Annotated in this window: 56 protein-coding genes, 1 tRNA gene, 3 pseudogenes and 2 riboswitches (1 of these 62 only partly in view); of the genes and pseudogenes, 31 read left to right on the top strand and 29 right to left on the bottom strand. The window is 61.6% G+C overall.

The window, feature by feature from the left end; translation table 11 throughout:
• Positions 1-119: pseudogene (gene tdh / locus BHMPCIPO_RS14240) on the top strand (L-threonine 3-dehydrogenase); the annotation flags it as partial.
• A gap of 36 nt (positions 120-155) precedes the next feature.
• Here tdh and BHMPCIPO_RS14235 read toward each other — a convergent pair.
• Positions 156-614 carry a GyrI-like domain-containing protein gene (locus BHMPCIPO_RS14235; protein ID WP_173517354.1) on the bottom strand — a complete coding sequence of 153 codons (459 nt, stop codon included), beginning with the start codon at positions 612-614 and terminating at the stop codon, positions 156-158.
• Between the two features lie 117 nt (positions 615-731).
• On the opposite strand from BHMPCIPO_RS14235, the gene BHMPCIPO_RS14230 reads away from it, so the two are divergent.
• The 3 genes from BHMPCIPO_RS14230 to BHMPCIPO_RS14220 all read left to right on the top strand — a co-directional run bounded on the left by BHMPCIPO_RS14230 (position 732) and on the right by BHMPCIPO_RS14220 (position 3,891).
• Positions 732-899 (top strand): hypothetical protein, encoded by a 168-nt coding sequence (locus BHMPCIPO_RS14230; protein ID WP_173517353.1) that lies wholly within the window; start codon positions 732-734, stop codon positions 897-899.
• Positions 900-1,294: 395 nt separating this feature from the next.
• Positions 1,295-3,352, top strand: coding sequence for an RNA polymerase sigma factor RpoD (rpoD, locus tag BHMPCIPO_RS14225; protein ID WP_173517352.1), 2,058 nt, complete (start codon positions 1,295-1,297; stop codon positions 3,350-3,352).
• A gap of 245 nt (positions 3,353-3,597) precedes the next feature.
• Positions 3,598-3,891: a GYD domain-containing protein gene (locus BHMPCIPO_RS14220; protein ID WP_173517351.1), complete on the top strand. Its 294-nt coding sequence runs from the start codon at positions 3,598-3,600 to the stop codon at positions 3,889-3,891.
• 27 nt (positions 3,892-3,918) lie between these two features.
• Here BHMPCIPO_RS14220 and BHMPCIPO_RS14215 read toward each other — a convergent pair whose 3' ends face one another.
• Positions 3,919-4,734, bottom strand: a complete 816-nt coding sequence (locus BHMPCIPO_RS14215) for a DUF8605 domain-containing protein (RefSeq protein ID WP_246304321.1) — start codon at positions 4,732-4,734, stop codon at positions 3,919-3,921.
• A gap of 87 nt (positions 4,735-4,821) precedes the next feature.
• Between BHMPCIPO_RS14215 and BHMPCIPO_RS14210 the strand changes: the two genes are divergently transcribed.
• A complete protein-coding gene (locus BHMPCIPO_RS14210; RefSeq protein WP_173517350.1) occupies positions 4,822-5,391 on the top strand; it encodes a transglycosylase SLT domain-containing protein in 570 nt (189 codons plus the stop codon).
• Positions 5,392-5,438: 47 nt separating this feature from the next.
• On the opposite strand, the gene BHMPCIPO_RS14205 is transcribed toward BHMPCIPO_RS14210, so the two are convergent.
• Positions 5,439-5,891 (bottom strand): VOC family protein, encoded by a 453-nt coding sequence (locus BHMPCIPO_RS14205; RefSeq protein WP_173517349.1) that lies wholly within the window; start codon positions 5,889-5,891, stop codon positions 5,439-5,441.
• A 151-nt stretch (positions 5,892-6,042) separates the two neighbouring features.
• Between BHMPCIPO_RS14205 and BHMPCIPO_RS14200 the strand changes: the two genes are divergently transcribed.
• From BHMPCIPO_RS14200 to BHMPCIPO_RS14180, 5 genes are all read left to right on the top strand, one after another.
• Entirely contained in the window at positions 6,043-6,396 is a 354-nt protein-coding gene (locus BHMPCIPO_RS14200) for a DUF1428 domain-containing protein (RefSeq protein ID WP_173517348.1), read from the top strand.
• A 225-nt stretch (positions 6,397-6,621) separates the two neighbouring features.
• Positions 6,622-7,044 carry a secondary thiamine-phosphate synthase enzyme YjbQ gene (locus BHMPCIPO_RS14195; protein ID WP_173517347.1) on the top strand — a complete coding sequence of 141 codons (423 nt, stop codon included), beginning with the start codon at positions 6,622-6,624 and terminating at the stop codon, positions 7,042-7,044.
• A 106-nt stretch (positions 7,045-7,150) separates the two neighbouring features.
• The gene (locus BHMPCIPO_RS14190) at positions 7,151-7,555 is read left to right on the top strand and encodes a ketosteroid isomerase-related protein (protein WP_173517346.1); all 405 of its coding nucleotides are present in this window, start codon (positions 7,151-7,153) and stop codon (positions 7,553-7,555) included.
• Positions 7,556-7,676: 121 nt separating this feature from the next.
• Complete coding sequence (locus BHMPCIPO_RS14185) at positions 7,677-7,982, top strand: hypothetical protein (protein ID WP_173517345.1); 306 nt, start codon at positions 7,677-7,679, stop codon at positions 7,980-7,982.
• Positions 7,983-8,344: 362 nt separating this feature from the next.
• Positions 8,345-8,734: a hypothetical protein gene (locus tag BHMPCIPO_RS14180; protein WP_173517344.1), complete on the top strand. Its 390-nt coding sequence runs from the start codon at positions 8,345-8,347 to the stop codon at positions 8,732-8,734.
• 422 nt (positions 8,735-9,156) lie between these two features.
• Here BHMPCIPO_RS14180 and BHMPCIPO_RS14175 read toward each other — a convergent pair whose 3' ends face one another.
• Complete coding sequence (locus BHMPCIPO_RS14175) at positions 9,157-9,897, bottom strand: SIMPL domain-containing protein (RefSeq protein WP_173517343.1); 741 nt, start codon at positions 9,895-9,897, stop codon at positions 9,157-9,159.
• 257 nt (positions 9,898-10,154) lie between these two features.
• Here BHMPCIPO_RS14175 and BHMPCIPO_RS14170 point away from each other — a divergent pair.
• A tRNA-Ile gene (locus tag BHMPCIPO_RS14170) sits at positions 10,155-10,230 on the top strand.
• 209 nt (positions 10,231-10,439) lie between these two features.
• On the opposite strand, the pseudogene BHMPCIPO_RS32895 reads toward BHMPCIPO_RS14170, so the two are convergent.
• A pseudogene (locus BHMPCIPO_RS32895) lies at positions 10,440-10,775 on the bottom strand (tyrosine-type recombinase/integrase); the annotation flags it as partial.
• Between BHMPCIPO_RS32895 and BHMPCIPO_RS32890 the strand changes: the two are divergent.
• Both BHMPCIPO_RS32890 and BHMPCIPO_RS32885 read left to right on the top strand, forming a co-directional pair.
• Entirely contained in the window at positions 10,725-10,985 is a 261-nt protein-coding gene (locus BHMPCIPO_RS32890; RefSeq protein ID WP_246304320.1) for a hypothetical protein, read from the top strand. The pseudogene BHMPCIPO_RS32895 and the gene BHMPCIPO_RS32890 sit on opposite strands and share 51 nt — an antisense overlap.
• 30 nt (positions 10,986-11,015) lie before the next feature.
• A complete protein-coding gene (locus BHMPCIPO_RS32885) occupies positions 11,016-11,159 on the top strand; it encodes a hypothetical protein (RefSeq protein WP_246304319.1) in 144 nt (47 codons plus the stop codon).
• A 761-nt stretch (positions 11,160-11,920) separates the two neighbouring features.
• On the opposite strand, the gene BHMPCIPO_RS14160 is transcribed toward BHMPCIPO_RS32885, so the two are convergent.
• On the bottom strand, positions 11,921-12,250 hold the full coding sequence (locus BHMPCIPO_RS14160; protein WP_173517342.1) for a hypothetical protein: 330 nt from the start codon (positions 12,248-12,250) through the stop codon (positions 11,921-11,923).
• 118 nt (positions 12,251-12,368) lie between these two features.
• Between BHMPCIPO_RS14160 and BHMPCIPO_RS14155 the strand changes: the two genes are divergently transcribed.
• The 3 genes from BHMPCIPO_RS14155 (at position 12,369) to BHMPCIPO_RS14145 (ending at position 13,638) form a co-directional block, all read left to right on the top strand.
• Positions 12,369-12,605, top strand: coding sequence for a helix-turn-helix domain-containing protein (locus tag BHMPCIPO_RS14155; RefSeq protein WP_173517341.1), 237 nt, complete (start codon positions 12,369-12,371; stop codon positions 12,603-12,605).
• Positions 12,606-12,757: 152 nt separating this feature from the next.
• Positions 12,758-13,051: a hypothetical protein gene (locus BHMPCIPO_RS14150; protein ID WP_173517340.1), complete on the top strand. Its 294-nt coding sequence runs from the start codon at positions 12,758-12,760 to the stop codon at positions 13,049-13,051.
• Entirely contained in the window at positions 13,048-13,638 is a 591-nt protein-coding gene (locus tag BHMPCIPO_RS14145) for a hypothetical protein (RefSeq protein ID WP_173517339.1), read from the top strand. Before BHMPCIPO_RS14150 ends, BHMPCIPO_RS14145 begins: the two co-directional genes overlap by 4 nt.
• A gap of 8 nt (positions 13,639-13,646) precedes the next feature.
• Positions 13,647-13,725, bottom strand: a riboswitch (SAM riboswitch).
• Positions 13,726-14,103: 378 nt separating this feature from the next.
• Here the strand turns inward: BHMPCIPO_RS14145 and BHMPCIPO_RS14140 are convergent.
• The 5 genes from BHMPCIPO_RS14140 to BHMPCIPO_RS14120 are packed head-to-tail and all read right to left on the bottom strand — an operon-like array spanning position 14,104 to position 18,174.
• The gene (locus BHMPCIPO_RS14140) at positions 14,104-14,760 is read right to left on the bottom strand and encodes a DUF6338 family protein (RefSeq protein WP_173517338.1); all 657 of its coding nucleotides are present in this window, start codon (positions 14,758-14,760) and stop codon (positions 14,104-14,106) included.
• A 27-nt stretch (positions 14,761-14,787) separates the two neighbouring features.
• Complete coding sequence (locus BHMPCIPO_RS14135) at positions 14,788-15,369, bottom strand: hypothetical protein (RefSeq protein ID WP_173517337.1); 582 nt, start codon at positions 15,367-15,369, stop codon at positions 14,788-14,790.
• Positions 15,366-15,566, bottom strand: coding sequence for a hypothetical protein (locus BHMPCIPO_RS14130; protein WP_173517336.1), 201 nt, complete (start codon positions 15,564-15,566; stop codon positions 15,366-15,368). The genes BHMPCIPO_RS14135 and BHMPCIPO_RS14130 overlap by 4 nt, the downstream gene beginning before the upstream one ends.
• A complete protein-coding gene (locus tag BHMPCIPO_RS14125; protein ID WP_173517335.1) occupies positions 15,563-16,231 on the bottom strand; it encodes a hypothetical protein in 669 nt (222 codons plus the stop codon). Before BHMPCIPO_RS14125 ends, BHMPCIPO_RS14130 begins: the two co-directional genes overlap by 4 nt.
• Positions 16,228-18,174 (bottom strand): phage tail length tape measure family protein, encoded by a 1,947-nt coding sequence (locus BHMPCIPO_RS14120; protein ID WP_173517334.1) that lies wholly within the window; start codon positions 18,172-18,174, stop codon positions 16,228-16,230. Before BHMPCIPO_RS14120 ends, BHMPCIPO_RS14125 begins: the two co-directional genes overlap by 4 nt.
• A gap of 136 nt (positions 18,175-18,310) precedes the next feature.
• Between BHMPCIPO_RS14120 and BHMPCIPO_RS14115 the strand changes: the two genes are divergently transcribed.
• Positions 18,311-19,162: a hypothetical protein gene (locus tag BHMPCIPO_RS14115; protein WP_173517333.1), complete on the top strand. Its 852-nt coding sequence runs from the start codon at positions 18,311-18,313 to the stop codon at positions 19,160-19,162.
• Between the two features lie 263 nt (positions 19,163-19,425).
• On the opposite strand, the gene BHMPCIPO_RS14110 is transcribed toward BHMPCIPO_RS14115, so the two are convergent.
• The 6 genes from BHMPCIPO_RS14110 to BHMPCIPO_RS14085 all read right to left on the bottom strand — a co-directional run bounded on the left by BHMPCIPO_RS14110 (position 19,426) and on the right by BHMPCIPO_RS14085 (position 22,766).
• A complete protein-coding gene (locus BHMPCIPO_RS14110) occupies positions 19,426-19,767 on the bottom strand; it encodes a P27 family phage terminase small subunit (protein ID WP_173517332.1) in 342 nt (113 codons plus the stop codon).
• A gap of 166 nt (positions 19,768-19,933) precedes the next feature.
• Positions 19,934-20,452, bottom strand: a complete 519-nt coding sequence (locus tag BHMPCIPO_RS14105) for an HK97 family phage prohead protease (protein ID WP_312033032.1) — start codon at positions 20,450-20,452, stop codon at positions 19,934-19,936.
• Positions 20,449-20,628, bottom strand: coding sequence for a hypothetical protein (locus tag BHMPCIPO_RS14100; protein WP_173517331.1), 180 nt, complete (start codon positions 20,626-20,628; stop codon positions 20,449-20,451). The genes BHMPCIPO_RS14105 and BHMPCIPO_RS14100 overlap by 4 nt, the downstream gene beginning before the upstream one ends.
• Entirely contained in the window at positions 20,618-21,199 is a 582-nt protein-coding gene (locus tag BHMPCIPO_RS14095; protein WP_173517330.1) for a hypothetical protein, read from the bottom strand. Before BHMPCIPO_RS14095 ends, BHMPCIPO_RS14100 begins: the two co-directional genes overlap by 11 nt.
• Before the next feature lie 2 nt (positions 21,200-21,201).
• Positions 21,202-21,798 (bottom strand): hypothetical protein, encoded by a 597-nt coding sequence (locus tag BHMPCIPO_RS14090; RefSeq protein WP_173517329.1) that lies wholly within the window; start codon positions 21,796-21,798, stop codon positions 21,202-21,204.
• A gap of 209 nt (positions 21,799-22,007) precedes the next feature.
• Positions 22,008-22,766 (bottom strand): hypothetical protein, encoded by a 759-nt coding sequence (locus tag BHMPCIPO_RS14085; protein WP_173517328.1) that lies wholly within the window; start codon positions 22,764-22,766, stop codon positions 22,008-22,010.
• 243 nt (positions 22,767-23,009) lie between these two features.
• Between BHMPCIPO_RS14085 and BHMPCIPO_RS14080 the strand changes: the two genes are divergently transcribed.
• On the top strand, positions 23,010-23,681 hold the full coding sequence (locus tag BHMPCIPO_RS14080; RefSeq protein WP_173517327.1) for a DUF4145 domain-containing protein: 672 nt from the start codon (positions 23,010-23,012) through the stop codon (positions 23,679-23,681).
• A 389-nt stretch (positions 23,682-24,070) separates the two neighbouring features.
• On the opposite strand, the gene BHMPCIPO_RS14075 is transcribed toward BHMPCIPO_RS14080, so the two are convergent.
• The 3 genes from BHMPCIPO_RS14075 to BHMPCIPO_RS14065 are packed head-to-tail and all read right to left on the bottom strand — an operon-like array spanning position 24,071 to position 25,762.
• The gene (locus tag BHMPCIPO_RS14075) at positions 24,071-24,322 is read right to left on the bottom strand and encodes a hypothetical protein (protein ID WP_210266454.1); all 252 of its coding nucleotides are present in this window, start codon (positions 24,320-24,322) and stop codon (positions 24,071-24,073) included.
• Between the two features lie 14 nt (positions 24,323-24,336).
• Positions 24,337-25,524, bottom strand: a complete 1,188-nt coding sequence (locus BHMPCIPO_RS14070; protein WP_173517325.1) for an LvrA C-terminal domain-related protein — start codon at positions 25,522-25,524, stop codon at positions 24,337-24,339.
• Positions 25,514-25,762: a hypothetical protein gene (locus BHMPCIPO_RS14065; RefSeq protein ID WP_173517324.1), complete on the bottom strand. Its 249-nt coding sequence runs from the start codon at positions 25,760-25,762 to the stop codon at positions 25,514-25,516. Before BHMPCIPO_RS14065 ends, BHMPCIPO_RS14070 begins: the two co-directional genes overlap by 11 nt.
• 931 nt (positions 25,763-26,693) lie before the next feature.
• Here BHMPCIPO_RS14065 and BHMPCIPO_RS14060 point away from each other — a divergent pair.
• From BHMPCIPO_RS14060 to BHMPCIPO_RS14050, 3 genes are all read left to right on the top strand, one after another.
• Positions 26,694-27,047 carry a hypothetical protein gene (locus BHMPCIPO_RS14060; protein WP_173514883.1) on the top strand — a complete coding sequence of 118 codons (354 nt, stop codon included), beginning with the start codon at positions 26,694-26,696 and terminating at the stop codon, positions 27,045-27,047.
• 266 nt (positions 27,048-27,313) lie between these two features.
• Positions 27,314-27,865 carry a hypothetical protein gene (locus BHMPCIPO_RS14055; RefSeq protein WP_173517323.1) on the top strand — a complete coding sequence of 184 codons (552 nt, stop codon included), beginning with the start codon at positions 27,314-27,316 and terminating at the stop codon, positions 27,863-27,865.
• Positions 27,787-28,329, top strand: a complete 543-nt coding sequence (locus tag BHMPCIPO_RS14050; protein WP_173517322.1) for a glycosyl hydrolase — start codon at positions 27,787-27,789, stop codon at positions 28,327-28,329. The genes BHMPCIPO_RS14055 and BHMPCIPO_RS14050 overlap by 79 nt, the downstream gene beginning before the upstream one ends.
• A 121-nt stretch (positions 28,330-28,450) precedes the next feature.
• On the opposite strand, the gene BHMPCIPO_RS14045 is transcribed toward BHMPCIPO_RS14050, so the two are convergent.
• The 3 genes from BHMPCIPO_RS14045 to BHMPCIPO_RS14035 form a co-directional block, all read right to left on the bottom strand.
• Complete coding sequence (locus BHMPCIPO_RS14045) at positions 28,451-28,690, bottom strand: DUF982 domain-containing protein (RefSeq protein ID WP_173517321.1); 240 nt, start codon at positions 28,688-28,690, stop codon at positions 28,451-28,453.
• A gap of 127 nt (positions 28,691-28,817) precedes the next feature.
• Positions 28,818-29,528 carry a GntR family transcriptional regulator gene (locus tag BHMPCIPO_RS14040; RefSeq protein ID WP_173517320.1) on the bottom strand — a complete coding sequence of 237 codons (711 nt, stop codon included), beginning with the start codon at positions 29,526-29,528 and terminating at the stop codon, positions 28,818-28,820.
• 89 nt (positions 29,529-29,617) lie between these two features.
• On the bottom strand, positions 29,618-30,412 hold the full coding sequence (locus tag BHMPCIPO_RS14035; RefSeq protein ID WP_173517319.1) for a DUF1194 domain-containing protein: 795 nt from the start codon (positions 30,410-30,412) through the stop codon (positions 29,618-29,620).
• A gap of 159 nt (positions 30,413-30,571) precedes the next feature.
• On the opposite strand from BHMPCIPO_RS14035, the gene BHMPCIPO_RS14030 reads away from it, so the two are divergent.
• Both BHMPCIPO_RS14030 and BHMPCIPO_RS14025 read left to right on the top strand, forming a co-directional pair.
• On the top strand, positions 30,572-31,879 hold the full coding sequence (locus BHMPCIPO_RS14030) for a glucoamylase family protein (RefSeq protein WP_173517318.1): 1,308 nt from the start codon (positions 30,572-30,574) through the stop codon (positions 31,877-31,879).
• Positions 31,876-32,727 (top strand): (2Fe-2S)-binding protein, encoded by an 852-nt coding sequence (locus tag BHMPCIPO_RS14025; protein ID WP_210266453.1) that lies wholly within the window; start codon positions 31,876-31,878, stop codon positions 32,725-32,727. Before BHMPCIPO_RS14030 ends, BHMPCIPO_RS14025 begins: the two co-directional genes overlap by 4 nt.
• Before the next feature lie 50 nt (positions 32,728-32,777).
• On the opposite strand, the gene BHMPCIPO_RS14020 is transcribed toward BHMPCIPO_RS14025, so the two are convergent.
• From BHMPCIPO_RS14020 to BHMPCIPO_RS14010, 3 genes are all read right to left on the bottom strand, one after another.
• Positions 32,778-33,575 (bottom strand): CbtA family protein, encoded by a 798-nt coding sequence (locus BHMPCIPO_RS14020; RefSeq protein ID WP_173517317.1) that lies wholly within the window; start codon positions 33,573-33,575, stop codon positions 32,778-32,780.
• A 198-nt stretch (positions 33,576-33,773) separates the two neighbouring features.
• Positions 33,774-33,950 carry a CbtB domain-containing protein gene (locus tag BHMPCIPO_RS14015; RefSeq protein ID WP_173517316.1) on the bottom strand — a complete coding sequence of 59 codons (177 nt, stop codon included), beginning with the start codon at positions 33,948-33,950 and terminating at the stop codon, positions 33,774-33,776.
• Positions 33,951-33,992: 42 nt separating this feature from the next.
• Positions 33,993-34,256, bottom strand: a riboswitch (cobalamin riboswitch).
• Entirely contained in the window at positions 34,255-34,947 is a 693-nt protein-coding gene (locus BHMPCIPO_RS14010; RefSeq protein WP_173517315.1) for a TetR/AcrR family transcriptional regulator, read from the bottom strand. (Overlaps the previous riboswitch by 2 nt.)
• 98 nt (positions 34,948-35,045) lie before the next feature.
• Here BHMPCIPO_RS14010 and BHMPCIPO_RS14005 point away from each other — a divergent pair, with 98 nt between their 5' ends.
• Positions 35,046-35,876 carry an NAD(P)H-binding protein gene (locus BHMPCIPO_RS14005; protein WP_173517314.1) on the top strand — a complete coding sequence of 277 codons (831 nt, stop codon included), beginning with the start codon at positions 35,046-35,048 and terminating at the stop codon, positions 35,874-35,876.
• Positions 35,873-36,352 (top strand): anthrone oxygenase family protein, encoded by a 480-nt coding sequence (locus BHMPCIPO_RS14000; RefSeq protein ID WP_173517313.1) that lies wholly within the window; start codon positions 35,873-35,875, stop codon positions 36,350-36,352. Before BHMPCIPO_RS14005 ends, BHMPCIPO_RS14000 begins: the two co-directional genes overlap by 4 nt.
• A gap of 59 nt (positions 36,353-36,411) precedes the next feature.
• On the opposite strand, the gene BHMPCIPO_RS13995 is transcribed toward BHMPCIPO_RS14000, so the two are convergent.
• A complete protein-coding gene (locus BHMPCIPO_RS13995; protein ID WP_173517312.1) occupies positions 36,412-37,206 on the bottom strand; it encodes a crotonase/enoyl-CoA hydratase family protein in 795 nt (264 codons plus the stop codon).
• An 82-nt stretch (positions 37,207-37,288) separates the two neighbouring features.
• Here BHMPCIPO_RS13995 and BHMPCIPO_RS13990 point away from each other — a divergent pair, with 82 nt between their 5' ends.
• Entirely contained in the window at positions 37,289-37,894 is a 606-nt protein-coding gene (locus BHMPCIPO_RS13990; RefSeq protein WP_173517311.1) for a TetR/AcrR family transcriptional regulator, read from the top strand.
• 112 nt (positions 37,895-38,006) lie between these two features.
• Positions 38,007-38,378 (top strand): VOC family protein, encoded by a 372-nt coding sequence (locus tag BHMPCIPO_RS13985; RefSeq protein WP_173517310.1) that lies wholly within the window; start codon positions 38,007-38,009, stop codon positions 38,376-38,378.
• An 81-nt stretch (positions 38,379-38,459) separates the two neighbouring features.
• Here BHMPCIPO_RS13985 and BHMPCIPO_RS13980 read toward each other — a convergent pair whose 3' ends face one another.
• Positions 38,460-39,743 carry a cystathionine gamma-synthase family protein gene (locus tag BHMPCIPO_RS13980; protein ID WP_173517309.1) on the bottom strand — a complete coding sequence of 428 codons (1,284 nt, stop codon included), beginning with the start codon at positions 39,741-39,743 and terminating at the stop codon, positions 38,460-38,462.
• Positions 39,744-39,869: 126 nt separating this feature from the next.
• Here BHMPCIPO_RS13980 and BHMPCIPO_RS13975 point away from each other — a divergent pair, with 126 nt between their 5' ends.
• The 3 genes and pseudogenes from BHMPCIPO_RS13975 to BHMPCIPO_RS13965 all read left to right on the top strand — a co-directional run.
• Positions 39,870-40,328 (top strand): Lrp/AsnC family transcriptional regulator, encoded by a 459-nt coding sequence (locus BHMPCIPO_RS13975; RefSeq protein ID WP_173517308.1) that lies wholly within the window; start codon positions 39,870-39,872, stop codon positions 40,326-40,328.
• 220 nt (positions 40,329-40,548) lie between these two features.
• Positions 40,549-41,838, top strand: coding sequence for a mechanosensitive ion channel family protein (locus tag BHMPCIPO_RS13970; protein WP_173517307.1), 1,290 nt, complete (start codon positions 40,549-40,551; stop codon positions 41,836-41,838).
• Positions 41,834-42,007: pseudogene (locus BHMPCIPO_RS13965) on the top strand (alpha/beta-hydrolase family protein); the annotation flags it as partial. The gene BHMPCIPO_RS13970 and the pseudogene BHMPCIPO_RS13965, both read left to right, overlap by 5 nt.
• Here BHMPCIPO_RS13965 and BHMPCIPO_RS13960 read toward each other — a convergent pair.
• Positions 42,007-42,879 (bottom strand): LysR family transcriptional regulator, encoded by an 873-nt coding sequence (locus BHMPCIPO_RS13960; protein ID WP_173517306.1) that lies wholly within the window; start codon positions 42,877-42,879, stop codon positions 42,007-42,009. The pseudogene BHMPCIPO_RS13965 and the gene BHMPCIPO_RS13960 overlap by 1 nt on opposite strands.
• A 124-nt stretch (positions 42,880-43,003) precedes the next feature.
• Here BHMPCIPO_RS13960 and BHMPCIPO_RS13955 point away from each other — a divergent pair, with 124 nt between their 5' ends.
• Positions 43,004-44,521, top strand: partial view of a GcvT family protein gene (locus BHMPCIPO_RS13955; RefSeq protein ID WP_173517305.1) — the 5' portion only. It continues 930 nt past the right edge of the window; the window shows 1,518 of its 2,448 coding nt (coding positions 1-1,518); the start codon lies at positions 43,004-43,006; the stop codon falls past the right edge of the window.

The raw sequence follows: 44,521 nt of genomic DNA, 5'->3' as shown, positions 1-44,521 counted from the left end.
TCCAGGGCGGGCTCGACCTTTCCCCGGTCATCACCCACCGCATCAAGATCGACGAATTCCGCGACGGATTCGCGGCCATGCGCTCCGGCAATTCCGGCAAGGTCGTGATGGACTGGTAAGCCCTATGGGCCGTCGTGCATGTGTTGCGCGGCGGCTCAGTTGGCGAGGCCGAACTGGATCTCGATCTCGTGGTAGCGAGCGCCTTGGCCTGCCCAGCGATGATAGATCTCGCGGCTCTCGCCGGAGAAATTGTGCCTGCTCATCTCGATCTCCTCGACGAGCGGCGCGTAGCCCTGGGTGAAAAGGCTGCGCATCGGCCCCTGATGCCGGGTGGACGCGACCATGATCGGCTCGAGATTGATCAGGTCGAGCTCGCCGCGATAGTCGTCGCCGCCCGTGACCGGGCGGCAGATGCGCCAGTCGAACCGGGTCTTGGCGTTTTTCGGCAGGTTCTGCGCGATGAAGATCCAGGGCCCGGCGGGCGTCATTCCGGCGCGCTCGATCTCCGCCTCGATGACAGGCGCCAGTGCGGCGCTTTCGTTTTTGACGTCGGGAATGGTGAGGCGCCGGGCGATCGATAGCACTCGCATGGCGTCGGTTTCCTTGATGAGCATCTGGGCCTCCATAAATCGGCGGCGAAGGTCGTCTGCGATCGGGTCGGGCGCAAGCAAAAAGCCGGAATAAACTTGCGAACTTTCGGCAGAAACGGGCCGTTCGGGAAATTGTTTTGCGTGCGCGTCGCCACGCTGCCCCTCGCTTGCCTGGAGGTGCTGCCTGCCGAATTCGATCTGGAGGTGGTCAAGATCGTCAAATACGGCGGCCGCTCGGCTGGGCAGCAAAGGAAAGATGAAGCTCTGGTTGCGGGTGCGGATATGGCACAACGGGACCTTGCCGATTAAATCGCGGGCACCCTTGTCTTTTGGCGGGCAGCGCCTACATCTTCAGCGGAAGCTGATAAACCCCAAAAAGCGATAGGAACGGCGATTTTTGCCGAATCAGCCGGTTTTTCAGCGGAAATGCTTGACGGGATCGAAAATTATGGGAATCACCATTTCCGAATAAGAAATGGCGAAGTGACACGGCGGTTAGGGAATCATGCCAGAGGCGTTTCAGTGGCAGGACTGTCGGAGCTTGCCCGCTTGCCACGATCGCACTCGTGGTTAAACAGGAATTAAACATCATCCCGTTACGTCAGGGGAAATGATTCGGTGGCGGGTACGCGGCGTGCCCGAACCTTCGAGCGGCATTGGCACCGGACTTAACGCCGGTTGCGACAAGGAAAGCGACGAACTAAATGGCAACCAAAGTCAAAGAAAACGAAGAAGCTGACGTAGAACGCGAAGGTGCTCCGGACGGTCCGCTTCTCGATCTTTCCGACGACGCTGTCAAGAAGATGATCAAGGCCGCCAAGAAGCGCGGCTACGTGACGATGGACGAGTTGAACTCCGTCCTTCCGTCCGAGGAAGTCACCTCCGAACAGATCGAAGACACGATGGCGATGCTGTCCGACATGGGCATCAACGTGATCGAGGACGAGGAAGCCGAAGAGGCGGCCGGCGGTGGTGACGACGAGGCCGGTGACGACGACGGCGACAGCGAAGGCGGCGAACTCGCGCCTTCCGGCGGCACGGCGCTCGCGACCAGCAAGAAGAAGGAACCGACCGATCGTACCGACGATCCGGTCCGCATGTACCTGCGCGAAATGGGCTCGGTCGAGCTCCTGTCCCGCGAAGGCGAAATCGCGATTGCCAAGCGCATCGAGGCTGGCCGCGAAACGATGATCGCCGGTCTCTGTGAGAGCCCGCTGACCTTCCAGGCGCTGATCATCTGGCGCGACGAACTGAACGAAGGCCAGACGCTGCTGCGCGAGATCATCGATCTCGAAACCACCTATTCCGGTCCCGAGGCCAAGGCCGCGCCGCAGTTCCAGAGCCCGGAAAAGATCGAGGCTGACCGCAAGGCTGCCGAGGAAAAGGAAAAGACCCGCAAGGTGCGCACGGCCGCCAACGACGACGACATCACCAATGTCGGCGGCGATGTCATGCCGGCCGAGGAGGAAGAGGAAGACGACGACGAGTCGAACCTCTCGCTCGCCGCCATGGAAGCGGAACTGCGCCCGCAGGTCATGGAAACCCTCGACATCATCGCCGAGACCTACAAGAAGCTGCGCAAGCTGCAGGACCAGCAGGTGGAAGCCCGCCTTGCTGCGACCGGTACGCTGTCGCCGGCCCAGGAACGCCGCTACAAGGAGCTCAAGGACGAGCTGATCAAGGCGGTCAAGTCGCTGTCGCTCAACCAGAACCGCGTCGACAGCCTGGTCGAGCAGCTCTACGACATCTCCAAGCGGCTGATGCAGAACGAAGGCCGCCTGTTGCGGCTTGCCGAGTCCTACGGCGTCAAGCGCGACTCGTTCCTCGAGCAGTATTCCGGCGCCGAACTCGACCCGAACTGGATGAAGTCGATCAGCAACCTTGCCGGCAAGGGCTGGAAGGAATTCGCCAAGAGCGAAAACCAGACGATCCGCGACATCCGCCAGGAGATCCAGAATCTCGCCACCGAAACCGGCATCTCGATCGCCGAGTTCCGCCGCATCGTCTCGATGGTGCAGAAGGGCGAGCGCGAAGCGCGCATCGCCAAGAAGGAAATGGTCGAAGCGAACCTCCGCCTCGTCATCTCCATCGCCAAGAAGTACACTAACCGCGGCCTGCAGTTCCTCGACCTGATCCAGGAAGGCAACATCGGCCTGATGAAGGCGGTCGACAAGTTCGAATACCGCCGCGGCTACAAGTTCTCGACCTATGCAACCTGGTGGATCCGTCAGGCGATCACCCGGTCGATTGCCGACCAGGCCCGCACGATCCGTATTCCGGTGCATATGATCGAGACGATCAACAAGATCGTCCGTACCTCGCGCCAGATGCTGCACGAGATCGGCCGCGAGCCGACGCCGGAAGAACTGGCCGAAAAGCTTGCCATGCCGCTCGAAAAGGTCCGCAAGGTCCTGAAGATCGCCAAGGAGCCGATCTCGCTCGAAACGCCTGTTGGTGACGAAGAGGATTCACACCTCGGCGATTTCATCGAGGACAAGAACGCACTGCTGCCGATCGACGCTGCCATCCAGGCGAACCTGCGCGAGACGACGACCCGCGTGCTCGCCTCGCTGACGCCGCGCGAAGAGCGCGTGCTGCGCATGCGCTTCGGCATCGGCATGAACACCGACCACACGCTCGAAGAGGTTGGCCAGCAGTTCTCGGTCACCCGCGAACGTATCCGCCAGATCGAAGCGAAGGCGCTCCGCAAGCTCAAGCATCCGAGCCGCTCCAGGAAGCTCAGAAGCTTCCTGGACAGCTAAGCAAGCTGCAAGCTGCGCTCGTTCCTTGACAGCTAAGGTCGGGCACAATTGAGAGACCGAAAAGCCGGGAAGATTGCCCGGCTTTTTCGTTTCTGCCTCACCCCGTTTCTACCTCACCCATGTGATTTATTGTGAGGCCCTGCGCCCAGGAGTATATTCGCGCTTTCGGAGCAATTGGGGCGCCTCGTCTAAGACGCGGGAGCAATCGCACCGCGGGCGTGAATCGTGCCCCGTGGAGGTGTAGGATGACCACTTATGTCATGCTCCTCAACTGGACCGAGCAGGGTATCAAGAATGTGCGCGAGTCTCCGAAGCGGCTCGACGCGGCAAAACAGGTGCTCGGTGAGATGGGCGGCTCCTTCAAGCATTTCTTCCTGACTATGGGTGACTACGACATGGTGGCCATCGTCGAGGCACCGGATGACGCGATCGCCGCGCGCTTTGCGCTGACGCTCGGCATGGCCGGCAATGTGCGCTCGACCACGCTGAAGGCATTTCCCGAGGCGGCCTATCGCGAACTGATTGCCTCGCTCGGATAGGCTGAAGGGCAGCGACAGCGGAACTGCTCAGGGCGACCCGTTTCCGGAGAGGATGCGGGCCGCACCGCGTAGCGCGTTGCGAAAAGCGTCGTCGAAGCTGACGCCGCTGACCTGCCACGCGTAACTTCTGCCGTTCGACGCCATCCGCCAGTTGGCGATCCAGCCGCGGGCTTGATCGGACCAGACCAGTGTGCCGGCAAGCGTCACATCCCCCTTGCCGAGCATCGCGGGTCTGGCGAATTTTTCCGGGTTCGCTTGCGATATCGCTGCAAAGTCCAGGGCTCCACCGGCAACGGTCGCCCTGTCCGGCAGGGCGACGGAAAGCGCCAGCGGTGCGGCGGCCGCGCGGAGCGAGTCGGCCATGTAGGGGCTTTCATCGCCGTCGCTCGCCAAGACGAAGCGGCGTCTCTGATCCTTAACCGCCAGCAACACGGTGATCACCGGGCGAGGTTCAAGCCATGGCTTTCGGCCGAGTTTTGCGAGAAGCGGGTCGAGCGTCGCAGGCTCGTAGCGGCAGGTGAGATCGTGCGGGCGGTCGTGAGTGCCCTGTTCGTCATGGATCGGGACGCCTTCGAGCCGGTCGCGGTAGGAAAAGGACGAGACGAAGCTGCCGGCTTCCGCCTCGAGTGCGGCGAAGCCGGGCGCGTCGAGGATCGTCGCATCACCCGACAGCTTGACCAAAACTTCACTGAGGCACGCGCGAAAACCGATCTGCCGGTTGACCTCGCCGGTGCCGGTGACGATCGCATCGCTCTGATAAAGCCGATCGATGCCATCGGCATTTGCCGCGCCGCCAAGGCTCACGGCGAACAGGAACGGCAGCAGCACCCGTGACATCGTCATGCCGTTCTCCCGATCGTTCGCCTTTGAATCAAAAGAGATCCTTAACGTTTACACTTTATCAATCTCTCGGAAACCCGAGGTTCTACGATGCGTTGCGTTTTTGTCGTCGTCCTCCTGTTGCTGGCCGGCTGCGGAACGGTGCCGAGAGACACCCGGAATGCCTGTGCGGTTTTCGAGCAGCGAGATGGCCTATTCAACAATTGGCGCCGTGCCGCCTATAGCGCCGAGCGCGAATATGGCGTGCCCGTGCCGATCCTAATGGCGACGATCTATACCGAGTCCGGCTTCCGCCATAATGCGCGGCCGCCGCGCACCAAGCTTTTCGGCTTCATTCCCTGGACGCGCGTTTCGACCGCCTACGGCTACTCCCAGGCGCTCGATGGCACCTGGGCGCGCTACCAGAGCGAGACCGGCCGCTGGGCGGCGCGACGCTCGGACTTCGGCGACGCCATCCGCTTCATCGCCTGGTACCACCGTGAGAGCGCACAGCAGAACGGCATCGCACTCAACGACGCCTACCGGCTCTATATCGCCTACTATCACGGCCACGCCGGCTATGTGCGCGGCAACTGGAGCGAGACCGCCAAGGCCGGCGCCAAGCGGGCGGCCGGCATGGCCTCCCTCTATAGCCGGCAATTGCGCGGCTGCGGCAGCTGACCGTCTCCACGGATCGAACACCGTTGCACCGCCGGGCGGGAATGGCGCTACCCGGCCGCTGCCCGCTCGAGCTCGGCGACATCGATCTTGATCATGCCCATCATCGCCTGCTGGGCGCGGGCGGCGCGTGCCGGATCAGGATCGCTGAGGTGCCGCATCAGCGCGTCGGGAATGATCTGCCAGGCAAGGCCGAACTTGTCCTTGAGCCAGCCGCAACGCTGCGGCGTGCCGCCTTCGAGCAATCGGTTCCAATAATAGTCGACCTCCGCCTGGTCGGCGCAGCGCACGAAAAACGATACCGCCTCGCTGAACTTGAAATGCGGGCCGCCATTCAAGCCCATGAAATGCTGCCCCTCTAGTTCGAAGCTCGCGGTGAAGGCCTTGCCATCGGGGCCCTTGTTGATGTCGGTGACGCGGGCGTCGCGAAAGATGGAGGTGTAGAAGCCGATGGCTTCCTCCAGTTGGTCGTCGAACCAGAGAAAGGGCGTGATTTTCTGCATGGATATGTCTCCCGTGGTGATTGGTACCAACGAGGACGAACGGCGGATGCCCGTTCCGACAGGCGCTGCCTAAAAAAAATCTAAGCTGGTGTCGGAACCTTTGCGCCCCGAGCGTCCTATGCTGGTCGAAAGAACCAAGGAGGATTTCTCAATGACCTATGTGGATGGATTTGTCGTTGCCGTGCCGAAGGCGAATATCGACGCGTACAAGGCGATGGCCAAGACGGCGGGCGACGTCTGGATGGAATATGGCGCGCTCTCCTACAATGAATGCCTGGCAGACGACGTGCCCTATGGCGAGGTGACGTCCTTCCCCCGCTCGGTGCAGGCCAAGGACGACGAGACCGTGGTTTTCTCGTGGATCGCCTACAAGTCCCGCGCCGACCGCGACACGATCGTCGCCAAGGTGATGGCCGATCCGCGGCTGCAGGGCGATGCCTGGAAGGAAGTCTTCGACGGCAAGCGCATGATCTACGGCGGCTTCCAGACCTTTCTCGAGATGTAGCCGGCGCGCGGCGCCTTTTCTTGCGGTGCCTACCTTGGACCGGGAACGGTCCGGGGATAGAAACGTTGGGCAAATCAACGCGTTGTACCTGTCTGCTGCATATTGTCTCATTGCCGATGAAAGGACAAAAACATGCAGCACTTCAAAGTGCTACAACGGCCTTTGCGTGTCTAGTAAGACACGCGCCGCTGTAGCGGCGGGTGCAGCTTTCCGCCGGAGATCGACATGCCGCAGACAAGCATCACCATTTCCACGCGCGGTCAGGGGCTCTACGAATTCACCGACGAGGCGACCGCCTTCGTGCGGGCCAACACGGACGGCGAGGGGCTCTTGACCGTTTTCGTCCGGCACACGTCCTGCTCGCTTCTCATCCAGGAAAACGCCGACCCGGATGTGAGGCGTGACCTCGACACTTTCTTCCGCCGCCTGGTGCCGCCGTCCTCCGATCCCTCGATGAGCTGGGTCGTGCACACGCAGGAGGGGCCGGATGACATGCCCGCGCATATCAAGGCGGCGCTGACGTCGGTTTCGCTCGGCATTCCCGTTGCCCGCGGCCGTATGGCGCTCGGCACCTGGCAGGGGATCTATCTCTTCGAGCATCGCGACCGGCCGCACCGCCGCGAGGTCGTGCTGCACCTTGGCGTCTGACCGCCGTCCGATCGATGCGACACGGCGCAATTGACCGCAGCCGGATCCGTTCTAGTTAGAGCTTCGAGAACAGAGGGCCCCAGCGCGGTGCCGGAGAGGAGCAGCAATGACGGATGCACAGACCATTGCCAATCGCTTCATCGAGGCGCTGAACGAGCGTGATTTCGAGGCGCTGGCGCGGCTCGTGCATGAGGACGTCGAGGTCGATTCGATGACCGGCCAGCGCACCGTCGGCGCCGGGCCCTTGCGCGCCTGGCTGATGAACTATCTGCGCCGTTTCGACGAGCAGTTCGGCGATGTCGTGCTGATGCGCGACGCCTTCGGCCAGCGCGTGGCGGCAGACCTGACGGCGCGTGGCACCTACCGCGAGACGATGGAGGGTTTCCCGGCCGCGTCGGGCCAGAGCTATTCCATTCCGAGCGTGCTCGTCTTCGAGATCGAGGACGGCGTCATTACCCGCCTCAGCCACTATCGCAACATCCGCGTCTTCGAGCGCCTGCTCGCCGGCTGACCTTCCGGCGGATAAGAGCGGGGAGGACAGGGGCCGGGGGTGACAGTGCCGTGCGAACCGCCTATTGTATGCCGCCGGTTGCAGGCCGGGTTCTTGTTTCGCGTTGATCGGGAGATGATGCATGAAAGCCATGCTTCGCAATTCGGTTCTGGGCATTGCGCTCGCCGTGACGAGTTTCGTGACCTTGCCGGCGGAGGCTGCTGCCCCGATGCCGGTGCCGATGGTCGACCGTTCGGATGTCGATCTCGTCCGCCATCGTGGCTACTGTTCGTCACGCGAGGCGTTGCGCAGGGCCTGGCGTCTCGGCTTTTACCGCGCCCGCGTCGAGCGCGTCACGCATTCGCGCGTCGTCGTCGTCGGCTGGCGCCGCGGTTTCCTGAGCCGGGTCGTTTTCGCCAACGCCTATGGTTGCCCGCGGATCGGCTGATCGCGCGCTTGGGGCCAGCAAATCCCCGATGGTTTTCGGGCGCGGCCGGCGACGGCTGCACCCGATCTGTCAAACAGGGCAGGCGTCGGCAAGACGAATGTCCGGGAGATCCAACACGGCGTGCCGGTGCCTCCGACCTTAGAAATTCAGCCTTATCAAAGTGTTATAGCGATTCCGTTTTGCTCGGCGCAACGCGCCGCGGCGCCGAATCTCGCCGCTGGAGCATCGGGAATCACGCGCCGGCTATCTGAACCTTCCATGAACACCAGGTTCCGCTGTCGTTCAGCTTTGGCAGCCTATCCTCTGCTCAATCGCTTGGGACGGTGATTGCCCATTGAACCCTTCAAGCCTGGAGAGATGCCATGAAGAACCGCTTTTTCAACGCTGCTGCCGCCGCCGTCATTGGACTGACCGGCCTGCTTGGCGCAGCCTCCACCGCTTCGGCGGACTCCATCGAATTCGGCTTCGGCCCGGGTGACGGCATCGACGTGCAGTACCGCGAATACTACAACGGCGGTTATGGCGACGAGCGTGATTGGAACCGTGGCCGCGACCGCTACTGGGATCGTGGACGCCGCGGCCGCTGCGCGCCGTGGATCGCCGTCGACAAGGCTCGCGACCGGGGTCTCCGCCGCGCCTATGTCGCCGACGTCACGCCGCGCCGCGTCATCGTCGAGGGCCGCCGCCACGGCTACCGCCAGACGATCGTCTTTGCCAATGCCCGCGGCTGCCCGACGATCGGCCGCTGGTAAGCCCCGATCCGGAAATCTTCCCGCCTTGTCTCCCCCGGCCGGCGGAAGAATGGCCCCTCATGCTTCGGCATGGGGGGCTCTTTTGTTTTGTGGGGAATCGGGTCGTGCCCGCCGCCAACAGCCGCCAGAATATGGATCCTCGCCCGAAGTCTTCGGTCCGGGGCGATAGCTGACAGGTGTTCGGGGAGATAGCGGACACATCACAGGCTGGATTGGCCTTGAGGAGATCGGTCCATGCCCGGGCGAAAGATGTCGGCGATGAGGAGCGTCGGGCCGCCGCAGCCGCCGGCTTCGCACCTTCCGCCAGAGTTGGCGGACCTCTGCTTGAGCCTGCAGTCCAAAACGCCTCCGGCGCCGTTCTCCGGAGCCAGGGGCGAGAAGGATGAAAGCCCGCGCGCGGGTCACGGCGGGCTTGCGAGGGCTTACTGCTTGATTTCGAAGGTCACGTTGACCATCACGTTGTAGCTGTTCTCGCCCGTTGCAACCGGCACGGCGTCGGCGGCATATTCCTTGGCCATGCCGGCGCGCATCATCGGGACCGGTTCGGGACGGAAGCCCTGTTCGCTGATGTTGACGATCTTGCCGAGCGAGACGCCGGCGGCTTCGGCGAGAACCTTCGCCTTGACGATGGCATCGGCAACGGCGGCCTTGCGCGCCTCGGTGATGATGGGTTCCGGCTTGTCGTTGGTGAACTGGATGCCGCCGCCCTGGTTGACGCCGAGGGTAACCGACTTGTCGACGACTTCGCCGAGCTTGGCGAGATCACGCACGCGCACGCTGACGCCGTTTATCACCTGGTAGCCGATCAGTTCCGGCGGGCGATTGCCGCCGTCATTGTTGGGCGGGTAGTTGTATTGCGGGTTCACCGAAAAGCCGCTCGTCTGCAGGTCGCGATCGGCAATGCCGTCGGCCCTCAACGCCTTCAACACCTCGGCCATGGTCTTGTTGTTGGCGTCCAGCGCTTCGCGGGCGGTCTTGGCGTCCTTGACGACGCTGAGTTGCAGGACCGCCATGTCGGGCGCGGCCGTCGCGCGGCCTTCGCCGGCAACGACGATGGTCGCCTTGTCCTTGTCCGACTCCTCAGCCTGAGCGGCGGCCACGCCGGCAAAAGCGGCGGCGAAGGCGGCGATCGAAAGCGTGCGGGCAGTGCGTGTGGAAATCATGGTCTATGTCTCTCCGGTTGTTCCGTCCCTGCGCCTTCATGCTTAGCGATTGTGTGAGCATTGCGGCAATGGCTTGTCGGCAAAAAGGTTTTCCGCTAGAGCCTTTGCCATCCGCGAACTGCCATTGGTTCGCGCACCTGGATCGCTGCAGCGCCACACGTTTTATCAGAGACGGGAACGGCCGCTGCAGCACTTAGAGTTGCTGCATGTCTCATCCTCGGATCATTGCGATTTGAGGAAGCCTGCAGATCCAGAGTGGGCCTGTAGCTCAATGGTTAGAGCCGGCGGCTCATAACCGCTTGGTTGGGGGTTCGAGTCCCTCCGGGCCCACCATCACTTTCTGTAAGTGATTGTTTTTGCTCTTTTATTTCCGCTTTGGTGTCCCACTTTTCAGAATTGGACTCGGAAAGTGGGACACTTTTGTTTTCGTTTCGGTCGGGTACCAGAAGCTTCGCGCCGTCCTTTGCGAGCACCTTGCGGCGAGCCGCACGCGTGTAAAGGTCAGCCTGTTGGCTTGTCGTCCATCCGAATATGGCCTTCAGTTGGTCGCTGGTCGCGCCGTTCTCTGCGGCGATGGATGCGCCGGCCTTCCGGAGGCCGTGGGCGGAGCAATGAAACAGTTGGGCTTCATCGCACCACTGGCGCATTTTGTTGCCAAGGCCCTTGTCTGAGAACGGCTTGCCGTACTCAGTCACAAGGAAGGTCAGGCGGCCAGACGGAACGCGGTCGAGCTCTTTCGCCAGATCCGCGAGCAACGGCATGTGAACCTCGACGCCGCTAGACCTCTTTGTCTTGCCAGGCCTGATTCGGATCCATCCGTCTGATAGGTGCTGTCGGCCGAGAATAGCCGCATCAGACAAACGCAGGCCGGTGAACATAAAGATGGCCAGCGCAAGCCGCGCCGTTGTGCCTGGCGCGTGCTTGGCCTCGAACTGCTCGATTTCCTCCAGCGTCCAAGTGTGGAAACCGTCGCCAGATTTAAGCCGCTTGATGCCGTGGCAAGGATTTACCTTCGCCTCACCAACCTCGATCGCCCACGCGAACATGGCGCTGATAGCTTTGACAATATTGTTCGCGGCGCCAGGTGATTCGATGCGTGTGTCCCGAAGCATGGTGACATGCTTGCGCTCCATCATTTCAAACGGCAGGTCGCCATGCTTGATGCAGATCTCCTCAAGGATGCGACGACGCCGATCCATCGTGCCGGGGGTGACACTCTTGGCCGCGCGCTTGAAGTGCTGTTGGCACAGCCAACGGAATGACCGCGGAACGACGGGCTTTGAAGAGCTGGCTACGGGTCGCGGGGTATCAGCGGCGGTTTCGTATGGGATCCCAGCTTCAGCGCACTCGTACTCTCGCAAAAACGCCGCTGTGCCCGGCTTCTCTCGAAGCCTGACTTTCTTTTTCCCCTTAGCGCGATAGTAGATCCGCACGTTGCCATGCCGGTCTACATCTTCGATGATCCCGCGGAGATTGAGCTTCATGCCGCTCCTATATCGTCCCAGGGGTTGCCAGCGCTCGCCGCTGCAATGTTACCATCGCGGGGCAGGGCATCGAAGGCATCATCGAGCTCATAGCGGTCCCAAAGGACACGGCTGCCGGCCTTACGTGGGCTGGGCATTTCTCCGCGGGAAACCATCTGATCAAACAGCGTGCCGCCAATACCTACATATGCGGCAGCGGCGACGCGGCAAAGGCCACGCGGCGTCATTCCCGGTGGCAGGCGATTATCGTTGGCAGCAGTGGGCACGGTCCCTCCTCAAAAATTGCATCACCATCCAAAAACCGTTTTTCGCTTTCGATCGTCCAGTGGCACTCTTCAAAAAAAATCCGCCGGGTGGTGAGGCCGGCGGGTCGCTGTGGTGGGCTTTATCGAACTGGGTGACGGGCGACGGCACCTGTGAAATGCCGCCGCCCGCCCGACTGACGTGTCAAGCGCCAGTCGCCCCGCGCGGGGTTGGGATAAAGGACCCCGTCGCCGAGAAGGCGCCTGGGGCAAGTTGCCCGTGCAGCGGGCAGGAAACTACTGGGGCTGCAACGCCTCGGCGGCGTGTCGCAGCGCGTGGACTTGGAAGCATAGCTCGTCAAATCCAATCTGCTCATGAAGAGAGATCTCGTGGAGATCCTCCATCGCGCGGACGTTACTGAAGACTTCGTTGATCAGGGTCACGGCGATCTTGGCTTGCATTTGGAGATTATAGATCTCCTCCCTCCAGGGGTGGTGCGGGCGGCTGCCGTCAGCGCCCTGCACCTGCTTTCTGCCAGCCTCGGCGGGCTGGCGTCTTAATCTGCTGCCTTCTTCCGGTTCGTGTGCGATGGCAGGCACCACTCTTAATCTCGCTTTGGCTGTCATGTGCTGGTCTCCTCATGTTGCGATGTTGCCGAAAAAGCGGTATGTCGTTAGAAAACACCAACATTGATCCAATGTCAACATAAAATAATGACATTGGTGTTTTTTAATGAGGATGACCATGACGCCCGCTCAGTGCCGCGCTGCACGTGCACTTCTCAACTGGACACAGCCGCATCTTGCCGAAGCGGCCGGTGTGTCACCCTCGACGCTTCGTGATTTCGAGTCCGGCAAGCGGGTACCGATCGCCAACAACCTGGCCGCCATCCGCGCTGCGCTCGAGGCGGTTGGCGTCACATTCTTGGAGGATGGGGACGTGGCGGCTGGGCCAGGCGTTGCCATGCACCCGACGAGCTAGATGTTCTTGACCGCGCCAATTTCTGCTAATAGCTTCCCGTAGCGCCCACCAAGCGCAGCCTTTCGGGGCACACCACCACATCGAGGAGACACCAATACTGCGGTCGGCGTTCGCGCCGGCGGCAACGGGTTTTCTCTTTCATGGAGGTGGCCATGGTGCCGACCATTCCTATCCTCGACGGCCTGCTAACGCCTGAAGAAATCGCGCGCCGCATTACGGCGTCCAGCGGCGCCCACATCACAGGGCGCACTATTTGGGAGAAGGCAAGACGCATTGGAGTGGCAAAGAAGATCGGCCGAACGCCCCTGATATCTATCGAGGATATCCCGCTTCTCCTCAATGAAGAGACCAAAACGGAAAGGCTCGATCGCCTGAAAAATAAATCTAGCAGGCCCGATGCCCTTACCATGCTGCGCCAGGCCAGAAAGAAACGGGCTCGCACGTGACCGATGCGCCACGCCTGATCGGCCGCAAGGAAGCCGCGGCATACTGCGGTATCGGCGAAAGCACCTTTTCCCTTTGGGTAGCAACGCACAAGATGCCTCCTGCCGTCCCTGGAACCCGCAAATGGGACAAGCGGGCCATAGACGCCAAGCTCGACGAAATCAGCGGCCTCGGTTCCTCAGCAGAGCCGGAAGACGCCTATGACAAATGGATGCGAGAGCACGGCGAGCAGGAGACAGACCTGCAGAAGTGGCGGCGCGAACGTGACGGACGGCGAGCCGGGGCACAGAACAACAGCAGCGATTATGACGACTGGCGCACAAAGAAAGAAAAGCGACGCGAGAAGTACCGGCCGTTGATGGGGCTAGACGCTCGGCAGGAGCGGATCCTCCGCTTTATGGCGGATCACCCCGAATGCGATACCTTCGACACGATCCCTGGCGCGGGCCAAAAGATTCTAGATGCGCTGATAGAGAAGGGGGCCATCCGTCTCGTCGGCACAAGCGGTAATGCGTTTCGGTATGCGTTGACCGACGAGGGACGGGCGGAACTGCATCGCTTGAAGAAGTGGAAGAACTTGGCGCCATAAAGCGAGGGTAGGTTCGCTAGCCGGCCTTTTTAGCTACTTATTTAACGTGGCTGCAAGCCGACCGGCCAAATCACCACGGGATAAAGCTTCAATACTGCCAGGGTGCGCTTGCGTTGATTCCTGGAGTTTGGTTCTCTGGAGGTCCTGACGGGGGAACGCAGCGTGAGCTTGCCGGCTAGCAACGTTCTCCCCAATCAGGTGGCTCCCCGAGGTGCGAGGCCAGCGCGAAAGCTGGTCTCGCCGACAGGGCCTAAGAGAACCTTGCAACAACTTGTTGCGCCTCGCAACGACAAACGGTCGGTGCGATAAAATGATCCACACTTGGGATGCGATAGGAGTGACACATGGCGAAGTCGCCGATTACAGGTAACAGCGTTCTTCCTCTTGTAATCAAGCCTGCCCGCGGCGGCGAAGGCGCATCCGCACAGCCCGTTACCACCGGCTCTGGCGCGCCTGCAAAGCCGCCTAAGAGATAGGAAATTCGCGCTTGATTTGGGCCGGCGGAAGCCTCCAGTTTACGTCTACTCGTTTGACCGAGGCCCGCGGGATATAGGTCAGCGTGACGTCGGCGTCATTGCCAGTAATATCAAATGCCGCAAAATTGTTCTCGGCGTCGTATCTTCCGGTCACGTACAAGCCGATCCCATCCTCGTTCATGAAGACTGCAGTCTTCGGGCGGGGCTTCATCTGTCCGAAGTTGGCTTCGAGTACTGTGCCGTCGTCCAAATGAACTTGCAGCACCGTCCACTCAGCCGGATTATGCATAATGCTTTGCCAGACAGATGCTTCGTGATCGTCTCGATACACACGCAACGTCTTCATCAATGAGTGAGAACAGCGTTCTCCGAACGCTCGCCAAGCTGCTCCGAGTCCGATGGCGACCATCACTGTCAATCCTGCGACGAGCGCAGCATTGATCGAGTCGTTCTTGGGTATCGTGTTTGGAACCCAGAATGCCGTCGCTACGACTGCACGAGCGATAAGACCAAACGTAAGGACTTGAAGCAGAAAATCCTCTGTCCTGTGATTTCTGTTTCGCCCGACGGTGACAATTTTATACGCGATGTAGCCCGCGACCAAGACGATCTGGAACTCAATCGGCATCTTAAGAAGCGTATCCAAAAGTTCCCCTCGTCTGCTAAATCTACGTCACGCCATATCACAAGTTAAGTTGCGGGACACTGGTGCAACCACCGCCCTCCGCACTTCCTCAATAGCCCCGGCCGTATAGCTTTCGATCCGATCGGCCCATACGGTGGTCACATTGATGTAGCCGCCGACCGCGCTGTTCGCCGCATGCTGCGCCTGTAGCAGCGCCGGCATGTTCGCCACAGGATCCGCACCGAACGCCTCCAGAACCTCGCCAGGCACCATCGGTGTGGCCGCGATATACGGTATGTCGGCATTGCCGTTGACGCTCGAGATTATGCAGGCGGCTGGCCCTTCCTTGCTCCATCCGGCTAGAAAGATATCGACCGGGCCCAACCCCAGACCTTCAAAGTGCTCCCGAAGGAAATCCCTCGCGCTATCGTAATCTCGAGCCGCCACGCAAACGGCGCCGACTACCTTCGTAAGTACGTCCATCTTGCCGCGGGTGGCGATGGCCAGCCGCATATGCGGGATGGGCATCACCTTCGGAGCGTCGAAGTCCGGTCCCGCGTGAGAGCGTGCGCGGGTGTCGGTGATGATGGTGACGCTGCCGTCGAGCCGGAGAACATTGATCGCAGTCATCGGATTTGGACTCCCTTCGAAAGGCCTGTGGTCGCAATCGCGGCGGCGATGCTGGTGGTAGTGATGCCGGTGGCACCAATGGCGATACCGGGCCCCAAAACCGCGGTGAACAGCGGCGTGAAGATTGGGTCGTAGGTGATGGGACCATATAGAGACGTCGTGCACGCCAGGTTGTTGGCGATGTAGCGCGTTCTCACGCGGCCAACTCCGGAACGATCTTCTCGCCGATGCGGTCGGGCCACGTGTGGATAGTCTCGACCGTCACGCGGTCGGCGGAAATCGTCGTCAGGTCGATTTGGCCGCCGATGCACAAGAAGCCGACATCTCCAGAAGGGTTCCGGCCAAGCTGCGAACGGCAGGCTTGCATGACGGCCAGCCCCCCTCGACGCATCCATGCTTCGGCGCCTTCGCCTGGCAACGGCGGTAGCAAAAAAGTGCGCGGATCGTTCGACATCTGGCCGCCGTAGAAGAGAGCCGCGGGCGATGTGAGTTCGAAGGCGTTTTCGCCGTAGGTGCGGAACATGCGATGGAAAGCGCCAATTGCTGGCGACCACCCGGCGAGCACGACCTCGACTGGCTGCTCTCGCTGGATCGATCGCGGCTCAAGCTCCATTTCGGCAAGGATCAAAGGGAGGGCGAGGAGCATGTCATCCACGCCGACCCTATCAGCCAGCGCGGTAAGCTTTTCAGCCCAGAGATCCCCGATGCCTTTAAAGCCACGTGTTGCCACAGCCAAGCGCGCTTTCGATGCAATGCGAACTTTGCGCCCGATGCACCTAACCACGCCGTCGGAATCATACCCGGCGCCGTCGGTGAGAAGGTACACCGTGTCAGGGCCGGCGAGCGAGAGGATTGCACTCATTGTGGGAACTCCATGGTCATTGTGAAGCCGTCACCCACTAGGGCGTCGGCGATGGCGCTCGCGAATGCATCACCGAGATCGCCGCCGTTTTGAATCAACGCGTCTTTGAATGTGCTGAAGAAGCCAGACACGCCGTCGCTCATTTCCTGGAACTGCAACGATTGCCGAATGCTCTGAGCATTCTTGCCACCGAGATCCTCCGGCAAACCGTACTGCCGCAGTGTTTGGACAATCTTCTGGTCTTGTTGAGAAAGCGAACTGAAGCGCGCCTGGTTCACCAAATCCTGCTGCAACTTCGCTTGAGAAAGCGCCTGCGAGTACTTCTCGTATAGCGCAACCTTCTGCTCGATTTCGGCGCGCTGGGCCTCGGAAAGGGAGCGCCCCTTGTCCTCCGCCTGCTGAAGTAGTTCGAGCCGGAAGCGCGCGGCATCCGTTTGGATTCCGTACTGGCCGGTAAGTTCCGTTTCCAGCCTCAGTTGCGCAATGCGATCGTCAGCGCTCTTGACCAGATCGCGGTAGGCGTTTGCGGCTCGGCTGGCGGCTGTTTCTGTCTTCTTCGTTGCTTCTTGGGCGCCCGGTAAGCCGTCGAGCTCGATGAGCGGCCTGCGCTCTGGAACTGGACCGTTGTCGGGCAGTACCGTGCCACCACCTTGGATCGTGCCGTCAGCGCTCCGAAGGACACCGCCATACGCGCCTTGGCTCGGGTGCCGCGACGTCAGCGCTATCGCTTGGTCTATCGCGAACTTTTTGGCATTCGCCGACGCTCGATCGATGGAATTTGCCAGGCCGTCGAATTGCGTGGCGAAGTCGGAGATTGCCGGATTGCCTGTCTCCGCGATAAAGCTAACGAGCGAGTCTTGAACCTTCTTGGCATCCGCGGCCGTGGCGCTACCGCTGGCAATTCTTGCCTGGAGATCGTTGAACGCCTGTTGAAGCGCGACAATTCCTGCGACGTTGTCGCTGCTTTGCTGAATATCTGTCTTGAGGCGCGTGAATTCGACGTTGATGTCATCGAGCTTGGCCCTGAGTTCGTCCCACTGCGCACTCGCGCCAATCCCTAGTGCCTCAGTGCGCTCCTTGTCGCCGGCGAGCCTTTGCCTCTCGTCGTTATAGGCCTTCAGAGCAGGAAGGACGTCGCCCCATTTCTCGGCCACCGTGTTCACGAGCTCGGCTTCACGCTTCAGAGTTTCCTCTGACTTCGACCCGCCCCACTCCATGGTGCTGAAATACTGGATGGCGGCCGCGCCACCGGCAACGAGACCAATGGTGAGCAGCGAAACAGGGCTCACCAGCGAGGTGAACGCCGCAGCGAGGCCGCTGACGACCTGACGTCCGTTGCCCATCGTATTGAGTACCGACGAAAGCTGCGTGCCCTGTTGCAAAGCGATCTGCAGCGGGTTCATGCCCATCGCCGACGTGACGGCAATATCTTGGAACTGGGCGGCGATGTTGGCGGTCTGGAAGCCCTGGCCCATTTGACCGCGGGCGGGTGTCTGGGCCAGCGCAGCGTTCCGCCCCTTGATCGCCGCAGTCGACGCCAAGGCCGCCTGCCGCTCTCGCTGGATGGCGGAGGTCATCTCGTTGGCCGAGATCGCACCAACCGCATGCGCGCGGCGAATGTCGGCAACTGCCGACTTGTAATTGTTTATGGTCGCAAAAAGCGGGCTGTACTTGGCGCGCAGGCGCTCAAGCTCCTTGCCCTGATCAGCGAGTGCGCCGGTCCATTCCTTGGCGCCCTTCGAGCCGATCCCGACCATCTTGTCGACGCGAGCCTGCAGCGCAGTCGTCATCGAGTTGTCGATGCCCTTGCCCAGACCGTCGAATTGCTTCTGAACCTTGCCGGTGGTCGACGAAATGTCTTGCTCGAGCCGCTTCAGGCTCCTTTTCACCGTAGCAAGGTCGGTGCTGATGGAAATTACAAGATCGTCGGTCTTTTCAACCATCAGGCCTCCACCGCCCGCCCACAAGTGGCGTTCGTTCGTTTAGTCATTTGAGTTTCCTTGTGAATTAGTGCGCGCTTGTCGCGTGCTATAGCGCGGTCGTCTGGACAATTTCTGCGCGAATCAGTGATCGTTCACTATGACCTACAGACAACACTTCCTCGTCGGCATAGCTGCTGGCATCTTCATCCTCGCGGTTTGCATAGAGGCCGTCCGTATGGGCTGCGACCTCGGATGGGTGGGCACCTTTGATGGTGTCGTGGGATGGTTAGGCCGGTTCAAGTGGCTGTACGACTACCAGACGTTCATAGGTGCACTTGTCGCACTGGGAGCTGCCTACTGGACACTGAGGGCAATAAAGCTGCAGGTGCTTCAATCTCGCAGTTCCACTAAACTGCAACTTGCCCAAGTGGAACGGCATGAACGGGAACGGCGCGAGGCGAAAAGGGCTGCTGCAAGGGCGGTTCTGCCGCTATCGCTCGGAGTGCTGGGCGAGACTGCTAGGCAACGAAGCCAGGCTTTGTTAGAAGTTCTTGGCCAATGTCAGGATAATTTTCTACCGAAGATTGCGGTTTTGCCAAAATTCGATAGCTATTCTGCGGACGTGCTTTCAAACTTGAAGGAAATGGTGGAGTTCAGCACTGAGTTCGAGCGCAAATATTACTCTCGTCTTATTATCTCCATCCAACTCCAAGCCTCAAAACTTGGCGGGTTAAGCAACGACCACAGTCGACCCGAAGCCTGGGTGCATGCGCATAATGTTGAGGCGTTAATACTTGGCGAGGCCGAAATATACGCACGCGCTTCTGCCTTGTTTGCATTCGCCAGAGGCGCGACTAACGATGTACCGTTGCACATTGTTCGCCGCGAGATATCGGCAGCACTCTTTCTGACGGGCCTACACCAGATCCGAGACGAGCTGATTGAGCGGTACGACCTTGAAAGCGATCAAATCTGGGAGCCCACCAGAAAACATGGTCTACCTTTTTGATCTTCGCCTTGACCATGGAGTTCCAAAGGTTTGGAGTGCCCACGGCTCGTCGAGGTCCGGATGCCGCGGGAGATCCATATAGGCCTCGCCTAGCCGTCGCCATGCGGCCTCTGTAACATCCAGCGGGGGCTGACCATATTCATCCGTCTCGACACCTGACATCTGCAACTCCCAAAGCAGATCGTAGCCTGTCGAAAAGACAGCCTCCCATTCGTTGAGACCATCCGTAGAGCGCTTCCTGTTCTTGCGATATCGAACAGGCATCAGCGCCGGCTTCCGTAATCGGCGGTACGCGGAGCACGCGGGGCTTCTGGAGCATCGACGCCGTCAAGGGCGAGTTCGCGCAGCAACCTCGCGAAGGCGATGCGAGCGTTTTGCATGATTCCGACTTCAGGCCGCTCCTTGGGTTGTCCAAACCGGTCGGTGAAAGTCTGACCGTCTCGATCAAGAACCTCGCGAGCACCCTGTGCCTGATCCCACGCTTCGGCGGCCAGTTGAAGCAGGCGCACGTGATGGCCATGGAGCTCGAATTCCCCGAGCACAGATCGCCACCATTTCTGCGTAGCTGGCCGCAGGTGCGGCGGCGGTTTTGGTGATTTTGCCACCGTTTTTCTCCATCTTTATGGGGCAGCGATGGGCCGAAAACCCCTGAACGCTTGGCCTTGCGTGCCGGCTGAATATTTTCTCAACCGGGGCATGCCGAATCTACGCGATTGGGCACGACCGGTAGCTGGCTCCCGCTGTCGGAAGGATGACTCCGCCCCCTCCCGGTCAGACGAGTGGGATGCCGCGGGCTTTCATCGCGGCCTCGGCCCTTACTCGCAGCGCTGACGCTGTGGTGTCCGGGCCTTCGACGCACAGGCTGGCCGTAGTGGTTGGGTAGGCCGGTACCGCAGTGAGCGTCACCTCGTACAGGTCCACGTCTTCGAGGATGCGAAGGGGCAGTCGATCGCCACCGTCCTCCCATCGCTCAGCCCGCACTCGGAATGAGAAGCTGCATCCCTTGACGTCGCCACGGCGCACCGTGCCTATCGCTTCCTGACCGCTTGGAGTTGTAGGATCAGGCAGCAGGCTGAACCATAGCCCGATGCGGTCCTCCTTTAGCTCAAGCGTGCCGGCCGTTGTGCGACCAAGGATACGGCCGAAGTCATGATCGAGTATGGCAAGAACGTCGGGGTTCTCTTTCAGGGTGCGCGCGAAGCAGCCTGGCGCCAACTGCTCGCGAAACTCACCGGCGATAACGGTTGGCGCGGAGAACGTAGCCGCATAGCCGCTGATTTTCTCCGTCACTTCAGCTTTTCCTCCGCCGCAGCCAGCTTTGCCTCGCGTTGTCCCAGGCGAGATTTGGCCCGCAGTTCGCGGGCGATGTCGACTGGGTCGGTGGTCATGTGGGCGGCCCGCTTGCCAGGGAGGGTCACGCTACGCGTTGCCTTGGTGGTCTTCTTGGTGGCGCGTTCAATTGCCATAGTAGCCAGCCTCCTTAGCTTCCTTGATGTAGCGCTGGACGTGGCCGTCGTATGCGCTCCCCAGGAAGTTCGGCTGCATTGGGCCGAGTGCACTCCAAGAGACGCCCTCACGCTCGAATTGGTCGACGATGTCGATCAGTTCCAGGTGGGCTGCATTTGCTTGCTGTAGCGCTTCGGCAACTGCCTTCACGCGGCGGCCATACTCAGCCTTGGCCGCAGCGCGGACAGCGGCGCTGGCTCGATCGCGGCGTTCGGAGAGTCGGCGCTGGAGGATTTCAATCGCGCCCTCGATATCACCAGCATGCTTGCGGAGTTCTGCCAATCGCGCAGGCCGCTGCTCCAAGGTGATGTCGACGACTTCTCCAAGCAGAGCCGCGACGCCGGAACGCATGGAGGGGGCTTGCCGCGCTCGCAAGTCATGCTCCAACTCGAGAATTTCGCGAGCCGTTGTCGACTGGTCGTTGCGCAGGCCAGCAATCTTCTGCTCGATCTCTCGGTAGTCTTGATCGACTTCGCCAAGGCTCGGCACGCGGAAGGTCTCGGTGGCGGTCGGTGATTTCTTGAAAACCATTCTCAGGCTCCTGTGAAAGTTTCTTTGATAGCGTCGGCAAGGGCAGCCACGTTGATGCTCGTCGAGCGCCGGTGGCCGATCGAGCTCCAATGAGCGCCAAGAGCGCCGAGCTCGCGAAAGCGGCCGATGCTCCCATCGTGCCAATGCACGGCGACTTCAGGCCAATTGGCTACGAACTCGAGCTTGACGCCGCGGACATCTGTGTTGCCGTCGGCGGCCAGGCTGAAAATCGCGTCGATCTCCTCACCTGCGTTCTTCGGCACCGATGCGGGTGCGCGAGATACGTCAGCGCCGCCAGGAGTAAGTTGACGGTAGGTGCGCACCGCGTCTGCTGACTGGTGCAAGGGCACGTCTGCTGCGAGCGCAATGACGAGCGTAACGAAGTCGTCAAGATCCAGTTTGGGCGCGACGCCGGGGGCACCAAGCGGCAATGCGCCGGCCTCCTGCAGCGAGCGCGCCACCTGCCGAGCGCGCGATTTAGGGAAGCCAATGCGGCGCTCCAGCGCGGCAACGGCTGCGTTTAAATTGGCCACGTGGCCTCCTGTAATTTTTAAAAGTTGCGTTTGGATGGTCCGAAAAGAAAGGGCTGGAGCGCGCATCAACTCGCGCTCCAGCCCTAAAGTCCGGCACATGGAGATGAAGCCGGATCGGTTTGCCGCCCTGTCCATCCGAGGTGCAGCAACGGGGCGGTGAGCGACCGCGCGCGGCCACCCACCAGGGGAAGGTGACAGCTTCCCCAAACGAAAAGGGCGCCGTTTCCAGCGCCCTCTCTCTCCCTTAGCCTTTGGGATTTGAAAATGGGGTACCTCTATGCGGCTCGCTGGCTATTCCGCCAGAAGCGATCGATGATTCCGAAACCGTCAAAGATTCTAGCCCGGGCTTCGCCCTTGGCCCCCTTGCTGCCCGCGCCAAGCCCTGCGCCGATCTCGGTGAGCGTAAGACCATCCACGACCGCCCACTCGAAGGCATCCAGGATCTTCGGCACATACGCGAGCCTATACCGCAGGACAGCAAGCTCACGCTTCGCATCGATGCTGGCGAGGAGAGGCCAGTCGCCCTGCCACTTCTTCGGGATAGGAGCGGCGCGTTTCTTGGTCTCGTCGTTGGTGATGGTTGCACGAGTCGCGGGCGTGTCGATGTTGGCCCTCCTGCCAGTGACTACTTTCTGACCCTTGTTCTTGCCATCTTCATCGACATTGTGCACGACGTACAAATCCACGGCTTCCCGACCAACGAGTTGCGTCGGCAAGGTCGCCGCATCATGCAGGGCGCGATATCTCTCAGCCAGGGCCAGGCAGTGATCGTTTTTTTCGGTTCGCAGGAGCTTGGCCAGCGGCCAGTCGCTATTATCGTTGGCGTGCTGCCCGCTGTAGCGGTTCGAGGATGCCCACACGGCATGCAGCGCGATACGCCGCTCAAGAGACGGCCCGTCGTTTGCAAGTTTAACCGCTAAGCCGGGCCCCTTGATGCGGGTGCGGGACGGTTGCCACTCGGTTGCATCTTCTACGATGCAAGGCAGCGCGTCGCCCCGGTCAAATACCGGCACGTTATCGTTGGCATGTTCCAATGATGTCACCTTTTGGAAACGTGGTTGCCGGCCGCTTTTCGCGACTCTGTTCTTGGCGGCCTACCCGCAAAACAGTAAATAAGGTTGGGCGTTAAAAACGCTACATTTAATAACCGTTGATCGGTGAAGATCGTCAAGGCTTCTCTTGAAGATAACAGTTTGTGTGGTTCGCTAGCGGTAGCTTGCAATTTGACGCGTTCGCTGCAGTACTCTTAGTTGTGTGACAACAAAGCGGATTGTGCGATGGGAACTATAGTAGCTGATTGCGTGGAATGTAATGCAAACCAAATCAGCATGACCATGCGAGGCGCCAGCGTGCCGAACATGCCAGCTAACCGGCTGGGGAGTACGCACGGCTATTTTATGGCTGTTTGCACCAGATGCGAGCGGCCGTCGATATTCGTGCTGGACGTGAAGGGTACGGCAACATGGGAAGGCGTTGGACAGATCCTCACTGAATACATCAGCGGCGGTCCAGCGAGGAATTTGTCCGCTACTAACTACGACGTCACCAGATTCGAAACCACCGGCAAAGCGCCAACCATCCCAGAGCACCTCCCAGCCGATGTCGAGAAAGCGTTCGTGCAGGCCGAGGGCAATTATAAGATGGATGGCCATGAAGAGGCCGCCGCAACTATGTATCGCCGCAGCCTTGAACGCGCGCTGGTGGCAACGAAGCCAGATTTGAAAGGTACCCTCGCGGCGAAAATAAAGTCGCTAGTTACCGCAGGCGAAATTCCGACAGCGCTGGGCGACTGGGCGGAGGAAATACGGATCGTCGGCAACGATGGCGCGCATGATGACGAGGTAACGAGGGCAGACCTTAAGGCGGCTAGAATGTTCTGCGACGCATTCCTTCGCTATCTTATAACCCTGCCGAAAGAGATTGAGTTGCGCCGAAACCAACCCAGTTGAGAATTGGAATCGGAGAGTAGCCGCACCAGCGGCGCGGCTACTTTTCTCAGGCGCCTTATTTTGACCGCGTTTTCCAGACGCTGTATAAGGCGATGGCTACCAAAATGACCTTTCCAGTCATTAGAGTAAGCGTCAGGAGCTGTTGCACCAGTTCCAAGAAGCATACCTACGTTTGCGGGGCGGTGGCTTAAGTCGCTGCCCCGTTTCGCGCACGGCCGATGAAAAATGGCCGGCCGGGTAGTAATCGCAGGTCTAAAAATGGCGAAAACGTGCTTCAACCATTTACCTCCCTGGGTTGTTTACCTAAGTTATTGTTTTTACAAGTAATATTTTTGCATTTAGTCAGCTTCATCGGGGCGAAATGATAGCAGAAAATATGATCGCTAACGCTATGGTTGCGTAAGTTCTGCCGAGGACCCTTTCTTGAAGATCTGTGTTCGGACGATCGGGTAGATGGCGCCGTCGGCCTCCTCCTCGATGACGATGAATTTGAGCATGTCGTCTTCGACGGTGACGCCGACAACCCGCACGGGATCGCCGCCTTCATCTTCAGCGTCGAATGCATCTACGCGCATCATGGGAGGCTCTGGCTTGCGTTCGGCGAGGGCGTCAACAAAGGCAGCCTTCATAGTTTCATACATGTCTCTCGAGTCCATCAGGCCGCAGCCTCCATGTTGTCGTTCGCCGGCGCGGGGCGGTATTCCAGCGCGCCCTTATTCCCGGGCATGATCTCAACGGCGTGGTTCTCAAGCTCGCTGGAGTCGTTGACGCCGACCAATCCGAGGGCGCTGCAAAGGGCGCCAAACTCGCGCTGGCCGTCCCGCTGAATGTCCGTATTGGGATGCTCGATGGTGATTACGTGTTCCCATGTTTTCGGCTGGTCGCGCTCACAAAACACCAACTTGAGCTTAGTTCTGAAGTCTCCGTCGTTGTCGACGCCGCTGCCGACGATATCGACCACCCGCGGCCAGCGTGGCTTGTCTTCTTTCTTCGCCGGCGCGTTGGCCTTAGCCTTGGCGATTGCGGCGCCCTTCGCGTCCCCATGGATCAATGGCAAGTCTTCGTCCCAGCGCTCCCCCTTCAGCCAGTTCGCTGGCTCGGGGATCCACTTCTTCTCGACGCCGTGCTTGGCGTAGTGGTCAGCCCACACACCGGCTGCGTTAATGACCGTGGCGCGCAGGTCTGCGCCGATCTTCCGCCACTCTGCCTCGGCCGCCTTCTTGCCGTGCTTTCGGGGCCAGGCGCTCCAGAACTCACTGAATCCATCTCCCGAAGCCGGTCCCGCCGTGGCGGCCGGAAGGCCAGCCAAAGGCGGCGCCACCGGCGCGGCTTCGAACATATTTCCCACCACATGTACCCCGGTCCCGTGGACGGGTACTGTGGATGGGTCTTCGTTCTGCATTTTATGAACGCTATCGCCATTTGTGTTCGGATTTTCCCGAACATCTGTGTTCGGATTTCCCCGAATGCTAGTTTCGGTCGCTGTTGTGTTCGGAGTTTTATGAACACAAACCAAATCCCATGCGGGGATATAGCGGCTGGCCTTGCGGCCGGTCCCTTTGATCTGCGTGAGGTATCCCCACGATACCAGATCGGCGAGGGCGCTATGTACATCGCCGGTGTAGAGGCCGATGCCTGCCGGATCGCGCTCTTTGATTGTCGCGACGATATGCCGAACGCTGGCGAGCGCATTGCCGTAGTCGGAGTGGTACCAGTCACAGACGAAGCCGAACACGAGGCAGTGTTTGCGCTTGGCTCGCTTGTCGTACGGCAGCAGCGTCATCAGTTTGAACTTCGCCTCGAGGCTCTCGGGCTTTGGAAGACGCGGCTTGTCATCGCTCATTGGCTGCCTCGTACGATTCGACGGCAAGAGCGGTGAGGCGTGCTGAAAGCTCAGGCGAGAAGGTCGCCAAGCGACGGGAGCCGTTGGCTTGCGGCGCATAGATGTAGAAGGCGCCGTCGGGCTTCTTTAGAAGCCTCAGGCCGTAAAGACGAATGTGCGGATTGATCTCGAAATCAACCGATGCCAGGCAATCCTGCCGGCGCGTGTCTTTGACCTTGTGGCAATACAAGACGCGCATGTATTCTCCTTATGTTGAGCGCACAAAGGCGCGACCCACCGGCTAGTGACGGTGGGTGGGCGGTGGGACTTTAGTGGCGAAAAACTACAAGAGCGGGCGGAAAGATTTCCGGTCCCACTTTACTCTAACTCATTGATTTTCAGGAGTTATGGCGCGACCTCCGGGCCCACCACTTTTTGTCCGTCACCACGACCGCCTCTATTTCCCAATCTGGGTGTTGGAAACTCAAGAATGCGAATTGAATGCGTCGCGTGAGCGGTGGGCATCAGGTTTGCCCAAGCGAATAGTGCCTTCCGATTGCAAGGCGTGTCGGCCTGATCCGGTCTTTGCCTGACCGCTTGGCGCTGACCAAAAAAATGCCCGCAGAACGCGGGCAGTTTTGGAGTGGGCGCATACGCTCAAACATGTTGCGCCTGGCACCAAGGTGGCTGCCAGAGGTCAACGAACTGTAAATGCGCGGTGGCTAAAAATGAGGAATGGGGCGGTACTTGCGTTCCGATACCGTGCCGCTCGACCGGTCGGCGCGGTGGATGGGGCGGCTTTGCCGCCGATTTCCCGCTTTCGCGCGAAATTATTCCGTACGAACCATTCGGCGGTGCCGCCCCCGCATACCACCGGGCGTGGTAGCCGGCGGGGTGGGCGGGCTGCCTGATGGCGGGTGGGGCCGCTTTCGCGCTGTCTATCAGGCAAGCGTTTGGTTTTCCTGTTTTGTCTTGCCGATCCCCGTGCCGACGCGCGAGCGCGGTGCGCGGCCAAGCTCCAGCCGCATTGGCACTTGGGTCAGCGGGCTTAGCTGCAACCTCCGGAAGAGGTTGCTAAGAAAGAAAATATTAATTTAAGCAATTTATAATGGAAGAGGGGTTGAACATTGCCGCCATATACCCCAAAGGAGGCGCCGGGCGGTCGTGGCCGCTAATTCGAAAGGATGCTTATGCGAGATAAGACCGCATGTGCAGGCGCGCGCCGCACCACCATTTCGGGTTTCAAGTATCTCGTACCGACCGCTTCCATTCTTGGCCTTCTGCTCGCCACTGCCGGCTGCTCGTCGACGGTGATCGGTGAAACGCCGCTGTTCGCGTCCAGCCATTCCGGCGCCTATGCCAGCCCTTCGGTGAAGATCCGCAAGGAGCAGAAGCAGTTGCGGGTCGCCAATGCCGATGAGGATGTGGTCGCGCCGCGGCCCGTGAGGAACAGCACGGCCGCCTATCTGGGCCGCGCTCCCTATATCTGCTCGGCGAGCGGCTTCGGCCGTACGTCGCACTGCTTCCTGAGAGCTTCGCTCTAACGGGACTGTTTCCGTTCGAGTTTGCGTAATTCCAGTGCGGTGAGGTCGCCGGGGATCGTTTGGGGATCGGCCGGTTCCCTCCTTGGCGGTGACTTTCCGACTGCCGCATGCGTGACGTGTCCGGTTTCATTTGCGGCGTCTACAGCGCCGCGCGTCTTATCAGACGCGCAAAGGTCGCTGTAGCATTTTGAATAGCTGCATGTGTCCTTAAATCGGCTACGACTTAAGGAAACATGCAGTAGGGGCGATCCGCCGGAGAATGTTCGTTGTCTGCCAGAGTTTTGAGATCAGCCCTTGCCGCGGGATCCCTGGCGCTTCTCGCCGTCACCGGAACACCGGCGGCGCGTGCGGATGATCCGGCGGGCGGCATCGACCGAAGGCTGACGACGGCGGCGATCGAGCCGCGGGCAAAGGGCGGGAAGGAGCGGGCGGTTGCGATCGGCGTCTACGATCCCCATGACGCCGTTGCCGACAGCGATGCGCTGGAGCTCGAACATGTCTTCGTCTACTGGCAGAAGCCGGACCGGGCGCTCCTGAAGCGCAAGACCGCGATCGCAGCGCGGCAGGGGCGGGCGCTGATGCTCTCGGTCGAGCCCTATACCCACGCCACCGACTGGCGTGCCGGCGGCGAGAGGCTCTTTGCCGATATCGGCAAGGGCCGCTTCGACCGCGAGATTGGCGACGTCTGCGCCCGTGCCGCGGCCTTCGAAGGCCCGGTCTATGTGCGCTGGGGCCACAGATGGAGGACCCCGATGGCCGCTATCCCTGGGCGCGCGGCGACAAGGACGGCTACAAGAAGGCATTCCGCTATTTCGTGACAAGATGCCGGGAGCTCGCGCCCAAGGCGCGGTTCGTCTGGTCGCCGAAGGGCCATCGTAATCTCGCCGGCTATTATCCGGGCGACGATGTCGTCGATGTCGTCGGCATCCCCGTCTGGGGCTTGCAGAAGATGGACGTCGACTATTGGGGGCGCGAGCGCCGCTTCAGCGAGGCGCTGAACGAAAAATACCAGCGTGTCGCGGGCTTCGGCAAACCGGTCATGATCGCCGAACTCGGCGTCTCGGGCTCGGCCGATTACAGGCGCGCCTGGTACAAGGAAATCCTCGATCAGCGCACCTATCGGCAGGCTTTTCCGCTGCTGACCGCCGTCGTGTTCTTCAACGACAGGGAGCCCTACAAGTGGCCGCTCGGCTACGGCGCACCGGACTGGCGGCTCGACAAGGAAGCGCTGAAGGCGCTTGCCGGCCGTCAGACGAAGGAAGCGGCGGAACTTACCGACTGATCGTCTGTTTCATTCGTCAAAGCGTGATGGCTTGGGGTCTTCGGCGCCCTTTGGGCGATGCGCCGATCGTCCTTCGGCGCATCGTGAGAGACTGGTCCACGGGACCTTGGGGATTTCCGCGTCAGGTCAAGAGCAGGCCCGATTCGCGGGCAGCGGCCGCAAAGCAGCGGCTGGCCCGTTCGGTACTCGTCAATCCGTCCAGCGCGTCCAGGCAGCGCCTGAGAGCCGCGCGATACTCCCGTCCGCGACGCCCCGGCCATTGCCGCAGCAACTCGACGGCTTCGAAAACCGTTCTAACGACAGTCTGCCGTTTTGCGGATAACCGGAGGGGGATGGGAGTGGCGAAGAATTTCTCGCTCATTTGCTTTCCTCGTTCTCAGTCTTTTTCGAGCGCGAGGCCAACGCTGTCGTGCGGGAATGGTTCCGCGGATCACCGAGTTTTTTCGGCACTTGACCCTTTTGTGATTCCCGGAGCGCGGGAGCGGATTCTAAAGTTCGAGTGCCGCCTTGAGGTCGGTCGATTTGTGGGTGCGAAGGTCGAGGTCGGCTTCGATGTGGTCGATATGATGGACCATCAGTCTGGCGGCCGCGTCGATGTCGCCGCGTTCCAGCGCGTTGACGATCTCGTCGTGTTCGCTGTGGCCGCAGCTCGAAACGGTCGACTGGCCGTAGAGCGCGATGACCAGCGAGGAACGGGCGATGAGCTCGTCCATGAAGCGGCGGAGAATGGCGTTGCCGCTGAGGTCGGCGAGCGCCAGGTGAAAGTCGCCCGAGGCCTTGATCTCGGCGCGCCTGGCCGATTGGCCGCGTTGTTCGGTCAGCCGCTGTTCGGCAGCAAGCATGCACCGGAGCTCTGCGAGCTCGGTCTTGCCGATATTCGCCGCTGCGGCGCGCACGATACCGGGCTCGATCAGCCGGCGGGTTGCGAAGATCTGGCGTGCCTCGTCGATCGAGGGATGGGCGACGAAGGCGCCACGGTTCTTCTCGACATTGACGAGGCCCTCATAGGAAAGCGCTTGAAGGGCTGCGCGCACCAGCGTGCGGCTGACATTGAAGAGTTCGCCGACATCGCTTTCCGAAAGCTTGGTGCCAGGGGCAAGCCGCCGTTCGACGATCGCATCGCGCAAGGTATCGCGGATATGCTGGCTGCCGGTGTCGGTGGCCATCTCGGCCGGTGGGGGCGTAGTGGTCAAGGACATGAATCGATCCGCGAAGCAATGGCTCATCTTATCGTCGGGCGGGGCGAAGGGAAACGACAATCTGTCGCGCATGGGTTGCGCGCCGAAGGCTACTTGTCGAGTTCGGGATAGACGCGGTCGAGGAAGCCGGGCCGGAGTTTCTCGCCGATCAGGCAATCGGGCGCCGGGAAGGCATCGACATATCGCACGGTTGGCGGTGGCGGCAGCCCGCTCACTTCGAGCACGAGCTTCTGGCGGATGGCGATGGAAAAATCTTCCGGCTCGTGTACCGGCAGCACGAAGGACCCGGGGCCGCCGATGACGCATTCGGCATAATACTGGTCGAGCGGGCCGGTCGAGACCGAGGGGCGGATGAGGATCGCAAGCCCGTTGATGGTGATGCCGCGGGCGACCGCCGTCTCGCGGGCCGGAATGACCGGCGGGCCGATATTGTTCGGGCCATCGCCGGAGACGTCGATCACCCGGCGTATGCCGTTGTAGGCGTTCGAATCGATCAGCGCCGTACCGTAGGTGATTGCGTTCGAGATCGACGTGCCGCGCCGGGTGCCGACCGGACGCGCCTCGATCCGCTTGGCAAAGGCATCGGCGTCGGCGGCGGTGGAGATCACTTGCCAGGCGACGACGGAGGATTCGTTAACCGTACCGGCCCATTCGAAATAGCCGATGGCGATCTTGCCCAGTTGCCCGCTTGCGACGGCATCGAGGAAGTCGCGGTGCCGGAGCGCCTCGACGTAACCGGCGCGCTGGATGCGCGCCTCATCCAGATCCATCGAGCCGGACATGTCGACGGCCAGGATCAATTCGACATCGACATCCGTCGACGCGGCGGTCGATGGACTCGGGCCGCCACTCAATGAGAGAAACAACGCCAACACGCTCAACATCGCTTCAACCAGTCATTGCGCGCGGTCAGATTAGAAGAATGTAACACAGGATTGGCATTCGGCGACCATTTGGGTGTAGTTGCCCTTCAACAAAGAGTGATTTTGCCGGGGGCTTGCCCGGAAATGCCTGCGCGCCGGGGACGGGGCTGGAAAGGCGGAATGCTGACACCGACGGAAAATGCCGAGCCATTTCAGATCGATAACCTGCAGCGGGCGGCGTTCGGGTATTTTCTCGATCATGCCGATCCGGCCACCGGGCTGATCGCGGACACGTCGCTTCCCGGCGCGCCCTCGAGCATCGCGGCGACGGGTTTTGGCCTTTCCTGCTATCCCATCGGCGTCGAGCGCGGCTGGATTTCGCGCCGCGAGGCAAGCAGGCGGGTATTGACCGTGCTGCGTTTCCTTGGCGAGAGCCCGCAGTCCCGCGACCAGCGGGCGAGCGGCTATCGCGGCTTCTACTATCACTTCCTCGATATGCGGACCGGCGAGCGGACCTGGCGCAGCGAGCTCTCGACCGTCGACACGGCGCTGCTGATCGCCGGATGCCTGACGGCTTCCGCCTATTTCTCCGGCGAGGACGCGGTTGAAGGCGAGATCCGAAGCCTTGCCGAAAGGCTCTATGCGCGCGTCGACTGGCGCTGGGCGTTGGCCCGGAGTGACACACTGACGATGGGCTGGCGCCCGCCTGGCCGGTTTCTGAAACATCGCTGGCGGGGATATAGCGAGGCGCTGCTGCTCTATGTGCTGGCGCTTGGGGCAACGGATCAAGCCATCGGACCCGAGCACTACGATGCCTTCACCGAGGGCTATGACTGGATCCCGGTTGACGGGGAGCCGCATCTCCATGCGGCGCCGCTTTTCATCCACCTGTTCCCGCAGGCATGGCTCGATCTTCGCGCGGTCGGCGATCGGCCGATGCGGGAGAGGGGGACGGACTATTTCGCGAACACCCGGCGCGCCATTGCGTTGCAGCGCGACCATGCGCGCCGGAATTCAGGCCGCTTCGCCGGCTATGGCGAACAGCTCTGGGGGCTCAGTGCCTGTCACGCGCCGCGCGGTCGGCTGCGCCTTGCGGACGGACGCTGGCAGCGGCTTTTCGGCTACGTCAACCGGGGCGCGCCGTTCGGGCTGGACGACGGCACGCTCGTGCCCTGGGCGGCGTCCGCCTGCCTGCCTTTCGATCCGGACGCATCACGCGCGGCACTCGGTCATATTAAGGCCAGCTATCCCGGACTTCTGAAAGAGGGGCGCCTTCCGGGCGGCTTCAATCCGAGCCTTGCCGGCGATGGGCCGGAAGGCTGGATCGATGAGCGCGTCGTCGGTCTTGACCAGGGGCTCGTCGTGATGATGATCGAGAACTGGCGAAACGGCTTCGTCTGGGAGCTGACACGCAGCCTGCCGGCGATCCGGCGCGGGCTCGAACGCGCGGAGTTTGAGGGTGGCTGGCTGGCGACGGAGACGGCATGAATTTGGATGAGCGCCGGCAGACAGCGGAAACTGCAGGGAAATATCCGCCGCAGGTGCCGGCGGTGGTCGAGCGGTTGCGCGCGCAGTTTCCTGACGCCGGCGTTTCGCTCGATGTGGGCGAAAGCGCCTTCAGTGCGCCGGAAGCCTTCTGGGCCATGGGCGGGGCAGGGGTCGAGCAGGGCCTTGCCTATCAGGACTTTTTCGCAATCGGCATGACGGACCGAATCCGGGCGGCGCATCTGATCGCCTTTTATAGCCGGCAACTGAGTGTGGTTCTCGGCGCGTTCTATCTCGGCGCGGGGCTTCACGCAGAAATCGCCGGCATTTGCTTCGAGGACTGGGTTCGGCTGCATGAGGGGCGGGAGATTGCCGGCAAGCGCTATCACTTCCATCTTGATCGGCTGACGGCGGTGCCGCAGGAGAGCGAAGGCGGCAATGCTTTCGAGCGCGGCTTCACCGCCCATCTGGCGCCGGTCGTCGCCGTCTTGAAACGGCGGACGGGGCTTTCCTCCGGAGCGCAGTGGCGGCTGGCGGCGGACTCGCTTGCCGGCGCCTTCCTGGAGATCGGACGGGCGATCGGCGACGAGGCGCGCGGCATGGCCGAGGCGCTGGCAATCGTCAGAAGGCCGGGGTCGCCGCTGTTCTCGGAAGAACTCTGCTACGAGGAGATCTCGGCTATCGATCCGGCAAGCAGCGAGCGGCTGTCGCGCCAGTACCGGATACGCAGCGGCTGCTGCCTCTATTTCCGAACGGAAGGCGGCAGCTTCTGCGACACCTGCGTGCTGCTCGAACCGGACGATCGTCGCCAACGGCTGGCAGCCCATCTCATGCAAAACGGCGGGGGCTGAACCCCCGCCGCCTGCTTGTTCAGGCTCCCATGAGCACGGGATCGGCCGGATCAGTTCGCCTTGGCGAAACGCTCGTTGACGAAGCCGGAAACGACGCCGAGCACGATCCAGAAGGCAAGCGTGGTGGCGAGGGCGGCAACGGCAAATTCGGCACCGAGCACGGCCGGGACATTGCTGGAGATGTCGAGCGGCTGCGGTGCGCCGTAGACATGCGGCGCGGCGATCAGCGCGAGGCCGACGACCTTTGCGACGATCTCCTCGCGCAGGACGACGAGATAGAGGCCGACGGCTGAGAGGGCGGCGGTTGCCAGCCACCAAGCCTGGCGATCGCCGAGCTCGGCGGCCGGGAAGCCCGGCAATTCCGGCGGCAGGCCGATCGCCGGCAACATGTGCACCGCCAGCCAGCCGCAGGCGCCCCAGAGCGCACCGTTCCTCAGCGTGATCGGATAGCCGATCACCAGGCTGACGCCGGCCAGCAGCAGGCCGAAGCCGGAGCCGGTGACGAGGTTCGCCATCAGCGTGCCCGAGAAGCGGCTCAGGCCGAACATGATGCCGCCTTCCTCGTGTTCGCCTTCATGCGCATAGGCCGGCGTGATCGGCGACAGCGCATCGAGCACGGCGCCGAGCGGCGAGACCGCCTTCAGCGACGAATGCTGGTCGTGCCCCTCTGCGGCCGGCTGCGCCGCCCCCGGCTGGCCGGTGGGCTGCTCGGTAGTGGCCGGAGCCTCGCCTTCGAATTGTTCTGCATGCAGGATCAGCGGCGTAACCCTGAGTTCCTGGGCGCCGGTCATGAAGACACCGGCAATCAGTCCGGCCACGATCGCGGCCAGAAGCGTTCTGACAATCATCTTGAATTCCCTCGATAACGACAAAAGCCACGCACGCTGGCGTGGTTTGCAGGCCTTTCCGTTCTTTCTGCCATGCGGACGGCCCTTGTGCGCCGGACGATCCGGCATGCACAAACACCCACATCCGGCACAGGCCGGATGCGTTCAGGTCCGCAGACACTTCGATGCGGAACGTTAGCTACGTTCCGAGGCATCTGTTTAGTGGCAGGGGAAACCGTAGGAATGGCGGGTGTCGTGCGCGGTGTCGTGCAGCACGGCCGAGTTTGCAAGGCCGGCGCCGAAGACGAGGAATGCGCCGATGAGAAGCGCGATGACGCCAGCGGTCAGACGATCGCTGAGGGAGAGCGGGGTGCTCGAAATGGTAGACGTAGCCATGACAACCTCCGTGATGGCATCGGGAAATTCCCGGTGTGGGCCCTATGCCCGTATCGAGTGGCAGGTTTCCTGGCTCACGGCGCTGGGCGCAATGCCCGGGATCTGCCTCGCCTTCCCAGTCCGACCACCCTCTCGCGGTCTCTTCCAGTGGCTTCTCCCGGATCGCTCCGGAACGGCAAGATCGACGTCGCTCTACAGTCGCGGGGTCGGCCGTGATTTGAATGCCCAGCTTGGGTCCATCCGTCACGTTCCCGTTTACTCCCGACACACGTTCGCGTCTCGGGAACCAATCGATCGCTGATGATTATGAGCGTGTCATGGCGTTGTCAATTGACCTTGCGCCGCCGGCCGCTTCATCAGCGACAAAATCGCGAAGGATCATCTGCTTGTAGGCCTCGACGATGCGGCCGCCCTCGGCGCGGTCGACCGAGATGGCGAGCCGCATCGTGCATTCGCCGAGATACATGATCAGGAACGCGGCTTCGTCGATCGCCGCGCGTGGGCGTTGCGGCTGGAGCCGGGCAAGGACATCGCCGAGCAGACGGCCGGTCATGCGGCTTTCTTCCAGTTCGATCTGCCTCAGTGTCTTGTCGGCCTGCATCGCCGACCAGATGTCGCGCATCACCGGTTCGGCGAGGAACATGTCGTAATAGGTATCGAAGAGCGCGCCGAAGGCGTCGCGCAGTTCTGCCATCGACGTCACCTTGGCGAATTCGCCCTCGATGCATTCGCGGGAATAGGCGTTGTAGCGCTCGGCGAGCGTGCGCACGATCGCCGCCTTGTCCGGGAAATACTGATACAGCGATCCGATCGAAATCCCTGCCTTTTCCGCCACTTCGCTCATGCGCATGGCATCGCTGCCCTTCTCGGCGATGAGCGTGGAGGCGCAGGTGAGGATGTGCTCGACGCGCTCCCGGCTGCGCTTCTGGCTGGGCGTGCGGCGGAGCGCGGTGTCGTCCTCGCCTGCAATCGGCAGGGTGCCTGTCGGCTCAATCATGAGTGATCCTCACATTTTTGTCTTGACTCTCAAAATACGAGGATTTATCACATTTGCAAATGTGAGGGTTGCTCATGTTTTGAATCGGGAGAAAAGTCATGTCTGGCAAGGTTACGTTGGTGCTGGGTGGTACGGGCAAGACGGGGCGTCGCATCGCGGAGCGGCTGCGCGCCAAGGGCGTCGCGGTGCGCGTCGGGGCGCGCTCGGCCGAGACGTCCTTCGACTGGAACGACGAGACGACCTGGGCCCCGGTGCTCGAGAATGTCGAGCGTGTCTATGTCAGCTATCAGCCGGATCTCGCCGTGCCTGGTGCAGTCGAGGCGATCCGCCGCTTTTCCGCGCTTGCGGTCCGTTCCGGCATCGAGCGGCTCGTGCTGCTTTCGGGGCGCGGCGAGGATGCGGCGCAGGCGGCCGAACGCGAATTGCAGGCCTCGGGCGCCGACTGGACGATCATTCGCGCCAGCTGGTTCTTCGAGAATTTCAGCGAAGCCTTCCTGAGGGATGCGGTTCGCAGCGGCATGGTCTACCTGCCGCCGGACGCGGTCACCGAACCGTTTGTCAGCGCCGATGACATTGCCGATGTCGCCGTCCTTGCGCTCCTCGACGACGCGCATGTCGGCAAGATCTATGAACTGACCGGGCCGCGGCTGCTGACCTTCGCCGAGGCCGTCGCGGAGATCGCCGCGGCATCGGGGCGTCCCATCGGTTACCAGTCCGTGCCGCTTGCCGATTTCGTGGCGCAGATGCGAGCCGAGGGGCTGCCGGATGACTACGTCGAACTCATCCGCTATCTCTTCTCGTCCGTGCTCGATGGGCGCAATTCCAGCCTGACGTCCGATATCGAGCACCTGCTTATGCGGCGGCCGCGTGACTTTGCAACTTACGCCCGGGAGACCGCAGCAACCGGTGTCTGGAGTGTCGCCGCATGATCTCGCTGATCCCCGCTTTGGCCTTCATCGCCGCCATCGGTTCCGGCCTGATGGCCGGCCTGTTCTTCATCTTCTCGGTCTGCATCATGCAGGCCCTGTCGCGGCTGCCGCCGGAGCAGGGGATCGCCGCGATGAACGCAATCAATGACGTCATCCAGAACCCGTTCTTCCTCAGCGCCTTCATGGGCACGGCGCTGATCGGACTGGCGCTGGTGATCATGGCCCTCCTCTCGGACGGTGAAGGCGGATGGCTGCTCGCGGCAGGCGGCCTCGTCTATGCCGTTGGCGTGCTGCTGGTCACGATCATCTTCAACGTGCCGATGAACGATGCGCTTGCCGCTGCGGTACCCGGCCAGGCCGCGACCGATCTCTGGCAGCAGCGCTATCTCATCGACTGGGTCTGGTGGAACCACGTGCGCACCGTCGCCTCGATCGGCGCGCTGGCGCTCTTCATTCTCGGCTTCGCCCGCGCCTGACAGATGGCGGCGGCAAGGCCTTCGCACCTTGCCGCCGTTTTGCCGTGCTGCCGAGACGCTCAGCGTATCGGGCCGTCTTCGTGGATGCGTCGTCCCTTCCAGGCGGCAAGCGCATCCGAGAGATCGTCGGTCGGGACCATCTGGGCGAACTGTTCGCTCTCGACCAGCAGCCCCTCCGCGATCGACATGTTGAGGCCGCGGGTAACGGCGGTGATGATCGAGCGAACGGCAAGTGGCGAATAGCCCATGATGCGCCTGGCCAGGTCACGGGCCGCAGGGATCAGCGCGTCATGGGCGACGACCCGGTTGATGAGCCCCATCTCCAGTGCGTGCTCGGGCGAGAAATCCTCGCCCGTCAACAAGAGTTCGAGCGCGCGCTTGCGACCGGCAAGGCGCGGCAGGCGCTGGGTGCCGCCGAAGGTCGGCGGCATGCCGAGCTTGATCTCGGGCTTGGCGAAGCGCGCCCTGTCGCTGGCGATGGCCAGATGCACGGCCTCGGTGATCTCGCAGCCGCCGCCATAGGCGATGCCGTTGACGGCGGCGATGACCGGTTTTGGAAAGGCTTCGAGCCGGGCCGTCAGCCCCTGGCCACGGCGGACGAAATCGCGCACGGCGGGGTTCACGCCCTTGGCCACGCTTTCGGAAAACTCATGAATATCGCCGCCGGCGGAAAAGGCGCGGTCGCCAGCGCCGATGATGATCACGGCGCCGACATTATCGTTTACCTCGATCGTGTCGAGAAGGGTGAGAAGCCAGTCGATCAGCTCGTAGTTCAGCGCGTTGAGCTTCTGCGGGCGGTTGAGCGTGAGGAGGGCAATGCCCTCGGAAATCTGCATCAGCACGGTATTGGACATCGTTGCTCTCCGGCAAAGGTTGACGCGGGGAGGCTAGGTGAGGGATGATGTCATGTATATTCACTAGTCGGTATACATCGTGATGGCGAAAGCAGAGAAGTCGACCCGGGATGTGATCGTCGCCGCCGCGGCAAAGCTCTTTTATGGCGAGGGCATCCGTGCCGTCGGCGTCGATGCGGTGGCCGAAGCGGCGGGGGTAACGAAACGCACGCTCTACTACCATTTCGAAAGCAAGGACGAGCTGATCGCGGCCTATCTCGAAGGCCGAGACCAGCCGAACCTGAAACTCTTCCAGAAATGGTTCGCCGAGGCCGACGGCGAACTGGCGGCGAAGGTTGACGCGATCTTCGTCAACCTGGCGCGGGCGGCGCGCCATCCGAAGTGGAAAGGTTGCGGCTTCCTGCGTACCTCCGCCGAACTTGCCAACATGCCGGGGCATCCGGCGATCCGTATCGGTGCGGCTCACAAGAAGAAGTTCGAGGCGTGGATGGCCGAGACCCTCGCCGATGCCGGGGCGTCCGAACCCGCCCTGCTGGCGAAACAGATCCTGCTGCTTCTCGACGGCAGCTTTGCCGTGGTGCTGCTGCATCGTGATGCCGGCTACATGGAGGCAGCCGGCAAGGCGGCTGCCTCACTGGTGCGAGTGGCGCTTGCCCGCGCCAACTCAAGGGCGTTGTCGGCGCTGTAGGGGCGAGAGGCGATTTCCGCTTCAAGCGGGCGCAATTGGCGGGCAATATAGGCTGCATCATCAACGGCAGAACAATCTGTGGATGTTGGCGCGCCGCCAGAAAGGGAAAACCATGACCGTCAAGCGGATCGTCTCGAACGTCTACGCCCCGGACCCGCAGGTGGCGCGCGCCTTCTATGGCGACCTGCTGGAACTGGACGTGGTGATGGATCATGGCTGGATCCTGACCTTTGCCGCCAAGGGCAAGGCCGCGATGCCGCAGGTGAGCATCGCCAGCGAGGGCGGCAACGATACGCCGGTGCCCGTGCTTTCGATCGAAGTCGACGATGTCGACCAGACCTACGCGCGCGCCAAGGCGGCAGGCGCGGAGATCGTCTACGACATCACCAACGAGCCCTGGGGCGTGCGCCGTTTCTTCATGCGCGACCCCTTCGGTAACATCGTCAACACTCTCTCGCATCAAGCAATTCCAGGAAAAGTGTGAAACGGTTTTCCGCCCGGAATTGCGCCGTCTCAAATGATCCGCGAGGGAGCCGCCGGCTGAACCGGCGGCGCGCGATCGCTATCAGGCGAGCGACAGGGCGTTGGCGAGATCGGCGACGAGATCATCCGGGTGCTCGATGCCGATAGACAGGCGGATGGTCGATTCCAGCACGCCGATGCGGTGGCGCACGTCGATCGGTACACCGGAATGGGTCATGGCCGCCGGGTGGCTGGCAAGCGATTCCGTGCCGCCGAGGCTGACCGCAAGCTTGAAGATCTGCAGCGCATTGAGGAAGCGGAAGGCTGCCTCCTGGCCGCCAGTGATGTCGAAGGAGAAGGTCGAGCCGGCGCCGGTGCATTGCGCCTTGAAGGTACGGCCGACGGGCGAGTTCTCGTCGTGGAAGGGCAGGTAGTGGATGCGCTCGACCTTCGGGTGCTCGCGCAGGAATTCGGCGACGATGCGGGCATTGTCGTCGGCCTTCTGCATGCGCACCGACAGCGTCTCCAGCGAGCGGCCGAGCATCCAGCAGGAATGCGGGTCGAGCTGGGTGCCGATCGCGCCGCGCAGCGCCTTCACCTGTTTTATGATCGCCTTCGGGCCGAGGACGGCACCGGCGATCAGATCGGAATGGCCGCCGACATATTTGGTGAGCGAATAAAGCGAGATGTCGGCGCCATGCTCGATCGGCCGCTGGAAGACCGGGCCGAGCAGTGTGTTGTCGCAGGCGACGATAGGGGTATGCCCCTGCTTCTTGCCGATCGCATCGGCGACGCGGCGGATCATGGCGACGTCGACGAGGCTGTTCGTCGGGTTTGCCGGCGTTTCCACGAGAATCACCGAGACGCGGCCCTTTGCGATTGCCTCTTCAGCGGCTGCCATCACCGCAGCTTCGTTGACGCCATCGGCAAAGCCGACGGCTGAAACACCGAGATTGAGGAAGGTCTTGGCAAGCAGCGTCTCAGTGCCGCCATAGAGCGGCTGGCTGTGCAGCACCGCGTCGCCCGGCTTGACGAAGGCGAGCAGGGTGGTGGCGATCGCCGACATGCCGGAAGAAAACAGCGCGCCGCTTTCGGTGCGCTCGTAGACGGCGAGCCGGTCTTCGACGATCTCGCTGTTCGGATGGTTGAAGCGCGAATAGACGAGGCCGGCGCCAACACCGGCGGGTGGCTCGCGGCGGCCGGAGACGAAATCGAAGAAGTCGCGGCCCTCTTCGGCCGAGCGGAAGACGAAGGTCGAGGTCAGGAATACCGGCGGCTTGACGGCGCCCTCCGACAGTTCCGGATCGTAGCCATAGTTCAGCATCAGCGTTTCGGGATGCAGCTTGTGGTTTCCGATGTGGGTCTTGGAGGGATGCGGTGCGGTCATGACTTGTCTCCTGAAGGGAAGCGGACTCGACTGACTGGCAAATTATATCAGATGCTTGGACCAATCCTTGCTATTTCCGGCCGGATCGCCTTGAGTTGAGCAAAGATTTGGCTGGAAAGAAAAGATATGGCGCAGAAAATTGCCGACGAGACGGATCGCAGGATTTTGAAGGAGCTTGTTGCCGATGCCCGCCTCACCAATAACGAGCTTGCCGAGCGCGTGGGGCTCTCGGCTTCGCCCTGCCTGCGCCGGTTGCGGCGGCTGGAAGAAACCGGCGTCATCAGGGGCTATACAGCGCTGATCGATCCGTCGATCGACGGCTGGATGATGACCGCGATCGCCACCGTCAGGCTCAGCCGCCAGCACGAGGACGAGATCGTCATGTTCGAGGAGGCGGTGCGCGGCTGGGACGAGGTGCTCGAATGCCATCTGGTCACCGGCTCGCGCGATTATGTGCTGAAGGTGATGAGCGCCGGGCTCGAGCACTACGAGCGCTTCATCAAGGAAAAGATCGCGCGGCTCAAATGTGTCGCCTCGATCGAGACGAGTTTCGTCATGAACACGATCAAGGAGCGGCGGATCTAGCGTCCATGCCGCAATAAATCTTTGAAGACGTTCGACTTTCTGCAGCTTCTGCCATGGTGTTGCGGTTACGGCGGATCTTGTCGGGGCATTCGAGCTCGAGGGGTCCCGTCGCAATGGCTGCGCCTGGCGGCTTTGAAAGTGTCAAGGACGCCCTAGATTCAAGGGATTAGGGCGTCCTTCATACGCTCGGTCGGACGTCTGGCTCTCTCGGAGAGAGACGATGGATTTCGTAGCAGCGTTCGACGCCGCCGCTTCCTGGTTGCGGACGGTCCTGTTGAACGAATGGACGTATTATCAGCTTGCCATCATCGTTGCCGGCTACCTGATCTGCGGCGCGCTGGCAAAGCGAATAGAGCCGCTCGTCGAAACCCGTGCCCGCATGATCAAGGGCAATCCGGATCTGCTGCGCGTCATCATCGCCTTCATGCGGCGGCTGCGGTGGCTCTTTCTGATCGTTTGGCTGTGGATCGCCGACGGGATGATTTTGCGCTTCGGGTGGCCCTCCTATCGCTGGCTGGTGTCGACCGCGCTGACATTGACGGCGGCGTGGTTTGTCATCTCGGTCCTGACGCGCATCATCCGCAACCAGATGCTGGCGCGTGTTACCGCTGTCGTGGGCTGGATCTATTTTGCTCTTTACGCGGTCGGATTGGACCGCGTGATCCTGACGACGCTCGATGGCGTTGCCGTCAATCTCGGCGCGGTTCGTCTTTCGTTGCTGCTCGTCCTGAAAGCGATCGTGCTTTCTTCCGCCCTGATCTGGCTCGCGGTGCTGATCGGCAACGTCTCGGCGCACTGGATACAGCGGTCAGCGGATCTCACGCCCTCCTTCAAGGTGCTGATCAGCAAACTGGTCAAGATCGCGCTGATCGGCGTTGCCGGTGCGATCGCGCTCTCCGCAACCGGCATCGATCTGACGGCGCTGACGGTCTTTTCCGGGGCGGTCGGCGTCGGTATCGGCTTCGGTCTGCAGAAGGTGGTCTCCAACTTCATCTCCGGCATCATCATCCTGCTCGACAAATCGATAAAGCCGGGCGACACGATCACGCTTGGCGATACCTTCGGCTCCGTGCGCGACCTGCGTTCCCGCTTCGTCTCCGTCATCACCAGGGACGGAAAGGAGTACCTCATTCCGAATGAGGACTTCATTTCGCAGCAGGTGGTGAACTGGTCTTTCTCCAGCGACTTCGTCCGCATCGACGTCGGTTTCGGCACCTCCTATGACAGCGATCCGCACGAGGTGGCGCGCATCGCCGTCGCGACGGCCAAATCGATCCCACGGGTTGCGAGCAGCCACTCGGAGCCCGTCTGCTGGATGACCGGCTTCGGCGCATCGTCGCTCGATTTCAAGCTCAGATTCTGGATTTCCGATCCGAGCAACGGGCTGACCAACATTCGCGGCCAAGTGCTGATCGCGCTTTGGGATGCGTTCAAGGCGGCGGGTATTTCGATCCCGTTCCCGCACCGCGAAATCATCATGAAGACCCCCGTAGAAGTCACCCGGGGCTGACCCGATCACCTTCTTCGATCCCCATTCCTTCTACCGCGAACCGGACTGGATGAAGGCACCGCGCGGGGCCGATGTCTCTCCAGCGCTGCGCTGGTTCCCGGTCGCGACCATGTTCCAACTGCTCGCCGACATGGCGCTCGCGACGACCTCGCCGATCGGCTACGGCCACTATTGAGGCTCGGACGGCACCGGTAACGTTGAGAGCAACCCTCCCATTGCGGCGATGATCTTGCGATGCTGGTGGGCGTGGCGGGTGCGAAGGCTGGTGGCCGCGTAGACCGTCTGCGGGATCACGGGCGCGTCCTGTACCCGCGCGGCAGATCCATCCGAAACCAGCCGCTCCGCCGTTGCCGCCGTCACATAGGCCGAGCCGCCGAGGGCTGCGAGCAGCCGGGTGATTGCCATGTTCTGGCCGGCGGAGAGGAGGGCCGCGGAAAGGTGTGGCAGGGCCAGGCGATGGGCACGGTCGAAGGTCGGCGAATAGCTCGAGCGGATATAGCTCTCGGAGCGGACTTCGGAGAGACTGTGCGCTTCGGTACTGACGAGCAGGTAATGCAGATCGCCGATCCGTTCATAGTAGAGATCGGGCAGGTAGTGGGGGGTGTAGAGGATCGCGAGGTCGAGGTTGCCGGCGCCGAGATCGCGGTTCATCTGGTTGGAGTAGTCGGCCTCCATATAGACCTCGATGCCGGGCATTTCCCGGCGGATCGCCGCCATCCATTCGCCGGCGAAAGCCTCCGCCAGATCGTGCTGGATACCGAGGCGCATCGAGCGTTCCAGTGCCCCGGCATTGGTGACCGCACGCGTTGCCTCATGCCATTGGTTTTGCAGGGCTTTTGCGTAATCTAGGAAGCGCAGGCCCGCCGCCGTCGGCACCGTGCCGCCCTTGTTACGGGTGAAGAGCTTGCGGTTGAACTGGGCTTCGAGCGCCTTCACCCGATGCGAGACGGTCGACTGGGTGATGTTCAACCGCTCGGCGGTGCGGTTGAAGGAGCGGCTCTCCATCAGGTCGAGGAAGGTTTCGATCAGCTCTACCTGCATGCCATTCTCCCCGATTGCAGCCGCTCCAATCTAATCGAATTCGTCGATCAATAAAGCCTGTTTCCTTCGCTTGATGACGCCTCGCTTCACCGGCAAGAATTCCGCCAAAACGAGGGAACAGTTGATGTCGAATTTGCCGTCGCACGCGCGTGTCGTGATCATCGGCGGGGGAGCGGTGGGCGCTTCCTCGCTCTACCATCTCGCCAAGGCGGGCTGGACCGATTGCGTGCTTCTGGAAAAGAACGAGTTGACGGCGGGTTCCACCTGGCATGCGGCCGGCAACGTGCCGACCTTCTCGTCCTCCTGGTCGATCATGAACATGCAGCGCTATTCGGCCTCGCTCTATCGCGACCTTGGCGCGCTCGTCGATTACCCGATGAACTATCACGTCACCGGCTCGATCCGGCTCGGCCACTCCAAGGAGAGGCTGCAGGAGTTCAAGCGCGTCGTCGGCATGGGGCGTTATCAGGGCATGGATCTCGACATCCTCTCGCCCGACGAGATGCGCGCCCGCTACCCGTTCCTCGAAACGCACGAGCTAACCGGCGCGCTCTATGATCCCTATGACGGCGACATCGATCCGGCGCAGCTGACGCAGGCGCTGGCCAAGGGCGCGCGCGACATGGGTGCGAAGATCATCCGCTTCTGTCCGGTGACCGGGGCGCGGCGCGAAAACAACGAGTGGGTGATTTCGACGCCTCAGGGCGAGATTCGCTCAGAATATGTCGTCAACGCCGCCGGCTATTATGCCCGCGAGGTCGGCAAGATGTTCGGCCGCGACGTGCCGATGATGGTGATGAGCCATCAGTATATCCTGTTCGACGAGATCCCGGAGCTTGCCGCCTGGTCGAAGGAGGTCGGGCACAAGCTGCCGCTCTTGCGTGACGTCGACAGCTCCTACTATCTCCGCCAGGAGAAGAACGGCATGAACCTCGGCCCCTATGAGCGCAACTGCCGCGCCCATTGGGTGACGCCCGACGATCCGATGCCGGAGGATTTCTCCTTCCAGCTCTTCCCCGACGACCTCGACCGGCTGGAATGGTACCTGAACGACGCGGTCGAGCGCGTGCCGATCCTTGGCACGGCGGGGCTCTCGCGCATCATCAACGGCCCGATCCCCTATGCGCCCGACGGCAACCCGCTGATCGGCCCGATGCCGGGCGTGCCGAACGCGTTCGAGGCCTGCGTCTTCACCTTCGGCATCTGCCAGGCGGGCGGCGCCGGCAAGGTGCTGGCCGAATGGATCACCGAGGGCCAGACCGAATGGGACATGTGGTCCTGTGATCCGCGCCGCTACACCGACTATACCGACCAGGACTATTGCATCGCCAAGGGCATGGAAATCTACGGCCACGAATATGCGATGCATTTCCCGAAGCATTACTGGCCGGCCGGGCGCGACAAGAAACTCTCGCCGATCCACGACCGGATCGCCGCGCTCGGCGCCCAGTTCAAGCCCTATAACGGCTGGGAACGCGCCATGTGGTACGCCAAGCCCGGAGACGATACCTCTGAAGGTGCGACGCAGACCTGGGGGCGCGAAGGGCCCTGGGCCAAGCGCATCGAGGAGGAGTGCCTGGCCGTGCGCGATGCGGCCGGCATTCTCGACCTGCCGGGCTTCTCGCGCTTCCGGGTAAAGGGC

The organism is Ensifer sesbaniae (assembly GCF_013283665.1).
Taxonomy (GTDB): Bacteria; Pseudomonadota; Alphaproteobacteria; order Rhizobiales; family Rhizobiaceae; genus Ensifer; species Ensifer sesbaniae.
The sequence above is the reverse complement of the archived record's forward strand: the minus strand, read 5'-3'. Positions and strand labels throughout refer to the sequence as shown.

Bases quoted from the DNA above. Each gene is read 5' to 3' on its own strand.
- BHMPCIPO_RS14235 (WP_173517354.1), bottom strand. From the start codon at position 614: ATGCTCATCAAGGAAACCGACGCCATGCGAGTGCTATCGATCGCCCGG.
- rpoD (WP_173517352.1), top strand. From the start codon at position 1,295: ATGGCAACCAAAGTCAAAGAAAACGAAGAAGCTGACGTAGAACGCGAA.
- BHMPCIPO_RS14220 (WP_173517351.1), top strand. From the start codon at position 3,598: ATGACCACTTATGTCATGCTCCTCAACTGGACCGAGCAGGGTATCAAG.
- BHMPCIPO_RS14215 (WP_246304321.1), bottom strand. From the start codon at position 4,734: ATGACGATGTCACGGGTGCTGCTGCCGTTCCTGTTCGCCGTGAGCCTT.
- BHMPCIPO_RS14210 (WP_173517350.1), top strand. From the start codon at position 4,822: ATGCGTTGCGTTTTTGTCGTCGTCCTCCTGTTGCTGGCCGGCTGCGGA.
- BHMPCIPO_RS14205 (WP_173517349.1), bottom strand. From the start codon at position 5,891: ATGCAGAAAATCACGCCCTTTCTCTGGTTCGACGACCAACTGGAGGAA.
- BHMPCIPO_RS14200 (WP_173517348.1), top strand. From the start codon at position 6,043: ATGACCTATGTGGATGGATTTGTCGTTGCCGTGCCGAAGGCGAATATC.
- BHMPCIPO_RS14195 (WP_173517347.1), top strand. From the start codon at position 6,622: ATGCCGCAGACAAGCATCACCATTTCCACGCGCGGTCAGGGGCTCTAC.
- BHMPCIPO_RS14190 (WP_173517346.1), top strand. From the start codon at position 7,151: ATGACGGATGCACAGACCATTGCCAATCGCTTCATCGAGGCGCTGAAC.
- BHMPCIPO_RS14185 (WP_173517345.1), top strand. From the start codon at position 7,677: ATGAAAGCCATGCTTCGCAATTCGGTTCTGGGCATTGCGCTCGCCGTG.
- BHMPCIPO_RS14180 (WP_173517344.1), top strand. From the start codon at position 8,345: ATGAAGAACCGCTTTTTCAACGCTGCTGCCGCCGCCGTCATTGGACTG.
- BHMPCIPO_RS14175 (WP_173517343.1), bottom strand. From the start codon at position 9,897: ATGATTTCCACACGCACTGCCCGCACGCTTTCGATCGCCGCCTTCGCC.
- BHMPCIPO_RS32885 (WP_246304319.1), top strand. From the start codon at position 11,016: ATGCTTGCGCTCCATCATTTCAAACGGCAGGTCGCCATGCTTGATGCA.
- BHMPCIPO_RS14160 (WP_173517342.1), bottom strand. From the start codon at position 12,250: ATGACAGCCAAAGCGAGATTAAGAGTGGTGCCTGCCATCGCACACGAA.
- BHMPCIPO_RS14155 (WP_173517341.1), top strand. From the start codon at position 12,369: ATGACGCCCGCTCAGTGCCGCGCTGCACGTGCACTTCTCAACTGGACA.
- BHMPCIPO_RS14150 (WP_173517340.1), top strand. From the start codon at position 12,758: ATGGTGCCGACCATTCCTATCCTCGACGGCCTGCTAACGCCTGAAGAA.
- BHMPCIPO_RS14135 (WP_173517337.1), bottom strand. From the start codon at position 15,369: ATGACTGCGATCAATGTTCTCCGGCTCGACGGCAGCGTCACCATCATC.
- BHMPCIPO_RS14125 (WP_173517335.1), bottom strand. From the start codon at position 16,231: ATGAGTGCAATCCTCTCGCTCGCCGGCCCTGACACGGTGTACCTTCTC.
- BHMPCIPO_RS14120 (WP_173517334.1), bottom strand. From the start codon at position 18,174: ATGGTTGAAAAGACCGACGATCTTGTAATTTCCATCAGCACCGACCTT.
- BHMPCIPO_RS14115 (WP_173517333.1), top strand. From the start codon at position 18,311: ATGACCTACAGACAACACTTCCTCGTCGGCATAGCTGCTGGCATCTTC.
- BHMPCIPO_RS14100 (WP_173517331.1), bottom strand. From the start codon at position 20,628: ATGGCAATTGAACGCGCCACCAAGAAGACCACCAAGGCAACGCGTAGC.
- BHMPCIPO_RS14095 (WP_173517330.1), bottom strand. From the start codon at position 21,199: ATGGTTTTCAAGAAATCACCGACCGCCACCGAGACCTTCCGCGTGCCG.
- BHMPCIPO_RS14090 (WP_173517329.1), bottom strand. From the start codon at position 21,798: ATGCGCGCTCCAGCCCTTTCTTTTCGGACCATCCAAACGCAACTTTTA.
- BHMPCIPO_RS14080 (WP_173517327.1), top strand. From the start codon at position 23,010: ATGGGAACTATAGTAGCTGATTGCGTGGAATGTAATGCAAACCAAATC.
- BHMPCIPO_RS14075 (WP_210266454.1), bottom strand. From the start codon at position 24,322: ATGTATGAAACTATGAAGGCTGCCTTTGTTGACGCCCTCGCCGAACGC.
- BHMPCIPO_RS14070 (WP_173517325.1), bottom strand. From the start codon at position 25,524: ATGAGCGATGACAAGCCGCGTCTTCCAAAGCCCGAGAGCCTCGAGGCG.
- BHMPCIPO_RS14065 (WP_173517324.1), bottom strand. From the start codon at position 25,762: ATGCGCGTCTTGTATTGCCACAAGGTCAAAGACACGCGCCGGCAGGAT.
- BHMPCIPO_RS14060 (WP_173514883.1), top strand. From the start codon at position 26,694: ATGCGAGATAAGACCGCATGTGCAGGCGCGCGCCGCACCACCATTTCG.
- BHMPCIPO_RS14050 (WP_173517322.1), top strand. From the start codon at position 27,787: ATGGAGGACCCCGATGGCCGCTATCCCTGGGCGCGCGGCGACAAGGAC.
- BHMPCIPO_RS14045 (WP_173517321.1), bottom strand. From the start codon at position 28,690: ATGAGCGAGAAATTCTTCGCCACTCCCATCCCCCTCCGGTTATCCGCA.
- BHMPCIPO_RS14040 (WP_173517320.1), bottom strand. From the start codon at position 29,528: ATGTCCTTGACCACTACGCCCCCACCGGCCGAGATGGCCACCGACACC.
- BHMPCIPO_RS14035 (WP_173517319.1), bottom strand. From the start codon at position 30,412: ATGTTGAGCGTGTTGGCGTTGTTTCTCTCATTGAGTGGCGGCCCGAGT.
- BHMPCIPO_RS14030 (WP_173517318.1), top strand. From the start codon at position 30,572: ATGCTGACACCGACGGAAAATGCCGAGCCATTTCAGATCGATAACCTG.
- BHMPCIPO_RS14025 (WP_210266453.1), top strand. From the start codon at position 31,876: ATGAATTTGGATGAGCGCCGGCAGACAGCGGAAACTGCAGGGAAATAT.
- BHMPCIPO_RS14020 (WP_173517317.1), bottom strand. From the start codon at position 33,575: ATGATTGTCAGAACGCTTCTGGCCGCGATCGTGGCCGGACTGATTGCC.
- BHMPCIPO_RS14015 (WP_173517316.1), bottom strand. From the start codon at position 33,950: ATGGCTACGTCTACCATTTCGAGCACCCCGCTCTCCCTCAGCGATCGT.
- BHMPCIPO_RS14010 (WP_173517315.1), bottom strand. From the start codon at position 34,947: ATGATTGAGCCGACAGGCACCCTGCCGATTGCAGGCGAGGACGACACC.
- BHMPCIPO_RS14005 (WP_173517314.1), top strand. From the start codon at position 35,046: ATGTCTGGCAAGGTTACGTTGGTGCTGGGTGGTACGGGCAAGACGGGG.
- BHMPCIPO_RS14000 (WP_173517313.1), top strand. From the start codon at position 35,873: ATGATCTCGCTGATCCCCGCTTTGGCCTTCATCGCCGCCATCGGTTCC.
- BHMPCIPO_RS13995 (WP_173517312.1), bottom strand. From the start codon at position 37,206: ATGTCCAATACCGTGCTGATGCAGATTTCCGAGGGCATTGCCCTCCTC.
- BHMPCIPO_RS13990 (WP_173517311.1), top strand. From the start codon at position 37,289: ATGGCGAAAGCAGAGAAGTCGACCCGGGATGTGATCGTCGCCGCCGCG.
- BHMPCIPO_RS13985 (WP_173517310.1), top strand. From the start codon at position 38,007: ATGACCGTCAAGCGGATCGTCTCGAACGTCTACGCCCCGGACCCGCAG.
- BHMPCIPO_RS13980 (WP_173517309.1), bottom strand. From the start codon at position 39,743: ATGACCGCACCGCATCCCTCCAAGACCCACATCGGAAACCACAAGCTG.
- BHMPCIPO_RS13975 (WP_173517308.1), top strand. From the start codon at position 39,870: ATGGCGCAGAAAATTGCCGACGAGACGGATCGCAGGATTTTGAAGGAG.
- BHMPCIPO_RS13970 (WP_173517307.1), top strand. From the start codon at position 40,549: ATGGATTTCGTAGCAGCGTTCGACGCCGCCGCTTCCTGGTTGCGGACG.
- BHMPCIPO_RS13960 (WP_173517306.1), bottom strand. From the start codon at position 42,879: ATGCAGGTAGAGCTGATCGAAACCTTCCTCGACCTGATGGAGAGCCGC.